The sequence below is a fragment of the Sporocytophaga myxococcoides genome (assembly GCF_000775915.1).
In the GTDB taxonomy this organism is placed as follows: Bacteria; Bacteroidota; Bacteroidia; order Cytophagales; family Cytophagaceae; genus Sporocytophaga; species Sporocytophaga myxococcoides_A.
This window is the reverse complement of record NZ_BBLT01000009.1, coordinates 1-57671: the sequence shown is the minus strand read 5'-3', so window position 1 is coordinate 57671 and position 57671 is coordinate 1. Positions and strand designations below refer to the sequence as shown.

The 57671-nt window shown below is 35.6% G+C and carries 44 protein-coding genes and 1 riboswitch (1 of these 45 running past the window's edge); of the genes, 28 read left to right on the top strand and 16 right to left on the bottom strand.

All coding sequences use genetic code 11. The features are described from left to right. Together MYP_RS18850 and MYP_RS18845 are read left to right on the top strand one after the other, a co-directional pair. Window positions 1-420, top strand: partial view of a PLP-dependent transferase gene (locus MYP_RS18850; protein WP_045467030.1) — the end only. The gene continues 762 nt to the left of window position 1, outside the view; the window shows 420 of its 1182 coding nt (coding positions 763-1182); its start codon lies beyond the left edge, outside the window; it ends in the stop codon at window positions 418-420. A gap of 2 nt (window positions 421-422) precedes the next feature. Continuing rightward, a complete protein-coding gene (locus tag MYP_RS18845) occupies window positions 423-1223 on the top strand; it encodes an alpha/beta fold hydrolase (RefSeq protein WP_045467027.1) in 801 nt (266 codons plus the stop codon). A gap of 100 nt (window positions 1224-1323) precedes the next feature. Here MYP_RS18845 and MYP_RS26190 read toward each other — a convergent pair whose 3' ends face one another. Both MYP_RS26190 and MYP_RS18840 read right to left on the bottom strand, forming a co-directional pair. Then, complete coding sequence (locus MYP_RS26190; RefSeq protein ID WP_156140734.1) at window positions 1324-1464, bottom strand: hypothetical protein; 141 nt, start codon at window positions 1462-1464, stop codon at window positions 1324-1326. A 63-nt stretch (window positions 1465-1527) separates the two neighbouring features. After that, on the bottom strand, window positions 1528-2922 hold the full coding sequence (locus MYP_RS18840; protein ID WP_045467024.1) for a decarboxylase: 1395 nt from the start codon (window positions 2920-2922) through the stop codon (window positions 1528-1530). 138 nt (window positions 2923-3060) lie between these two features. Between MYP_RS18840 and argS the strand changes: the two genes are divergently transcribed. From argS to fabG, 4 genes are all read left to right on the top strand, one after another. Next, entirely contained in the window at window positions 3061-4851 is a 1791-nt protein-coding gene (gene argS, locus MYP_RS18835; protein ID WP_045467021.1) for an arginine--tRNA ligase, read from the top strand. 3 nt (window positions 4852-4854) lie between these two features. Next, window positions 4855-5439 carry a glutathione peroxidase gene (locus MYP_RS18830; protein ID WP_081990596.1) on the top strand — a complete coding sequence of 195 codons (585 nt, stop codon included), beginning with the start codon at window positions 4855-4857 and terminating at the stop codon, window positions 5437-5439. Further along, entirely contained in the window at window positions 5439-6347 is a 909-nt protein-coding gene (locus MYP_RS18825) for a 1,4-dihydroxy-2-naphthoate polyprenyltransferase (RefSeq protein ID WP_045467018.1), read from the top strand. Before MYP_RS18830 ends, MYP_RS18825 begins: the two co-directional genes overlap by 1 nt. A 91-nt stretch (window positions 6348-6438) precedes the next feature. Beyond that, the gene (fabG, locus tag MYP_RS18820) at window positions 6439-7185 is read left to right on the top strand and encodes a 3-oxoacyl-ACP reductase FabG (protein ID WP_045467015.1); all 747 of its coding nucleotides are present in this window, start codon (window positions 6439-6441) and stop codon (window positions 7183-7185) included. Between the two features lie 86 nt (window positions 7186-7271). Here the strand turns inward: fabG and MYP_RS18815 are convergent, their stop codons facing one another. The 4 genes from MYP_RS18815 to MYP_RS18800 form a co-directional block, all read right to left on the bottom strand. Further along, complete coding sequence (locus tag MYP_RS18815) at window positions 7272-7964, bottom strand: HPP family protein (RefSeq protein ID WP_081990595.1); 693 nt, start codon at window positions 7962-7964, stop codon at window positions 7272-7274. Between the two features lie 82 nt (window positions 7965-8046). Continuing rightward, on the bottom strand, window positions 8047-8283 hold the full coding sequence (locus tag MYP_RS18810; protein ID WP_045467012.1) for a hypothetical protein: 237 nt from the start codon (window positions 8281-8283) through the stop codon (window positions 8047-8049). A 210-nt stretch (window positions 8284-8493) separates the two neighbouring features. Beyond that, window positions 8494-8603, bottom strand: a riboswitch (SAM riboswitch). A 192-nt stretch (window positions 8604-8795) separates the two neighbouring features. Then, entirely contained in the window at window positions 8796-9212 is a 417-nt protein-coding gene (locus MYP_RS18805) for a hypothetical protein (RefSeq protein ID WP_045467009.1), read from the bottom strand. An 8-nt stretch (window positions 9213-9220) separates the two neighbouring features. Then, a complete protein-coding gene (locus MYP_RS18800) occupies window positions 9221-9970 on the bottom strand; it encodes a GyrI-like domain-containing protein (RefSeq protein ID WP_156140733.1) in 750 nt (249 codons plus the stop codon). A 252-nt stretch (window positions 9971-10222) separates the two neighbouring features. Here MYP_RS18800 and gyrA point away from each other — a divergent pair, with 252 nt between their 5' ends. The 10 genes from gyrA (at window position 10223) to MYP_RS18750 (ending at window position 23615) form a co-directional block, all read left to right on the top strand. Beyond that, a complete protein-coding gene (gene gyrA, locus MYP_RS18795; protein ID WP_045467002.1) occupies window positions 10223-12790 on the top strand; it encodes a DNA gyrase subunit A in 2568 nt (855 codons plus the stop codon). Window positions 12791-12883: 93 nt separating this feature from the next. Further along, window positions 12884-13987, top strand: a complete 1104-nt coding sequence (locus MYP_RS18790) for a tetratricopeptide repeat protein (protein ID WP_045467001.1) — start codon at window positions 12884-12886, stop codon at window positions 13985-13987. Window positions 13988-14326: 339 nt separating this feature from the next. Further along, entirely contained in the window at window positions 14327-14800 is a 474-nt protein-coding gene (locus tag MYP_RS18785) for a response regulator (RefSeq protein ID WP_045466998.1), read from the top strand. A 255-nt stretch (window positions 14801-15055) separates the two neighbouring features. Further along, window positions 15056-15526 carry a Smr/MutS family protein gene (locus tag MYP_RS18780; RefSeq protein ID WP_052430346.1) on the top strand — a complete coding sequence of 157 codons (471 nt, stop codon included), beginning with the start codon at window positions 15056-15058 and terminating at the stop codon, window positions 15524-15526. Between the two features lie 143 nt (window positions 15527-15669). Continuing rightward, window positions 15670-16740 (top strand): winged helix DNA-binding domain-containing protein, encoded by a 1071-nt coding sequence (locus tag MYP_RS18775; RefSeq protein ID WP_045466996.1) that lies wholly within the window; start codon window positions 15670-15672, stop codon window positions 16738-16740. Between the two features lie 46 nt (window positions 16741-16786). Next, window positions 16787-17017 carry a hypothetical protein gene (locus MYP_RS18770; RefSeq protein ID WP_045466993.1) on the top strand — a complete coding sequence of 77 codons (231 nt, stop codon included), beginning with the start codon at window positions 16787-16789 and terminating at the stop codon, window positions 17015-17017. Window positions 17018-17112: 95 nt separating this feature from the next. Beyond that, window positions 17113-17460 (top strand): hypothetical protein, encoded by a 348-nt coding sequence (locus MYP_RS18765; RefSeq protein ID WP_045466990.1) that lies wholly within the window; start codon window positions 17113-17115, stop codon window positions 17458-17460. A gap of 524 nt (window positions 17461-17984) precedes the next feature. Beyond that, the gene (locus MYP_RS18760; RefSeq protein WP_045466987.1) at window positions 17985-21497 is read left to right on the top strand and encodes a nitrate reductase; all 3513 of its coding nucleotides are present in this window, start codon (window positions 17985-17987) and stop codon (window positions 21495-21497) included. Window positions 21498-21962: 465 nt separating this feature from the next. After that, entirely contained in the window at window positions 21963-22160 is a 198-nt protein-coding gene (locus MYP_RS26185) for a hypothetical protein (RefSeq protein ID WP_156140732.1), read from the top strand. A 54-nt stretch (window positions 22161-22214) separates the two neighbouring features. After that, the gene (locus MYP_RS18750) at window positions 22215-23615 is read left to right on the top strand and encodes a rubredoxin (protein WP_052430345.1); all 1401 of its coding nucleotides are present in this window, start codon (window positions 22215-22217) and stop codon (window positions 23613-23615) included. A gap of 66 nt (window positions 23616-23681) precedes the next feature. Here the strand turns inward: MYP_RS18750 and MYP_RS26180 are convergent, their stop codons facing one another. Continuing rightward, a complete protein-coding gene (locus tag MYP_RS26180; RefSeq protein ID WP_156140731.1) occupies window positions 23682-23855 on the bottom strand; it encodes a hypothetical protein in 174 nt (57 codons plus the stop codon). Between the two features lie 352 nt (window positions 23856-24207). On the opposite strand from MYP_RS26180, the gene MYP_RS18745 reads away from it, so the two are divergent. The 6 genes from MYP_RS18745 (at window position 24208) to MYP_RS18720 (ending at window position 35431) form a co-directional block, all read left to right on the top strand. After that, entirely contained in the window at window positions 24208-25521 is a 1314-nt protein-coding gene (locus MYP_RS18745) for a TolC family protein (RefSeq protein WP_045466977.1), read from the top strand. A 79-nt stretch (window positions 25522-25600) separates the two neighbouring features. Beyond that, window positions 25601-26728, top strand: a complete 1128-nt coding sequence (locus tag MYP_RS18740) for an efflux RND transporter periplasmic adaptor subunit (protein ID WP_045467337.1) — start codon at window positions 25601-25603, stop codon at window positions 26726-26728. A gap of 24 nt (window positions 26729-26752) precedes the next feature. Further along, window positions 26753-29935 carry an efflux RND transporter permease subunit gene (locus MYP_RS18735; protein ID WP_045466974.1) on the top strand — a complete coding sequence of 1061 codons (3183 nt, stop codon included), beginning with the start codon at window positions 26753-26755 and terminating at the stop codon, window positions 29933-29935. A gap of 117 nt (window positions 29936-30052) precedes the next feature. Continuing rightward, window positions 30053-30376 (top strand): hypothetical protein, encoded by a 324-nt coding sequence (locus tag MYP_RS18730; protein ID WP_045466971.1) that lies wholly within the window; start codon window positions 30053-30055, stop codon window positions 30374-30376. 64 nt (window positions 30377-30440) lie between these two features. Further along, the gene (locus tag MYP_RS18725) at window positions 30441-31058 is read left to right on the top strand and encodes a TetR/AcrR family transcriptional regulator (protein WP_045466969.1); all 618 of its coding nucleotides are present in this window, start codon (window positions 30441-30443) and stop codon (window positions 31056-31058) included. A 485-nt stretch (window positions 31059-31543) separates the two neighbouring features. Then, window positions 31544-35431 carry a DUF7619 domain-containing protein gene (locus MYP_RS18720; protein ID WP_197060127.1) on the top strand — a complete coding sequence of 1296 codons (3888 nt, stop codon included), beginning with the start codon at window positions 31544-31546 and terminating at the stop codon, window positions 35429-35431. 80 nt (window positions 35432-35511) lie between these two features. Here MYP_RS18720 and MYP_RS18715 read toward each other — a convergent pair whose 3' ends face one another. Both MYP_RS18715 and MYP_RS18710 read right to left on the bottom strand, forming a co-directional pair. Further along, window positions 35512-36456: a DUF5996 family protein gene (locus MYP_RS18715; RefSeq protein WP_045466964.1), complete on the bottom strand. Its 945-nt coding sequence runs from the start codon at window positions 36454-36456 to the stop codon at window positions 35512-35514. A 75-nt stretch (window positions 36457-36531) separates the two neighbouring features. Further along, window positions 36532-37395 carry an AraC family transcriptional regulator gene (locus MYP_RS18710; RefSeq protein ID WP_045466961.1) on the bottom strand — a complete coding sequence of 288 codons (864 nt, stop codon included), beginning with the start codon at window positions 37393-37395 and terminating at the stop codon, window positions 36532-36534. A 94-nt stretch (window positions 37396-37489) separates the two neighbouring features. On the opposite strand from MYP_RS18710, the gene MYP_RS18705 reads away from it, so the two are divergent. Together MYP_RS18705 and MYP_RS18700 are read left to right on the top strand one after the other, a co-directional pair. After that, a complete protein-coding gene (locus MYP_RS18705) occupies window positions 37490-38431 on the top strand; it encodes an NADP-dependent oxidoreductase (protein WP_045466958.1) in 942 nt (313 codons plus the stop codon). A gap of 199 nt (window positions 38432-38630) precedes the next feature. Beyond that, complete coding sequence (locus tag MYP_RS18700; RefSeq protein WP_045466955.1) at window positions 38631-39560, top strand: NAD-dependent epimerase/dehydratase family protein; 930 nt, start codon at window positions 38631-38633, stop codon at window positions 39558-39560. Window positions 39561-39765: 205 nt separating this feature from the next. Here MYP_RS18700 and MYP_RS18695 read toward each other — a convergent pair whose 3' ends face one another. Further along, on the bottom strand, window positions 39766-40614 hold the full coding sequence (locus MYP_RS18695) for a methylated-DNA--[protein]-cysteine S-methyltransferase (RefSeq protein WP_045466952.1): 849 nt from the start codon (window positions 40612-40614) through the stop codon (window positions 39766-39768). A gap of 76 nt (window positions 40615-40690) precedes the next feature. After that, entirely contained in the window at window positions 40691-41596 is a 906-nt protein-coding gene (locus MYP_RS18690) for a DNA-3-methyladenine glycosylase family protein (RefSeq protein WP_045466949.1), read from the bottom strand. Between the two features lie 403 nt (window positions 41597-41999). Between MYP_RS18690 and MYP_RS18685 the strand changes: the two genes are divergently transcribed. Continuing rightward, window positions 42000-42932 (top strand): transporter, encoded by a 933-nt coding sequence (locus tag MYP_RS18685; protein WP_045466946.1) that lies wholly within the window; start codon window positions 42000-42002, stop codon window positions 42930-42932. Window positions 42933-43149: 217 nt separating this feature from the next. On the opposite strand, the gene MYP_RS18680 is transcribed toward MYP_RS18685, so the two are convergent. Further along, entirely contained in the window at window positions 43150-43467 is a 318-nt protein-coding gene (locus tag MYP_RS18680) for a hypothetical protein (protein ID WP_045467335.1), read from the bottom strand. Window positions 43468-43778: 311 nt separating this feature from the next. Between MYP_RS18680 and MYP_RS18675 the strand changes: the two genes are divergently transcribed. Next, window positions 43779-46007 (top strand): pectinesterase family protein, encoded by a 2229-nt coding sequence (locus MYP_RS18675; RefSeq protein WP_045466943.1) that lies wholly within the window; start codon window positions 43779-43781, stop codon window positions 46005-46007. Between the two features lie 166 nt (window positions 46008-46173). Here the strand turns inward: MYP_RS18675 and MYP_RS18670 are convergent, their stop codons facing one another. Next, window positions 46174-46791: an outer membrane beta-barrel protein gene (locus tag MYP_RS18670; protein WP_045466940.1), complete on the bottom strand. Its 618-nt coding sequence runs from the start codon at window positions 46789-46791 to the stop codon at window positions 46174-46176. 459 nt (window positions 46792-47250) lie between these two features. Between MYP_RS18670 and MYP_RS18665 the strand changes: the two genes are divergently transcribed. Further along, window positions 47251-48009: a HAMP domain-containing protein gene (locus MYP_RS18665; protein ID WP_045466937.1), complete on the top strand. Its 759-nt coding sequence runs from the start codon at window positions 47251-47253 to the stop codon at window positions 48007-48009. 154 nt (window positions 48010-48163) lie between these two features. On the opposite strand, the gene MYP_RS25385 is transcribed toward MYP_RS18665, so the two are convergent. Both MYP_RS25385 and bla read right to left on the bottom strand, forming a co-directional pair. After that, complete coding sequence (locus MYP_RS25385; protein WP_197060126.1) at window positions 48164-52441, bottom strand: ATP-binding protein; 4278 nt, start codon at window positions 52439-52441, stop codon at window positions 48164-48166. 303 nt (window positions 52442-52744) lie between these two features. Continuing rightward, the gene (gene bla / locus MYP_RS18655; protein ID WP_045466934.1) at window positions 52745-53650 is read right to left on the bottom strand and encodes a class A beta-lactamase, subclass A2; all 906 of its coding nucleotides are present in this window, start codon (window positions 53648-53650) and stop codon (window positions 52745-52747) included. 230 nt (window positions 53651-53880) lie between these two features. Here bla and MYP_RS18650 point away from each other — a divergent pair, with 230 nt between their 5' ends. Next, window positions 53881-55863 carry a T9SS type A sorting domain-containing protein gene (locus MYP_RS18650; RefSeq protein WP_045466931.1) on the top strand — a complete coding sequence of 661 codons (1983 nt, stop codon included), beginning with the start codon at window positions 53881-53883 and terminating at the stop codon, window positions 55861-55863. A gap of 329 nt (window positions 55864-56192) precedes the next feature. On the opposite strand, the gene MYP_RS18645 is transcribed toward MYP_RS18650, so the two are convergent. Further along, the coding region (locus MYP_RS18645; protein ID WP_045466928.1) for a gliding motility-associated C-terminal domain-containing protein at window positions 56193-57671 on the bottom strand (1479 nt) is incomplete at its 5' end.

Here is a 57671-nt window from a genome sequence, read left to right as displayed (position 1 = left end):
AAATGGCTCAACCAATTGGAAACAGTGATGGAAGTAGCATATCCTGGTCTTAAGTCTTCTATAGCCAATCTAAATGCGGAAAGATTTTCAAAAGGGGGATATGGAAACAGACTTAAATTCAATTTATGGGATGATAAGTTCAGTTTTGGTTTACTGAAAGGATTCTTTGTCGCTGGCAAACCTGAAGGACTGGTGATTGAAGTTAATAGCGCTAACAGAGAGTTTTTAATTGAAATAAAGGTAAATAATCTGCAACTAGTGCTGGAATATTTCCAGCATGTATTTACTCAGCTTAATAATGAAGTAAACTATAGACTGTATTTATCAAAACAACTGGAGCTGGAACAAGCATTACAAAAGTTCTTGAGCTTTGGTGTGCCCATCGAATTAATAAAAGAAAAACTAACCAATCAAGTCTGATTATGAGGCTATTTAAAGATAATAAACCTGTTAAGACTAGTTTGTTTCAATATACAGAAGCGGGCTCAGGAGAGCCTATATTATTGCTACATGGTCTTTTCGGCAGGTTAAGCAACTGGCATGATACTATAAAGCATTTCTCTAAAAAATACAGAGTCATAATCCCTGAATTGCCAGTATATGAGAAATCCTTACCTAAGGAAGGTCTGGATGGATTAGTAGAATTCCTGGATAGCTTTATTCAATCCCTGAATCTTGATAAAGTCACTTTGGTGGGTAATTCTCTTGGTGGGCATCTTGCTATTTTGTTCACAGTTAAACATCCTGAAAAAATTGAAAGGCTGGTATTGGCAGGAAGCTCCGGTTTATATGAGAATAGTCTTGGGGTAACATATCCTAAAAGAGGATCCTATCAGTATGTGGAAGAAAAAGTAAGGAATATCTTTCACAATGAAAGAGTCGCAACTCCTCAGTTAGTGGATGAGGTATTTGAGGTGGTCAACAATGTCAGGAAAACCATTAAGGTCATTAAAATGGCCCGGTCTGCAAACACAAACAATGTTGCATCCATACTTGATAAAATCAATGTACCGGTTCTCTTAATCTGGGGGAAACAAGATAAAGTAACACCTATTGATATTGCCTATAGATTTCAAGATCTGATACCAGGTGATGTAACATTGCATACCATAGAGCAATGCGGTCATGTACCTATGATGGAGCATCCGGAAGAGTTTAACAAGGTACTTGAAACATTTTTAATACAAACTTCAGATTTCGTCTTATCCAGCAAAGGAGCTTGATGTAATATGGTAATTCACCTAAATAAAGAGGGTGAGACATTAAAGGGATGTTGTTAATAGGTTTAAAAAAGAGCCGCCCATATGGAGCGGCTCTTTTACTTTAGACAGAAGCTTCTTCTGAAGTAAATTGCTTCGTTTTTTTAACTTTCGTATCTTTTGAATACGTAGCGCAGGTCTCTTCTTTTCTGCAAGCAGACAATAAAAGAACTGCAACAAAGAATAAGTATGGTATCTTTCTCATAATCAAACAAGTTTATAGCCTAACCATAGTTATTTAATTAACACGATATTCTCAGGGATTGTTTTAGCTCTGATATCCGAGAATCTTTAGCATAATATTCTTATCCTGTTCTGGAGCAAATAAAGTATCCGTAAAATTGCCGTTTTCATCTTTTTGAATAAGCACATGCTTAGGAGCAGGTACAAGACAATGCTGAATGCCTCCATATCCACCCAATGATTCCTGATAGGCTCCAGTATGGAAAAAACCAATTATCTGTTTCTTCTGTTCTTGAAGCTTAGGTAAGAATACCATGTTCAAGTGAGCTTCTGAGTTATAATAATCCATGCTATCACAGGTAATACCACCAATTTTTACTTTATCATATGCCTGATTCCAGTTATTAACTGCAAGCAGGATAAACTTTTGATTTAAGCCCCAAACATCTGGCAAAGTAGTGATAAATGAACTGTCAATCATATACCACTCTTCTTTGTCATTTTGAAGTTTGCTTCCAAGCACTGAATAAAGAACAGCACCGCTTTCACCTACTGTAAAGCTTCCGAATTCAGTAAAAATATTCGGAACAGGGACCTGGTTCTCTGTACAGATTCTTTTGATAGTCTTCACAATCTGATCAGCCATGTATCCATAGTCATAATCAAAGTGAACAGAAGTTTTAATTGGCCAGCCACCACCGATATCTATGGAGTCCAGATCTGGGCAAACTTTTCTCAATTCACAATATTTGTGAACAAATCTGCTTAACTCACTCCAGTAATAAGTTGTATCCTTCATTCCTGTATTTATAAAGAAATGAAGCATCTTAAGCTTAAATTTTGGATTATTCTTTATTTTAGACTCATACAGAGGTAATACATCGTTGTATCGTATGCCTAATCTGCTTGTATAGAATTCAAATTTAGGTTCCTCATCAGCAGCTAGTCTCATACCTACAAAACATGGATTAGATACCAGTTCGTCATAGGCATTGATTTCATCCAGGTTGTCGAGAATCGGAATACAGTTTTTGAAACCTTCATTAATCAGATCACTGATATATTGGGTGTATTCAGGTCTTTTATATCCATTGCAGATCACATAAGTATCTTTGCTGATTTTACCTTTTTCAAAGAGAATCTTTACAATGGGAATGTCATACGCACTTGAAGTTTCAATATGAATATCATTTTTCAGAGCTTCCTCTAGAACAAACTGGAAATGTGAAGATTTGGTACAATAACAGTAAACATAATTGCCCTGATAGTTATTGTTTGTAATTGCTTCATTGAAAAATTTCTTGGCCTTCTGAATCTGACTGCTGATTTTTGGCAGAAAGGTTAATTTTAACGGAGTACCATATTTATTTACGATGTCCATTAAAGGTACTTCATTGAAATACAAATTATTGTCAATCACTTTAAACTCTTCAGTAGGAAAATAAAATGTCTGTTCAATCAGGTCAATGTATCTATCCATTATTTGTTCTTAATTGGAGGTAGTGCTTTTTAAAATTTGTGCAATATTGCTATAAAATTATAATCTTTGCAATTGCCATTGAAGCAAACAATAAAACTTCATACAGAATTCGTCCAATGGCAAAAAAATAACTTTAAAATGAATTTAGAAAAAAAGGTAAAATCAGGAATATCAGAAGCTTTGAAAAGTCAGTTTGGCCTGGATGATCAGGAGGGTACAATTCAATTGCAACCAACTAAGAAAGAATTTGAAGGTGCTTTAACTTTTGTTACTTTCCCTTATACCTCTAAAACCAAGAAATCTCCAGAACAGATAGGAGAAGTAATTGGTAAATATTTAAAAGATAACCTGGAGGAAGTTGCTGATTTCAATGTTGTAAAAGGATTTTTAAATCTTGTTATTTCTGATAGAACCTGGCTTTCAATATTTTCTAATAGTATCTTAAGTGAAGAATTTGCCATTTTACCTTTTAATGGGAAAAGGGTAATGGTTGAATATTCCAGTCCAAATACCAATAAGCCGCTTCACCTTGGTCACTTAAGAAATAATTTTCTTGGGTATTCTGTTTCCGAAATTCTTAAAGCCAGTGGATATGATGTTGTAAAAGCTAATCTTATCAACGACAGAGGAATTCACATTTGTAAATCCATGCTTGCATATCAATTGTGGGGACATGGAGAAACTCCCCAAAGCTCAGGATTAAAAGGGGATCACCTTGCGGGAAAGTATTATGTACTTTTTGACAAAGAATATAAGAAGGAAATAGATGCTCTTAAAGATCAGGGAGTGGAAGAAGAAGAGGCCAAGAAGCAGGCACCTTTAATGAAGCAAGCTCAGGAACTTCTGTTAAAATGGGAAGAAGGAGATAAAGAGGTTGTTGCTTTATGGGAAAAAATGAATGGCTGGGTGTATGATGGTTTTAATGCCACATACAAGATGATAGGTGTCGATTTTGATAAATTCTATTATGAATCTCAAACTTATCTTTTAGGGAAAAACATAGTAGAAGAAGGACTTGCGAAACAGGTATTCTTCAAAAAGCCTGATGGTTCAGTATGGGTAGATTTAACTTCAGACGGACTGGATCAGAAACTCTTGTTAAGAGGAGATGGTACATCAGTATATATAACTCAGGACTTAGGAACTGCAGACCTCAAATTCCAGGAATACAATGCGGAGAAATCTGTATATGTGGTGGGCAATGAGCAAGATTATCATTTCAATGTACTTAAGCTTATTTTAAAGAAGCTTGGGAAGTCTTATGCAGATGGTGTCTACCACCTTTCTTACGGGATGGTTGATCTGCCAAGTGGGAAGATGAAATCAAGAGAAGGAACTGTAGTAGATGCGGACGATTTGGTAAAAGAGATGCTGGATACTGCTGAGGCAAGAACGAAAGAGCTAGGCAAAATAGAAGGATTTAGCGAAGAAGACCTTCAGGCATTATATAAGAAACTGGGGTTAGGCGCCTTAAAATACTTCTTGTTAAAAGTGGATCCGAAAAAGCGTATGCTCTTCAATCCTGAAGAATCTATTGAATTCCAGGGGCACACAGGTCCTTTTATTCAATACACTTACGCACGTATTTCTGCAATTTTAAGGAAAGCAAAACAACTTGGAATAGATTTTAATAAAGAAACATTTGACACTCTCGTCAATCTTCATCCTTCAGAAAGGGAAGGAATTGTGCTGATGACAAAGTTTCCGGAGAAAATTCAAGATGCTGCCAAAAACTATGCACCTTCAGAAATAGCTCAGTATATCTTTGACCTGGCAAAAGCGTATAATCATTTTTATGGAGAAGTAGCGATTTTCTCTGAAGAAAATAAAAATGCACTGAGCTTCAGAATAGCATTTTCTTTCGCTGTAGCCAAAATAATCAACAGAGGTATGCAGTTATTAGGAATAGAAGTACCTGAAAAAATGTAAATTATGAGATTGTCACTTAAGTTTTCTATAGTAGTTTTAACATTAACATTCATTTATGCGCTCCCTGGGTGCGGACAGATAAAGTCCAAACCCTCGGATGGTAAGGATGCTTTTTTTTCATTCTATTCACTTAAGGCTAATACATTGGAAGGAGATTCAATTGACTTCTCCAAATTCAAAGGGAAAAAGGTCTTGATTGTGAATACAGCCTCCAAGTGTGGTTATACCCATCAGTATTCAGAACTTCAGAAACTTCATGAAACACATGGAGATAAAGTGGTTATTCTCGGATTTCCATCAAATGATTTCTTTAATCAGGAGCCTGGTAATAGTGCTCAAATCAGAGAATTCTGTACTGCAAACTTTGGTGTAACCTTCCAAATGATGGAAAAGGTGACTGTAAAAGGAAAAGGGCAACATCCTGTATTTGAGTGGTTATCTGTAGCAGATAAAAATGGCTGGAATGATCAGGCACCTAAGTGGAATTTTTGCAAATATTTAATTAATGAAAATGGTGAATTAGTTAAATTTTTCCCTTCCGGATCTGCACCAATGGGTTTTGAAATTACAGAAGCAATAAGTAAATAATGGGTTCAGCAAAAGCTTGGGTATCAGCATTCCGGTTAAGGACACTTCCTTTGGCACTTTCCAGTATTATCATGGGCAGCTTTTTGGCCGCTAAAGATGGAAGTTTCAAACTTATAATCTGCCTTTTAGCAATTTTAACTACAATTTTCCTTCAGATTTTATCAAATCTCGCTAATGATTACGGGGACTCTCAGAATGGTGCAGACAGCGTTTTCAGGAAAGGTCCTCAAAGAGCAGTGCAGTCAGGGAACATATCACCTGAAGCAATGAAAATAGGAATGTATATATTTGGCGCTCTCTCATTGGTGACAGGTATTATTCTCTTGATAAATGCTATTTCATTTTCTGCATTTGGTACATTTGGCTTTTTTATGATATTGGGAATTCTTTCAATTGTAGCAGCCATTAAATATACAGCAGGAAAAAATCCCTATGGCTATGCCGGGCTTGGTGATATTTCCGTATTTCTCTTCTTTGGTCTTGTAGGCGTGGGAGGATGTTATTATCTGCATACACATACTCTGGATTATAAAATATTATTGCCAGCTTTTGCTTGTGGTTTTTTCTCTGCAGCCGTATTAAACATAAATAACATTCGCGATATTGAATCTGATAGGCTTGCGGGTAAATATTCTATCCCGGTCAGGTTGGGCAAAGGTAAAGCAAAGATTTATCACTGGATTCTTCTTATCGGAGGCTTTGGCTCCGCAGTTACTTATATAGTTTTAAATGAAAATCATTCAATAGGAAAGTGGTTGTTCCTATTGAGTTTCCCTTTGATATTCATTACAGGTATAAAAGTAACCAGAGAAAATGACTCAGAAAAAATTGATCCTCAGTTAAAGCTCATGGCACTTTCTACTTTAGTTTTTGTAATCTTGTTTGGATTAGGCTTATTATTGTCCTGAAGCTGTTAATAACTAAATTATTTTCCTCTTTCTATTTCCCTTAATTTTTCTGTACTTAAGCATCATATTCTTATTATAAATTTTTCGGTGTGTGAAGAAGCTAGAAGGAAAAGTCAGTATTATTACCGGAGGAGCTCAGGGGATTGGGAAAAAGACTGTAGAGAGGTTTTCTTCGGAAGGTTCATCTGTTATTATTTGGGACATTGACATTGAAAAGGGTAAAGAAACCCTTAAAGAAATAAAAGAAAACGGAATGGAAGATGTGACATTTATGGAAGTGGACACAACCCGTTTTGCTCAGGTAGAGGAGGCCGCAAGAAGTGTTTTTGCATCAAGAGGACAAATTGATATTCTTATCAACAATGCTGGTATTACCAGAGATGCTGCATCTCTGAATATGAGTAAGGAACAATGGCAACAGGTAATAGATCTGAACCTTACAGGTGTATTTAACTGTACTAAAGCTATTGCCCCATATATGGTTCAAAAGCAATTTGGCCGGATTATCAACACTTCATCTTTAGTGGGAATATATAGTAATTTCGGACAGGCCAATTATGCTGCAGCCAAATCAGGATTGGTAGGTATAACCAAAGTATGGGCGAGAGAATTAAGTAGACATGGTATTACTGTAAATGCAGTGACGCCTGGTTTTATAGAAACCGAATCTTTAAAAAATGTGCCAGAGAAAATCGTTAAAAGTATTAAGGATAAAATTCCTGTAGGAAGACTTGGTAAACCCGAAGATGTATCTAATGCTTATATCTTTTTGGCATCGGAGGAGAGTTCATACATAAGCGGATCCGTACTTACTATAGATGGGGGCTTTGTTTCTTAGCATAAAGCTGAAAGTATTAATAAAAAAAGAGGCATTCGCCTCTTTCTACTTTTAACTTTAAGCTTTCTGCCTTCCGCTTTCCGCCCTTAAACTGTCTCAAACTTTTCTTCAGGGATATCTACCTTTAACTTTAGCCTTTCTACTTCTTGCTTCTGACTTTCAACTTTCAGCTTTTGGCTTTTAACTCTTCGCTTTCTACCTTTATTCAATGGGTATTTTCTTCCTGAGAGATTATTAAATACCATCGCTATTAAAAATAAGATAATTACTCCGCTTGCGACAGGGGAGACTACATACCAGTATCCAAGTTCTTTTATTTTAGCAGAGCCAATATTGGCAATAAGGGCTGTAGCTCCTCCTGGAGGATGTAGAGTTTTGGTCATTTGCATCACCATGATGCTTAATGAAACAGCCAGGGTAGATGCAAACCATAATGTGTCCGGCAACAATTGAGCCGTCGTTACCCCTACAATAGCTGAAAGGATGTGCCCTCCAAACAAGTTTCTTGGTTGAGATAATGGGCTGTTTGAAACACCATATAATAATACTGCTGAAGCACCAAAAGATCCAATCAAAAAGATATGGTCCTGAACTTCAAAAATCTGGCTATTAATAAGGCCAATAAGTCCGATACCACAAAACGACCCAAGGAAAGTCCATAAGAGGTCACTCTTATGCAACATGGTTTCCCGATACATGACATATTTGGCAATTCTGAATTTTCTTGAAAGGTTAATGTTAGGAGTATTTTTAACAGAACTCGATACTTTAATTTTCATTGTGGTCAAACTGAATTAAAAACGAAGGGCTGCTTCAGTATTTTATTATGAAGCAGCCCCAAATTTATCTAAAAACCGGGAATTAATTCAGATTCCAGGTACATTGTTTTAGCGGGGATTGACCAGCCACCGCCTGGTCGCATTTATAATTAACCATTTCTGAAATAGTCAGATATGTTTCGTAAGTCAATCCTGGAGTTTCGTTAAAATGATATAGATTAACTGAGTAAACAGGGTTGCAAACTTCGTTATTTTGAGAATTAGAAATTCCAGCTGTGAGTGCCAACGTCTTAAAAGTGATAGAAATAGTTTTTGTCATGGCATTAAGGGTTAAATTGTTAAAGGATTGATTTAAACCTGTTACTACAGGAAATTAGCCAAAGCCAACTACTAAAGCAAACAACAACAACAGCAATTATTGTTGTTATATGCATTTAACGTAATGGCAAAACGAAAGTTTACTGAAGAACCTTGTCCCTTAGTCACTTTTTCTTTTAAATCTTTAAATTGGGCTGTATTCATAAGTGTCAATTTATATTTGTTCCGAATAATCGGAACTAGGATTTAGCACCTTACATTTTTGGTGGCAGGTTGCTAGAAGTTCTCAGAGCCTATTCTCTCCCTTCTTCTTTATAAATCAACTACACACGGTAGGTGATCGCATTACAAATATATGCTACTGGAATTTTTGTTCCAAATAGTTTAACAAAAATATATTAGCTGATGAATTTATTAAAAATTAAAATCCCCAGTTTAGCTTGAATTCCAAACCGAGGATCAGGCAAATTGTTAATACAACTTAAAATATTAGAGACATTTACAACTTTTCTTTTATAGCTTTTCTATAAATTCAAATAATTCACTTTTAATACTTCTCATTTCTTTATGAAAACCATCCACTTTTTCAGTTAAGTCTCTATGTCTTTCTCTGTATACTTCGTCATAGTCTTTTGGCCTGTTTTGCATAATTCCGGCAAGGTACATTTCATGGGCTTGTGTTTGCATATAAAGGTGCTCTAGCCAGTCATTATGCATTTTACTTAGAATTTTTTCATAATCTCTCAATTCCTCCTTGTCATCTTCAGTCTTTACTTTCAGAAGTTGTTTATTAATCAGATTTTTAAAAAAAAGTATCTCATCCTTCCACAAGTCCATTTCACTCAGCCATTCTCTTGTCTGCTGATGCAGGACTTCAAGACTTCCTTCAAGAAGGTAAGTTGTTTTTGGGGATTCAAGTAATTGTGTCATAGTAACTATTATATTATTTGAGAAATTTTAATTTCTGATACAGGAAATCTTAAAATTGTCACCAATTGAGTGGATCTTAAGCCTTCCGGTTTTTCAAAATATATTTCATGATATTTTCCAACGAACTCCAGATTCTTGCTTTTGGCAAAGTCATGAACCTTTTCCAGTGATTTCTTTCCTTCGGCTCTGTCACCTTTAAATGATGTTTGTAGACTCAAACCTTCTGAAAGGTGACTTAAAGCAATTGACTGAGTAAAAGACCAATCAGGATTTTCTGCCAAAACCATTTCCTTTGAAATGTTCAAAACATCTTTATTAACTATGGCTGGCTCATTGATCATGATTGCCCATTTCCATCTGGTGTCCAGGTTAAAATCAAACGGCCTGTCATCTTTCCACCACAAAACCTCAATAGGGGTAATTTCATTCGTACAAATGTTGATCATTGGAGTCCTGGCTGATAAAATTTTTTTAGCGTATTCATCAACTTTGAAAAGCGTTAAAGCAGCCTGCAAAAAGTGCATATCCAACTGGGCAGGCCCTTCCCCATATAGGGTTAAATAGTTAAAGTCAGGTACTTCTACCAGTCTAACCTCCTCTATGGAAGTATCATACAAATGCTTGCTCAGATCAATCAAGGCCTCCATATTATTATTATGCATTTTTACTTTAACTCTGTGAAATTCTGTTATTGAGAATTCCAGATTAATTCTCCTTACATACAATAAAAAGCACAAACCCAACGTTATTTGTTCCATCTTAGGAGCAACTCCGTTTTATCCTCATAAATTTTTTACTTGATACTAATGACAGAATGAGAGGGATAATTTCGTTAATTAACAAATGGGGAACTTTTGATTGTATAATAGTTCCAATATTCAAAAAACACAGACTTGTTAAATCTGAATGTGTATAAATAAAAGCCAAATTTAGGATGTCAAATTGTGGGCATTCGCTAAAAATACTTATCTTGCTACATTAAAAAATCCTAATTTCCATTTATAATATCTATGGCGGAAGGCGAAAACATTATTCCTATTAACATTGAAGATGAAATGAGGGGAGCTTACATCGATTATTCGATGTCAGTTATCATTTCAAGGGCATTACCAGACGTAAGAGACGGATTAAAACCCGTACACAGAAGGGTGCTTTTCGGAATGTCTGAACTAGGTGTTAACTGGAACAAACCTTACAAAAAATCGGCGAGAATAGTTGGTGAAGTACTTGGTAAATTCCACCCTCACGGTGACGCATCGGTATATGATTCCATGGTTCGTATGGCACAACCATGGTCTTTGAGATATATGATGGTCGATGGACAAGGAAACTTCGGATCTATAGACGGTGATTCTCCTGCGGCAATGAGGTATACTGAGGCTAGATTCAAGAGAATCGCCGAAGAAATGCTTTCTGATATAAACAAGAATACAGTAGATTTTCAGCCAAACTTTGATGATTCCCTTGAAGAACCCACAGTTCTTCCTTCAAAGGTGCCAAATCTTTTGATTAACGGAACTTCCGGTATCGCTGTTGGTATGGCTACCAATATGGCTCCACATAATCTACGTGAAGTTGTGGATGGTGTTTGTGCATATATTGATAACAATGACATCACAATTGAGGAGCTGATGGAATTCGTAAAAGCTCCTGATTTTCCAACAGGAGGAACCATTTATGGTTATCAAGGAGTAAAATCGGCATTTGAAACAGGTCGTGGAAGAGTTGTAGTACGAGCAAATGCCACTTTTGAAAATACTCCTACAGGAAGAGATATGATTGTTGTCCACGATATTCCATATATGGTCAACAAGGCCTCAATGGTGGAAAAAACAGCACAACTGATCAATGAAAAGAAAATTGAAGGAATTTCTGACATCAGAGATGAATCGGATAGAGAAGGACTTCGCATAGTATATGAATTAAAAAAAGATGCTATTCCAAGCATCGTTTTAAATAATCTGTATAAATATACTCAGCTTCAGTCATCTTTCGGAGTAAACAACGTTGCGCTTGTAAATGGCAGGCCGATGACTGTAAATCTGAAAGACATGATCAGACATTTTGTGGATCATCGTCATGAAGTTATTGTAAGAAGAACGAAGTTTGAGCTGGAAGAAGCGGAAAAGCGTGCACATATCCTTCAAGGATATCTGATTGCCCTGGATCACCTTGATGAAGTTATAAAATTAATCAGAAATTCCAGAGATCCGGAAGAAGCTAAAAAAGGCTTAATGGAAAACTTTGGAATGTCGGAGATTCAGGCAAAGGCGGTTCTTGAATTAAGACTTCAGCGTTTAACAGGCATGGAGCGTGACAAAATCGTAAAGGAATACGAAGAAGTTATGGCTTTAATTGCAAGGTTAAATGAAATTCTTAACAGCGTTGAACTCAGAATGCAAATCATCAAAAATGAGTCTCTTGAAATGAAAGAACGTTATGGTGATGAAAGAAGAACTCAAATTGTACACTCTGCTGATGATATTGACATAGAAGATATTATCGCTGATGATGAAATGGTTATTACTATTTCACATGAAGGGTATATTAAACGTACACCATTAACTGAATATCGTTCTCAATCCAGAGGAGGAGTTGGCTCAAGAGGGGCAGTATCTAAAGAAGATGATTTTACAGAGCATCTTTTTATAGCGACAATGCATAATTATCTCCTGATTTTTACAGATTCAGGAAAAGTTTTCTGGCAAAAAGTTTATGGTATACCTGAAGGCAGCAAAACTTCTAAAGGAAGGCCTATTCAGAACCTGATCAATGTAGAAAAAGAAGATAAAGTAAGGGCAATTATTAATGTAAAAACATTAGAGAATGTTGACTACATCAATAATAACTTTATTATAATGGTGACAGAGAATGGAACCATTAAAAAAACTTCTCTGGAAGCCTTCTCTCGTCCTAGATCCAACGGTATTCAGGCAATTACCATTAATGAAGGTGATAAACTTCTGAACGTAAGGTTGACGAATGGAAGTAATGAAATCGTTATTGCACTGAAATCAGGAAGGGCAATAAGGTTTAATGAAGAACATGTTCGTCCTATGGGTAGAAATGCTGCCGGGGTAAGAGGTGTTACCTTAGCAGATGATGAGGACAAAGTAATCGGAATGGTTTGCCTGAGTTGTTCAGATAATAATCTGCTTGTTGTATCCGAAAAAGGATATGGTAAACGTTCTGATATTGATGATTACAGAGTAACAAACAGAGGGGGGAAAGGAGTTAAAACTCTTAATATCACTGAAAAAACCGGTAAACTGGTAGCAATAATGGATGTTTCGGATAAAGATGAATTAATGATCATCAATAAATCCGGAATTACTATAAGAATGCCGGTTTCAGATCTTAGAGTAGTTGGAAGAGCGACTCAAGGTGTCAGACTAATAAAACTCAGCGAAACTGATGAAATAGCATCTATTGCCAAGATTGAAAACCTTGCTACAGATGAAAATCTATCAGAGTCAACTGAACCAACAACAGAAATACCGGATATAGAAGCACAACTTCCAAATCCTGAAGCTCCTGAAGAGTCTCAGTCCGAAGAGGAAGAAAATGATAATGAGTAAATTTAGAAATGCCGGAATTTTATTTCGGCATTTTTTTATAAATATCACATAAACAGTCTTTTAACTATATAAATCTAAAGAATTGATTTAGCTATGAAAAGAATCTTTTTGAGTGTAATATTAAGTGGATGTTGTCTGATTGGAGTCGCCCAGAACTCTGCTGTTACCAATGCAATCCTTTATCATAGAGATGGGGATTTGATAAAAGCGAAACAGGAAATTGACGGAGCAAGTCAACACGAAAAAACAAAGGCCAATGCAAAAACCTGGTATTATAAAGGACTGATATATCAGGACATTGCAATGAATCAGAAGGCTGAAGTAAAGGCTGCTGCACCGGAAGCACTTCAGACTTCCTATGAATCCTATAACAAAGCTGTCGAATTGGAACAATCTAAAGGAGAATATTCAAAAATGTCTTCTGTAAAATTGCAGGAAATATGGGGCTTGTTTATAAATAAAGGATTTGCAGAATATGAGGCTAGTAACTATAAACAAGCCATCTCAAGTTTTGAAATTGCCCAAAAAATAAAACCTGCTGATACACTTGCATATATCAATGCTATTTATGCCGCTGAACAGATTCAAGAAATGAATGTCATTAAAAACAGTGTAGTAAAACTAAATTCTCTGAACTACAAAAGCCCTATTCTATATTATTATCAGATAACAATTGAAAATGAAATAGAAAAAAGTCCTGAGAAAGCACTTGCAACAGTTAAAAAAGGATTGGTGGATTTCCCAAACAATAAGACGCTTCTGGAGCTTCAAAAAAATCTTTATTTGCAAACAGGTAAAGATTCAGAAGCGGCAGCATCTATAGAAAATCTGATTAAGAATAACCCAAATGATATAAATCTTCTGAACCAGCTTGCTGTATTGTATGGTAAAACAGATACGGATAAAGCTTTGCATACATACGGAAAGGTGTTATCCATTGAACCAAATGATTTGATTGCCAATTTTAACACAGCTGTTATTTATTACAATACTGGAAAAGAGAAACATCAAAAACTTGGAACCCTAAGCGTAGGAGCGTATCAGAAAGAAGGAAAAGTACTTGAAGCTGAGATTGACGATTTATTCAAAAGATCTCTTGATCATGCACAAAAAGCACTGGCAAAAGCAGAAGAGCCTAGCGACAAGCAACAACTTGATGTGTTAATTAAAGAATTAAATAAGTCTGTTAAAAAATAAAGATAATATTTAAATCCTCAGTAATTAATACCTGAAAGCTCTCTTTCAGGTATTTTTTTGTGATTTCGATTAAAAAAAAAAGTCAGAACTTGTTGTAACGAGCTGAAGTTCAGTTGTATTTTTCCTATAAATAGTTTACCTTGCTGCAGTAAAATTGAATAAAAACAGGATTGTTGGTTAAGGTTCTTGTTTAAATTCTATTTAATCTGCATTAAATATAAATTAAAACTTTCGGTTTTTAAGTCTTATCCATTAATTTTACTTCTTTATCGAATTTCCCTGTGTAACTATACTTTAATTTATTTCGTAAAAATACATTGAAACCTTACTTATACCGTTATGCAAAAAATTGACCAGGTAATAATTGTAGGCAAAAACAGCGATTTCACAAGCCGTATAAAATCTTCCATTGAATCCACAGGAATGGCAGAACAAATTAAGCTCGCTCTCAATGGAGGCCATGCATTTCTGTATCTAGACCATCTTCATTTAGGCAAAAAATTAAAGGAATCTAAAATATTGGTGCTGCTTGATATGAACACTCCAATTGTTGATGGATGGGATTTCCTGAAAGATTATGCCAATGCTTCCCAACTTGAAAAGGAAAATGTAATTATTGTCATAATGAACGAACACCTTTCAAACGAAGAAAAGAGTAAAGCGAGTAAAATGGGAGCCAATTATTTTCTGTTTTCTTCATTTACTGTTAATGCGCTTACTTATATCGTTCAGAAACATTTCTTTAACAGTACTGTCAGGAAAATCAGGAATTGTTATGAAACGTTTAGACCATTGAGACTTGGTGCAGCTTAATTCGGTTTAATCAGCAATATCTTGTGGCTATTTTTTAAACTTCATATTTATTAGAGATATCATAGCTCATTCTCCAAGAGGGTAATGAACCTTGTTGTATTTATACTTTGAATTATCACACTAATGATCATCTACTTATAAGTAGTTCAATTCATATTTTAGGGGACTAGATCAATTCAAAAAATTATACTTCACTCTTGTTAATGCAAAGGGAAATTCTATTTTTGATTAATATAAAAATAGATTTTTATAGCTATGAGCGAAATAAAACCAGGAGACTTTGTGAAAATCAATGGTCAGGACACTGCAGTAGAAGTCCTTTCTGTTAAAGGCAACGACCTTGAAGTTGCTATGGGTATTATGAAAATGACTGTTAAGAAAAATAAAGTCACCTTTTCTCAACCACCGGCAGAGGCAACAAAGTCAGCCTCTTTTGATTCCGGAAATATTACTATAGACACTAAAGAGAAGTTACTACACTTTCAGTTTGAGCTTGATGTTAGAGGCAAAGCTAAAGAAGATGTAATTAACTTATTAACCAACTGGGTTGATGATGCTCTTCTGTTGGGTTTGCCGGAAGCAAGGATCGTGCATGGAAGAGGAAGTGGTGTATTAAAAGATACAGTAAGATCTTTCCTGAGAAAATACAAAGAAGTAGAAAGTGTAGCAGATGAAGTCCGTGAGAAAGGAGGAGACCACGTTACCCTTGTTAAATTCAAAGCGTAAGAATATACTACTCAATAAATAAAATAGCATCAGATTTTTCAATATATGAATCTGGTGCTTTTTTATTTCCTACTGACACACTGTTGTCAGTCATTCTCTTTTTATTTGTATTGATAAGATCGCTTTATATAAATACTTTGAACATGACGCCTTCGGATATTTTATACTATAGACTTATAAATCATGGGCTGGTGAATAGCAATAAAAAAACTTGTGAGGAAGTAGTGCAAAAATCAGGTGTTATTCAATCTCAGGATTTTTCGGCATCTAAATTGGCAATTGGTTTACGGCTACTCAATTCTTCAGAATCAACTATTATAAAAAGTATCAATGACGGGTCAATTTTGAGAACTTCTGCATTGAGGGGAACTCTGCATATTGTATCTTCCAAAGATATAAAATGGATACTTGATCTGGCTGGTTCTGCGGTTATTAATCGAATGCAGAAACAGTATTATAGTGTAGGCCTGGATGAAAAAATATTTTCAAAAGCATTTAGGATCTTTTCTAAAGAGTTAGATGGCAAGTTTCTTACCAGACAGGAGCTTTATTCAAAACTTAATGAACATAAAATTTCTCCTGAGGAAAACAGAGGAGTATATCTGATTAACCGAGCATCTCTTGAGAAGATCATTTGCCAGGGACCAATGAAAGGTAAAGAGACAACCTTTACGCTGCTTGATGCCTGGGCTCCTAAAGCCAATACCCTAGAACGAAAAGATGCCTTACCTGAACTTGCCAAAAGATATTTTCAAAGTCATGGACCTGCAACTTTTGAAGATTTTATAAACTGGTCAGGATTATCAAATGCAGATGCAAAAAATGCTTTTGAATCTATACTATCCAGGATGACTAAAGAAACTTTGAACCAATCCCAATATTGGTTCTATGGTAGTCTTGAGAAAAATCCTTTACCTGATAAAGTATATCTGCTTCCGGCTTTTGATGAATATATATTAGGATACAAAAATCGAGACTTGTTTCTGGATGCTGAGCAAAGCAGGAAAGTCATTACTGTAAATGGATTGTTTTATCCTACAGTTATTGTAAATGGGAAAGTGGTCGGAATCTGGAAAAGAATACATTCCAAAGGAAAAGTAATTCTGGATTTTCAACTCTTTGATAACCTCAGTAAGATGAAGCATGCTGCAATCAAAGATGAGATTAAAAGACTTGAAAACTTTCTGGAAATGCCTGTAATTATGAAGATTTGAAAAATAACTTGAATATAAGATAATTAAACTGTAGACGGATATAGTTATGAGAAAGCAATTTGAAAACGTATTAGTCTTCAAAACGGATAAGAAAGTTTTAACTTATCAGGAAATGATACAAGAAGCTTTAGTGGAATATAAAGATGAGATCAGTTGGACAGTTGACATGGATGATCAAGACAAAGTTTTGAGAATAGAATGCAATTCATTATCTCCAGAAGAAATTATTCATAAAATGAAACAAGCAGAGTTCTTTTGTGAAGAACTAGAAGATTAAAAGTACCTTTGATTGGATCAGGTTCAAAGATTCTCTTCTGCATCGAATTTTTTTTGAGTAAATTGTGATTTGATTATCATTACGACTTAGATCAAATGAAAGGGATTTTTAAAACACTTATTATTTTCCTGCAATTATCATTTGTACCTGTTAAAGATTTTAAACCTGAAATATTTGTCTTCATTGCAGAGGATGTTTTTCAGCTTTCGGACGGAAGACTAGTAGTTAGTGGACAAATTAAAACCGGAAACATAAAGAATAGTGATAAACTTATTGTAGAGATTGATAACATTAATAAACTTCTTGTCATTCAACATATGGAAGTTTTTGGAAAACCTCAAGGAACAGCGATTGGAGTCAAAGGAGATTTTGTCACATTTACTATTTCTGATATTGTAAAGGATAATGTAGGGAGGGGAACTGTTTTTTTAAAGGAAAGATAAAGTAAAAAGAGTAAATTTTAATCTGTCCTAAAAAAAGACTAGATCATATTCATTAAAACCAGTATCTCATTTAAAGTGTTATTTCAATACAATTGATTTTTTTATAAACAGCATCTTATTTTTTGGGTTTAAAACCTCATTTTTTATTTAAAATTAAAAGAACTCCTCCATTTTATGAACTAGGGGTAAACTACTTATAGTCCTAGTCATATTTTGCCGTAAAATTCAAATTTAAGAATCCAAAAGTAAATATTATACCTTGTTTCTTAGAATAATGCAATATTAGCTTTTCTTGACTACTTATTTTTTTATTTAAAAAATAGGTAGTTTTACTTATTTTTTAGTTTGATTTTTGTTATGTTTGATTTTGAAGGTTATTTGTTAAAAAAAACATAAAAATTTGTCATGATAGGTTAAAATTTTATGTCAATAAACAAAAATACTATTTGGATATTTGAATTTACAGTACATTAATGACTCAATTTTAGAATAAGTAGAGTTTTAGTAATTTAAAGAATAAGGCTATGTCATCAAACCCTAAAGAAAGTTTAAAATCTACTTGTTCCTATTGCGGAGTTGGCTGCGGTATTATAGTCGAAAAGGATAAAAAGGGAAAAATCAATGTAAAAGGGAATCCGGATCATCCGGGAAGCAAAGGAATGCTTTGTTCTAAAGGAATGAATCTCCACTACACTGTAAATGACAAAAGCGACAGATTATTGTATCCTATGATGAGATACAGCCGCGGAGATCAGATGCAGAGAGTATCTTGGGATAGTGCATTGGACAGAGCTGCTGCGGTATTTAAAAATTTTATCCTGAAATATGGGCCGGATTCCGTAGGGTTGTATGCTTCAGGCCAGATGCTGACGGAAGAATATTATGTAGCAAATAAACTGGTAAAAGGATTTTGGGGAACCAATAACATTGATACAAACTCAAGATTATGTATGAGCTCAGCTGTTGCAGGATACAAGCTGGCACTTGGAGAAGATTCTGTTCCTGTTTGCTATGATGATATTGAGCTTGCTGATACTTTTTTGATAACAGGTGCAAATCCTGCCTGGTGCCATCCGATTATTTTCAGAAGACTGGAAGCCCACAAATCGAAGAACCCTAATACAAAAATAATAGTCGTAGATCCAAGAAAGACTCAGACCGCATCAATGGCGGATATTCATTTGCAGATCAATCCCGGGACTGATATTGTCTTGTATAATGCAATTGGAAGAGGACTTATAGAAAGAGAAAAAATAGACTTGGATTTTATTATAAACCACACAGATGGATTTGAAGCTTACAAAGAGCAGGTAATGAAACGTACACTTAAAGAAGCTGCTAATATCTGTGGTGTAAGACTGGATGATATCCGTTGGGCTATAGAATATATTGGAAGGGCTGAAGGTTTTATTACCATGTGGGCAATGGGCTTAAACCAGAGTGTTGTCGGAGTTAACAAGAATTTAAGCTTATTAAACTTAAGTCTCATTACTGGTCAGATCGGAAAACCTGGTTCCGGCCCGTTTTCACTTACCGGACAACCAAATGCTATGGGGGGTCGTGAAGTTGGTGGGCTAAGTAATCTTTTGTCTGCTCACCGGGATATGAAAAACCCGGAGCATAGAAAAGAAATTGCAGACTTCTGGGGGGTACCTTCTGTTCCTGATAAGCCAGGGCTTTCTGCAACAGAAATGTTTGAGTCTCTTAAAAGTGGTAAGATGAAAGCCATTTGGATTATGTGTACCAATCCACTTGTAAGCCTTCCAAATTCGAATATCGTTGAAGAGGGTTTGAAAAATGCCAGATTTGTTGTAGTTCAGGATGTCTTTAATACATCAGATACTGCAAAATTTGCTGATCTTGTTCTTCCTGCAGCCGGATGGACTGAGAAGTGCGGAACGATGACTAATTCAGATCGTCGCATAAGTTACCTTAATAAAATTACAGAAGCTCCTGGTGAAGCTATACCTGACTCTGAAATTCTTATCAGGCTTGCTCAAAAAATGGGATATGGGGATTCATTTAACTATATTACTCCCGCTGATATATATGCTGAGCATTGCAAGTTAACTAAAGGTACTAATATTGATATTAGTGGATTGAGCCATGAAAGATTAAAAGAGAAAGGATCTATGCAATGGCCAGTCCCTTCATCGGATTCAGAAGGAACTCCCCGATTGTTTACAGATAAACAGTTTTACACTCCCAACAAAAGAGCGAAAATTCATTCAGTACCTGATGATAATAATTCTGAAGCAGTCTCTTCAGAGTTGCCACTAATTCTCACTACTGGAAGAATTCGTGATCAATGGCACACAATGACCAAAACCGGCAAGGTTAATAAACTCAAGAAACATATTGATAGTCCTTTCGTGGAGATCCATCCACTTGACGCAGAAATCAGAGGTATTAAAAACGGAGATCCTGTCTTAATTAAAAATGACAGAGGTAGCGTTAGAGTCAATGCCAGAATAACGAATGATATAAAATCAGGAGTCGTGTTTCTGCCAATGCATTGGGGGCGTATTCTTAATAGGAGCTTTGCCAGAGCCAATAACCTTACAGGTTCATTAATAGATCCTATATCTAAAGAACCTGACTTTAAGTTTTCTGCAGTAGAAATAACCAAATATCAAAAGCCTAAACAGAAAATTGTAGTAATAGGTGCAGGCGCGGGAGCATGTAAGTTCGTAAGTTATTATAGGGAAATAAATACAACAGATGAAATTCATGTTTTCAGCAAGGAGGTATTTCCGTTTTATAACAGAGTGATGCTTCCTGATTATATCAGTGGAGCTTTGCCATGGCATAAACTTGTAAAGCTTACAACTGTGGAGAGTGATGGTCTCGGAATAAAATTACATCAGGGTAATGGTATTGTCTCTATTGATAAGGAAAATAAGACAGTCACGGATGAAAAAGGCGAAGTGCACACTTATGATGTTCTTATACTTGGGATGGGGAGCAGACCATTCCTTCCAAAGGATATTGAACTGAGCTTTGAAGGGATATTTTCTATGAGAACCCGTCACGATGCTGATAAGCTGAAAGAGTACACATCTCCTGGAGATCATGTTGTAATTGTCGGTGCTGGTCTTCTTGGACTGGAACTGTCAGCATCGCTTAGAGATATCGGTATTGAAGTAACAGTATTGCAGCGTTCATCAAGGCTAATGGACAGACAATTAGATGAAACGGCAAGTGAGCTGTTACATGAAGAAGTCACAGACAGAGGGGTAGAGATTCTCTATAATGATCAGGTAAAATATTTTACGGGAAGGGAAAAACTAACCGGAATAAAACTAGTAAGTGGACGTACTCTTGAGTGTAAAGCAGTTGTGTTTGCCATTGGAACAACTCCAAACATAGAAATACCAAAGCAAGCAGGCTTGGAGTCCAAAAGAGGGGTAGTAGTAAATGAATACCTTCAGACCAGTGATCCTAATATTTTTGCAATGGGAGAATTGGCGGAATTCAATAATAACCTTTATGGAATCACAGCAGCTGCAGAAGAGCAAGCTGAAGTGATTGGCAGATATCTAAATGGAGATATGTTGAGTTATTACAAAGGGACACTTTCAATGAATATACTAAAAATGGAAGGATTGTCGCTATGCTCTCTGGGGTTATCCGATGTGCCACATGATAAAAAAGAGGAATATGAAGAAATAACCTTTCTGGATCAGGCTCAAAGATATTATAAGAAATGTATTGTCCATGAAGATAAACTTGTCGGTGCTATTTTGCTTGGAGATAAATCAGAGTTTGTGGAGTTTAAAGAACTTATCCAAAACCAAACCGAATTATCTGATAAAAGAACAGAAATACTCAGAGGAAAAGCAGGAGGAGCTGAGCCTGTGATCGGTAAGCTTGTTTGTTCTTGCAATAATGTTGGAGAAGGTAATATTGAGTCTGCAATTGAAAAAGGTTGCAAAGATTTTTCTGACTTATGTAAAATTACCGGCGCAGGGATGGGATGTGGCAGCTGTAAGCCGGAAGTTAAAGCAATCCTGGAAGGTTCACTATTGAAAGTTTAAATTGTTTTGGTTTTAATGAATAAATGAAAGCTATCTGGGTTTCGGGTAGCTTTTATATTTTAAATATAGTTGTGTACGTATAAATACGTAATATAATTTTTGGTTATAAATAAATTATTTTTGAGTAATATATTGATTTTTAGATATGTAATATAAGTTTACAAATGTAAATTTAAAGTGTATAGATTGTAAAATTGTTTAATTTTTAAGTTGAATCGGTTGTAATGATGGAATATTTAAATAAAATACAATTAAAGTAAGCTAAAATGAGTCTTTTTGTACAAAAAATAGGATCTATTGTTAAATTTTGTGAATAAAGGAGTTTGATGTTAAAAAAAATAAGTATTAATACTTATTTTTGCATTTTTTATTTATGTTTGTTTAAAACAATATCAGGAGCAAAACAGCAAAATTTTATGACTATAAAAGATCTGATTTTGTGGAATCTGGAAACCTTATTTCTAGTTGAAGAAGAAATTCCTGCAGACTACTCTTATGGATTGCCAGTATCTCAAAGGCACTCTTTCTGTAGTGGATGCCCTGAGAACCTTTAGTATACGTGCTATGGTAGCAGTCAAAGAAATCCCTGCAAATAAGGAGTTGTTTAGAGATATTATTAAAGACCGTCAATCTGACTTTATGTCTACTGATTTTATATTTTAACAAAAGTGGGCAATGACTCATTAATTAATACTTAATCCTGTCATATAAAGAATTATGGAAGAGGTAATCAGAATATTAACAATCGGTGGAATAATATCCCCTGGAGAGCTTGAGAAAATTGCGCTATGTGCCAAAGGACATAAATGTTCAGGAATTAATTTCGGTTCAAGACAGGAAATATATTTAACCTGTCCGGTTAAAGAAGTTGATAAACTAAAAGATGATCTTAAATCATTAAGCTTTTTATGTGAGTCCTCCTCCGGACAACACAGCAATATAGTTACTTCATCAGCAAGCGTCGGATTATATCCCTCTACAATTTGGGTGACTGCCGATACATTTTTTGATGTCCTGGAGGAATTTGATTACCAGCCTAAGCTTAAAATAAATATAACGGATCCGGCGCAAAGGTTGATTCCACATTTTACAGGTCACCTTAACTTTATTGCTTCTCACCATCGCAACTACTGGTTTTTGTACGTTCGGCTTCCGGGTTTTGCACAAAGAGAACTTTGGCCCGCATTGATTTATATAGATGATGTAGCTCTTCTTTCAAAGAAAATAGAGGAATTATATTATAAAAATAAGCCAGCTGATCTTAATGAATTTTTCAATATGATAACAACCGATGTTATCAGCAACAGCAGAACGATAGATGGTAACTGCAATATTTCAAAGGGATCGATTCCATATTATGAAGGGCTTAACCCTATGGGAGGGGTTTACTGGCTGGGTATTTACAGGAGAAATTATGAATATCCAATTGAGTTTATACTAGATGTTTGTGAAATATGTAATGAGAGTAGAATTGGTAAAATTAACCTTACTACATGGAAATCTCTGCTAATAAAAGATATCAAAGATGAAGAGCGGATAAAATGGGAGGTCCTTTTAGGCAAGCATGGGATCAATATAAGACATTCTTCTCTTGAGTTGCATTGGCAATTACCAGATTTGAATCTTAAAGCACTTGAGCTTAAAAACAAACTTGTAGATATTTTTGACAGAAAAGATATCAGGACCTATGGGATTTGCTTTGGAATTAGTACTCCAGAAACAATTAGTTATGGAAATATTATCATAAGGTTCAACGAATCTCAGAACATATATTCCATTTTTCATACCGAAGATTTTGATCCTACAAATTCTGAATTAATTTTATTTGAAGAAAGCATAACTGAAAGTGAACTGGCCGAAGAGCTTCAAAGTCTATGTCTGATTTTTTATTCTCAGTTAAATAAGAAAAAAGTAGACGATGCTCCTCTTAAACCAAGAATGCTTAAGCCTGAAATAGATCTCTTTCAATGCACCATCTGCTTTACTATTTACAATCAGACTATAGGTGATATAGTTGCCGGTATAAGTCCAGGAGTGCCATTCAATCTTCTTCCTGAAACCTATTGTTGCCCTGTTTGTGAAGGAGAGAAAGAGAGTTATATTAAAATGGTTTCTTAAAAAATCAATATATCGAAGTTTGCCAAAAGGGAGTCATCAGAAATCAGGACTCTCACTTTATTAAAGCTATTCCGCTTCCTTTTTTAGAAAATTTCTCACAACCTGTCTAAGGTTCTCCTTAAGCTTGATATTATCCTGAGCTATCTTTTTTGTTTGGCCTTTTAATAATGATTTTCTATATATTAATTGATTCTCAAGATCTTGTTTCTTATCCTTTCTGAACGGAGACTCCTCTGACATATGCTAATTATATTGATAGGCCAAAACTATAATTTTAGTCTATTATTACCTATAAGTATTCCTTTATTTTTGATTCTGGAAACCAAATAATATTTCGCAAAAAAAAACTTATCCAAGTCCATCTTACTCATAAAAAGTGATTTATATAATTAATTTAAAATTTTTCGAACAAATTATTAAAATAGTCGAAAAGTTAAATTACATTTGTTTATTCATTCACTAAACTTTTCTGGTCTATTGTTCGAAAATTCTTAAGAGTGAAGATATTGTTGAAAATTAGTGTATTACACTTACTTGTTTTATGAGAGTTATTTATTGTTTACTTTTTTTTATTGGTATTACCAAAAGTGTCATGTCCCAAACTTTGCCAGAAAGTCCAACTTCTTTTACATTAAAAGAGGCAATAGACTATTCTATGGACCATAGCTTTACAGTAAAAAATTCTGTTTTACAAAAAAACATGACTTCGGCTAAAAAAGGAGAGGTTAGGTCTTTATTACTTCCTCAAGTGAGCGCAAATGCAGATTATAATCACTTTTTTCAAGTACAGAAAAATATACTTGAAGGAGGAATTGGTCTTATGACTACAGCAGCTCCCGGAGCTGTTGTTCCTTTGCAACTTGCTTTACCTAATCAACTTGTTCCTTCGCTTTCCGCATCTCAGGTATTGTTTGATATGTCTCATTTCTCTGGTTTAAAAGCAGCAAATGCTTCGGAAGTGATAGCCGATCAGACAATAAAAAAGTCTCAGATTGATATGACTGTAAATGTTACCAAAGCTTACTATGGAGTGTTGGTAAATGAGAAACAACTGAAGGCTATCCGTAAGAATCTTGAAAGGATGGATTCATTATACAAAGAAACCATTGCCCGGTATGAAACGGGTCTTGCCAGGAGGATCGACGTGAGTAGAATTGAGGTAAGTCTTAATAATATGAGAGAAGAGAAGGAAAAGACAATCAGGGCAGTTGCGCTTAGCCGATCAATTTTGAAGTATCAGATGAACTTACCTGAGGAGAATCCATTGGTTCTCACAGATTCATTGTCGGAAAATGTACTGTTGGAAGTGGAGCAAATTCTGAATACCAGGCAAAAAGTAAATTATTCAAACAGGATTGAATATTCCATCATTGAGTCTCAAAAGAGATTAAGCAAGTTAGATTTACAAGCCACCAGAGCGGGTCATTATCCAAGACTTCTGGCAGTTGCTTCCACAGGGTTTACACCTTCAGCATCCAAGATTGAAAATCTTACACAAAGTAGTCGCTGGTATCAATACTCTTCGGTTGGGTTAAGGCTGCAAGTACCTATATTTTCAGGTTTTGCTACACACTATAAAGTACAGCAAAAGAGAATAGAAGAAGAGGTGATCGATAATAATAAAGTGGCGTTGGAGAAAGGTATTAACCTGGAAGTAGATCAGGCATTGATTAATCTGGAGAACAGTATGCAATCATTAAAGATTCAGAAAAGAAACCTTGATCTTGCTCAAGAAAACTTACAGGTACTAAGAGCCGAGTATGAGCATGGGATTGCCCTCAACATAGAGGTAACCACAGCAGAAGCTTCTTTAATAGATGCTCAGACAAGTTATTATAACGCGTTATATGGAGCCTTGCTTTCAAAAGCAGATTATGACAAGGCAATGGGGAATATTATTAAATAAGAAAAAATCCCTCCTCATATAGCTATTAAATCAAGTTGAATTAAGAAAACACAAATAAAGAGAATATACTCCAATGGATATGAATAGAAATCTATTTTCAGGTGCTTTTTTGTTAATCGGACTAACAATACTGACTTTTTCCTGTAAAGGTCCGGCTCCCAATGTGCAGGCTATACACGTTCCAGTAAACCTGCAGAAAGTAAATTTTGAAGATGCAGTTTATCATAATTTTTACCCAGGAAATGTAGTTGCGCTGGATGAAGTGGAAATAAGCAGTGAGGTGAGTGGATTTATAACAGGCATCTTTTTTCAGGAAGGACAATTGGTAAGAAAAGGTCAGAAGCTATATGAAATTGAACAGAGTAAATATGCAGCTTCCCACGCACAGGCTGAAGCCAATGTGAAGATTGCCAAAGCAAACCTTGAAAAAGCAAGAAGTGATGCTAAACGCTATAGTGAACTTGGACAAAGAGGGATGGCGACTCAGCAGAAACTTGAATATTCTGCAACAGATCTTGAAAATGCCGAGAATCAGCTTGCAGTTGCTGAAGCAGAATTGTTAAGAGCTAAAACCGATCTGAGACATGCAACTATTTATGCTCCGTTTGACGGAACCATAGGAATATCGCTTGTAAAAAAAGGAGCTTTTGTCACCGGTGGTCAGACCAGGCTCAATACGATTTCATCCAATGATCCCATTGCAGTAGACTTTGTAATCAGTGAAAAAGAGATCAACAGATTTCTTGAACTGGAGAAAAGGAAGATCTCTAAAACTGATTCCTTGTTTACGATCGTATTGCCAGATGGAAGTCTTTATATCTACCCTGGAAAAATTCTTTTCCTGGACAGAGCTGTAGACAGACAAACAGGGACTTTAAAAGTAAGACTAACTTTCCCTAATGGTCAAAGAAGTCTAAGAGCAGGCATGAGCTGTAACATCAGAGTCCAAAATAAGAACGCCTCTAAGCTGCCTGTCATTCCTCAAAAATCAGTGACTGAGCAAATGGGTGAGTTCTTTGTGTATGTCGTTAATCAGGATACTGCAAGACAACGTAAAATAAAACCGGGACCGGTCATTGGTCATAATATTGTTGTTTATGATGGCTTGTCAGAAGGCGAAGATATTGTTGTTGACGGAGTACAAAAACTGCGTGATGGTTCTGCTGTGGTAAGCAACACGGAGAAGCCGACAACTTCCGCTAAATAATCTTTGGGTTTAACAAGCTAATTTATGATAGCAGATATATTCATTAAAAGACCGGTAACAGCAATTGTTATATCAGTTGTTATCACAATCGTAGGGATACTAACACTGATTAATCTCCCGGTGAGTCAATATCCTGAAATAACTCCCCCATTGGTTCAGGTAACTGGGGCGTTTTCAGGAGCGGATGCCCAGACTGTTGAACGTACTATGACAACACCGATTGAGTCGCAGGTTAACGGTGTTCCGGGCATGTCATACATTCAGACCAATGCAACGAGTGATGGAAGTATGACAATGAACGTGACCTTTGATGTTGGTACAAATGTAGATATTGCAACCCTGGATGTTCAAAACCGTGTGAGCGTTGCTACGCCTCAGCTTCCAGACGATGTTAAAAGAGTTGGCCTTACAGTGAGAAAGCGTAATCCTTCTATTTTGATGCTCGTTGCTCTGTATTCACCTAAAGGTACACATGACATAAAATTCCTTGACAACTATGTAAATATTTACATAAAAGATGCTCTCTTAAGAGTGAAGGGAGTTGGAGATATCTTTAGCAGAGCTGATAATTTCAGTATGCGGGTCTGGTTAAAACCGGATAAACTGGCTCAGTACGGAATCACTGCAAGTGAAGTGATTACCAAGCTACAGCAGCAGAATATGCAGGTAGCGGCTGGTTCTACCGGAGCCGCTCCCCAAGCCAATGATCAGGCATTTGAATATACCATCCAGATTAATGGAATGTTGGAGAAAGAAGCGGATTTTCAGAATATAGTAGTCCGCACCAAACCTCAGGATGGATCTATTGTGTATCTGAAAGATGTAGCAAGAATAGAACTTGGAAAATACAATTATGCCAACAATAACTTTGTAGACGGCCTGAGATCTTCATATCTGCTTATTTATCAGGCTCCCGGAAGTAATGCAATGGAAGTGGCTGAAGGAGTTACCAAAGCAATGGAGGAACTGAAAAAATCATTTCCTTCCGATGTACAATATGTAATCCCATTTGAAGCAGTTTCAGTAGTAGATGTTTCAATTAATGAAGTAGTACATACACTGGTTGAAGCCCTGATATTAGTTGTAATTGTAGTATTCCTCTTTTTACAAAGCTGGAGAGCGACATTGATTCCCATACTGGCAATACCAGTATCGATTATTGGAACATTTATTTTCTTTATACCGTTAGGGTTTACAATAAATACGCTAACCCTATTTGGATTCGTCCTTGCCATTGGAATTGTTGTGGATGACGCTATTGTTGTGGTAGAAGCTGTTCAGCATTATATAGATCACGAAGGCCTTTCACCTAAAGCGGCAACCATTAAAGCCATGAAGGATATCTCAGGGCCTGTAATTGCGATCGCGCTTATACTTGCTGCGGTATTCGTACCTGTAGCGTTTGTTCCAGGTATCGTAGGACGGTTGTATCAGCAATTTGCCATCACCATTGCAGTTTCAGTCTTGATTTCCGCTTTTGTAGCTTTGTCTCTGACACCGGCATTATGTGCCATGCTCCTAAGGCCAATGCATTTAGATGAACATTCAAAAGGATTGAATAAGTTTTTCTTTAAATTCAATAACTGGTTTGCTCGAATCACTGCCTCGTACTCTTCAGGGGTTCAGAAAACAATTAAGAAAGCACCATTAGTGCTGGTATTACTAGTATGTATTTTTGCAGGAACAGTAGGAATGTTTAAAGCCAAACCAACAGGCTTTATTCCAACGGAAGACGAGGGGCGTTTAATGATTACATTTGAGCTTCCCGAAGCATCTTCAACAACAAGGACTGTTGCTGTTCTGAAAAAGATGATGACCATCATAGATGGTATTCCGGCTATTGAACACTATGCTGCACTTGGAGGATTAAATGCAATCACCTTCGCATCTAAATCCAATAGTGGTACATTATTCTGTCAATTAAAACCATGGAAGGACAGAAAGGATAGATCCATGCAGGTAGACGCTATTATTGGTCAGCTTCAGAAAGGCTTTTCGGAAATCAAAGAAGCAAACATCATTGTGATCCCTCCACCGCCAATTCCTGGTTTAGGTAATGCTTCCGGTTTCAGCTTTGTATTGGAGCAAAAAGAAAGTAATGATGATATCAAAGGTTTTGAAAGAGTGGTTCAGTCTTTTGTTATGGAAGCCAACAAAAGACCTGAAATTGCAAGAGCCTTTACTTTCTTTACAGCAAAAGCTCCTGGTTATAAAATAAATGTAGACAGAGCAAAGTGCGAATTGATGGGAGTGCCAGTGACCGAAGTTTTCAGTACCATTCAGACTTATATGGGAGGAAAGTATATCAATGATTTTACAGCATATGGACGTACCTTCAGAGTGGTGGCACAGGCAGATACATTATATAGAAAAGATATGAATAATCTTGATCAGTATTATGTAAGAAATAATAAAGGTCAGATGATACCATTAAGCACACTTGTTTCGTATACAGTTATTGAAAGTGCACCTGTTGTGTCACACTATAATCTTTTCCGGTCTGCCGAAATAAATGGAGTACCTAAAGAAGGATATAGCAGCGGTGAGGCCATTGAAGCTTTAAAACAAGTAGCTGAACAAGTATTACCAGCAGGATATGGATACGAATTTTCAGGATTGAGCAGAGAGGAAATCAAATCAGGATCAACTACAGTATATATATTTGCACTCTCTGTTATGTTTGTATTCCTGTTTCTTGCTGCCCTTTATGAAAGCTGGTCAGTTCCATTCTCTGTAATGCTGGCTGTGCCTTTGGGAGCTTTTGGCGCCATACTTACGCTTACATTGCTTCCTAAGCTGAGTAATAACGTATATGCACAGATTGGTCTTATTACGCTAATAGGACTTGCAGCTAAAAATGCGATCCTTATAGTGGAATTTGCAAAAGAAAGGGTAGACCATGGAATGGAAATAGTTGCCGCAACGCTGGAAGCTGTGAGGCTTCGTTTACGTCCGATACTCATGACATCTTTTGCATTTATATTAGGAGTTTTGCCTTTGGTATTTGCGACAGGCGCAGGAGCTGTATCCAGGCAGACTATTGGCTGGACTGTCTTTGGAGGAATGCTTGCAGCAACTGGTCTGGCCATATTTATAGTACCTGTTTTGTTTGTAGTGATTTCAAAAATTGCATACCGAAATAAAAAAACTATTTCTGGTGTCAAAGATGAATTTCAGTTAAATAAAGAATTAATATCTGAAAATTAGAGCCTTCTACGGTCTTTTGTTTTCAAAAGATTGTACCTGGTTAATTTGTGTTTATTTGTGATTCCCTCTGCTTATGCAGAGGGAAATTTTTGTTAACGAATAGTATTATCCGATATTATGAAAAGAGAAATCACAATTCAGGTAAAAACATCATGGTTGTCCCGTATGTTTTTCGGAGCGTCTCAGTATTCTTATTTCAACACTAATCCTATTGACGATTATTCTGTATTTCTTAATACTAAAATAGGTTCCCTATCGTGGGGTAATAACAAAAAGGAAGCAAAGGAGGACCTTGCAAAAAGTTTTAAAATACTTTTGGACCTTTATGATATAAAACTTCCCTTAAAATATATTCAGGAACAACTGGAGAACGAATCTCAGACGAATAAGGAAGCGGCAGAAAAATGGTCATTACATTCAGAATTTCCTGCCAATTGGTAGTGTAAGTTTTTTTTGTATAAAGATCAAAAAAATATGGTAAATTTATGGTTTGAAAATTTTTTTAATGACAGAAAAAACAAAAACGGAAGACTCTTCAAAGCTTGATAACATTCTAAATGCTGCTCAGAAAAGGTTTGGGCACTATGGTTTGTGTAAAACAACAATGAATGAAATTGCTGCAGATGTGGGTATGGGTAAAGCATCCCTTTACTATTATTTCCCCGACAAAGAGGCGGTTTTCCAGGCTGTAATAAAAAAAGAGCAGGAAGAGTTTCTGTCAGAAATGAAAAAACATATGAATGCTGAAACAGATGCATCTTCTCAGCTAAAACTATATGTGAAATACCGTCTTGACTATTTTCAGAATCTACTTAACCTTTCCAAACTTAAAACAGAATCATTTTTTAATTCAAAGCCTATATTTGGCAAAGTAGTAGAAGACTTTTATAAACTTGAAATAGAGCTTGTTGCTAGCATCATTCAGACTGGTATTGATAAGCAGGAGCTTCGTGAAGTGAATAAAGAAGAATATGCTTTATTGTTGATGAATATACTGCAAGGCCTGAGATTGATTCGAATTAAATATAAAGCTCTGGCAGAATTTGATCCTGAAGATGTAGCTTATCTGAAGCAAAACAATGATAAGGTGATCTGTATGTTTATTAAGGACCTTAGACGATAGGCAGTAAGAAATTGACAGGAAGGTCTTATTTCAGGTATGACCTTATCATAAAGTCTTACATGAAAGAGAGCTTTTCTAATACAATTATTCCGGTACCATCATGTATTTGTCCTCCCCCTCGAAGATGCTTTTTAAATTCCATATGATAGATTCATTTTATTGCCTGACGTAGTGCGATTCCAGAATTATTTGTTAATCAAGGGGAAGTATCATTTTTTTAGCTAAAATCGCTTGAATAGGTTACCTTTTGCAGTTTTTAATTATCAATTGTCGAGTGTTTTTTCGTATTATTAGAAACATTAAATTACTTAAGACTTTTTAATGATTCGATCCAGAAGTCTTAAAGTTAAATGTACATTTGGTAAAAGAACCGGTTTGCTTATTTATCGATTTTTATGGTACACACTTTTTTCTCTTGTAAAAAATGTTTTTCCTTTCTTGTTATGTTATTGATAAGTCACATTATCAAGGCGCAGAATCCTGGAATGTCTGATCTGTCATTAGGATTGGGAACTTTTAATAAAACAATAAATGACATAGCAATTCAATCGGATGGAAAAGTTATTGTCGTGGGAGATTTTATTACTTATAAAGATATTTCACTTAATCGAATTGCTCGTCTTAATGCTGATGGCACACTGGATAATACTTTTAAAATAGGATTTGGTTTTGATAATTCTGTAAAAACCATTGCTATTGATAAAAATGATAAAATTTTATTAGGAGGAAGTTTTACCACATACAACGGCTTTAATTGCAATTACCTGGTACGTCTTAATAATGATGGATCTATAGACAATACTTTTAATATTGGGACAGGCCCAAATTCGGAAGTTAATACAATTGCTTTACAGCAAGATGGAAAAATCTTACTAGGAGGGGCTTTCCTGGCTTTTAATGGAACTCCTGCAGGACGTATCATTCGCCTTAATCAGAATGGTTCATCAGATAGTACTTTTAATATTGGAAGTGGCTTTAATAACAAGGTTAATACTATCAAGATTCAAAACGATGGAAAAATATTGGTTGGCGGATCGTTTAGTTTTTTATTACAGCCTCCTGTTTCGGTTAGCAAGTATGGCTTTGCAAGATTGAATTCAGATGGTTCTTCTGATAATTCGTTAGATTTTGGTTCTTATTCTTCTGGTTTTGAAATTTTGACTATAGCCATTGATTCATCAGAAAGGATCTTAATAGGAGGAACATTTAGAATGGGTGCTAATATAGCCAGGATTAACCCCAATGGTTTGATTGATCATTCATTTACAGGAAATGGAGCAAATAATTCAGTAAGATCAATTGCTGTACAAAGGGATGGTAAAATATTGATAGGGGGAGATTTTACTACTTATGGAGGAACAGAAAATATTCAGGATGGTCTTTCAAGGGTAAATGATGATGGTACTATTGACCTCTCTTTTAAAAGAGTGAAAGGGACACATGGCGTGAGATCAATTATTATACAATCTGATGATAAAATTTTAATTGGAGGATCATTTCAATTTACGAATGGTTATCCTACATCATCTGTTTCCAGACTAATTACTGACGGCTCAACCGACACTGAATTCAATATCGGTATGGGGGCTAACAACCTTGTTAATACGATAGTACTACAAAGGGACGGAAAAATTTTGATTGGTGGAAGTTTTACCATATTTAATGGAGTTCCAAAGAATTATTTGGTTCGTCTTAAAGATGATCATTCGATTGATTCAGATTTTAATATAGGAACCGGAGCGAACGGTACGATACATATAATTACAATTCAACCTGATGGTAAAATACTTGCTGCAGGAACCTTCACATCTTTCAATGGAGTTACCTGTAATAGCATCATACGCTTAAATCCCAATGGGTCTGTGGACAATTCATTTAATTCAGGTTCGGGTACGAATACTAGTATTTACAGCATCGTTGTGCAATCTGATGGAAAAATCCTCGTAGGTGGCAATTTCTACTCTTTTAATGGCTCAGGGAAAAGTTACCTTGTTCGTTTGAATTCAAATGGCTCTATCGATAACACTTTTATGATCGGTAACGGCGCCAATGATATTGTATATAAGATAGTTCTATTGGAAAATGGAAAGATAATTATTGGAGGCAATTTCTCAACATTTAACGGTAATGGTTCAAATCGCTTGATAAGGCTTCATCAGGATGGGTCCATCGATTATACATTTGGATTAAAAGGCAATGCTAATAGTACTATTTATGACTTTGCAGTACAGTTGGATGGTAGAATATTAGTAGCAGGTTCCTTTACTGCGCTTGGAGGCTTAAAGAGAAAATATTTAGTCCGTCTTAATCCTAATGGATCAAATGATGGGAGTTTTGTTCCTTCTTCTGCTATTTCCAGGGCAATTGTGAAGTTACGTCTTCAAAAGGATAATAATAAAATATTAATTGCAGGACTTAATCTATTTGCCCGAATAAATATTGATGGTTCTATAGATGATTCATTTTCCGGCATATATGATAATATTGGTGTCAACTCCATTGTATTTCTGAATAATGGAAAGATACTAATAGGTGGAAACTTTACAATGTATCAAAATTATTCAATCAATTCCATTACCAGGCTTGGAGGTGATCCTATATACTCCAATACTTTTCATGGAAAAGTATATTCAGATCGTAATAGGAATTGTATTCCCGAAATAAATGAAAACCCTATATCTTCGGTAGTGATTAAAGCTTTGCCAGGTCCATATTATGGAGGAACAGATGCGGCAGGAAATTATGCATTAAAAGTAGATTCAGGCAGCGTACTATATACTCTTACTCAAGAGTTCAACTCAATTAATTCAGAGCTTTTATTAAATCAATGTGCTCCTTCTCATAAAATTTCGCTTCATTCCACAGGTAAAGATACCTGCTGTGTTAATTTTGCAGATTCTATAAAGCAATGTGCTCTTCTCAGCATAAGTATGGAGCGATGCAAAATAAAAAGATGTCACAAGGGGTTCGGATATATCTACTATGGCAATTATGGTAATCATGCAGCTAAAGAAGTGCAGATCAAGGTTATTTATCCAACCTATATGAGACCCGTAAGCTCAGATCCTCCATGGACTTCAATACAGGACTCATTGGTTATATTTGACATCGGACAGGTTGACGCAATGAGTGGAGGCTCTATTAAATTATTAGATTCAGTTCTTTGTGTTGATGATATTACAGGACTTACCCAGTGTATAAAAGCAACCATTTCACCGCTTAACAACTGTACAGCAGCTGATCCTGCTTGGGACAATTCTTCCATAAATGTGACAGGAAGGTGTATCGGAGCTTCTGCGCACTTCAATATTATAAATGAAGGTAATGGAGACATGGATAGTAAGAGATTTTACAAAGTCTATTTAAATGACACATTAATTCACACAGGACAGTACCAACTTAAATCCGGGGAAGAGCTGAAAATAAGTTATCCTGTAGAAACATCAGTTGTCAGGTTAGAGGCTGATCAATCACCTTATCATCCTTCTAAAAGGAGGCCTCGAACTATTGTAGAAGGCTGTACGCTGCCAGTACCATGGAAGTTCTTTCCTTCATCCTATGGAAAGAATGACCTGGATGAACAGACTTCAATTGGTTGTTACATGATCAAAGATAGTTATGATCCGAACGACAAAATGGCTACTCCTGTTGGTGTCGGTTCTGCTCATAATATTTTCCCAGGTGAAGCAATCGAATATACGATACGTTTTCAGAATACAGGGACAGATACAGCATATTACGTCAGAATCGTAGATACACTTGATGTTGCTCTGGATGTTTCTTCCTTTAAGCACGGAGTAAGCTCTCATCCATTTACGCTCGATATAAGCGGAAAAGGAAATGCAGTCCTCACTTATTCCTTTGTAGGTATTAATTTGCCTGACAGTACTGCTGATCAGGCAGGGAGCAATGGACTGATTTCATTTAGAGTTGCCATACCATCCAATACTCCAATTGGTACAATAATTAAAAATAAAGCGTCTATATATTTTGATTATAATAAACCAGTAGTTACCAATGAAACATTTCATACTGTTGATACTACTGTATTCATAAATTTAGCGAAAGGTAGCCTGGTACAAGTAGATCAGATGATTTTGGGGGAAATTCCAATAAAATCACAATCAATGTTTAAAATTTATCCTAATCCATCAAATGGTATAATAACAATTGAAACACTAGAAGGGAGGAAGAATGATAAATTAATAATATACTCCACTATTGGAGTTCTCCAAAAAACAATTCAATTAAATGGTGAGAATATACAGCAAGTGAAACTTGCCGACCTAAGGGAAGGATTATACATATATGAAATTTTACAAGAAGGCAAGCAACGAACTAAAGGCTTATTAGAGTTGAGGAGTTTATATTGATTCTTTAATAATTATATAAGGCTTTTAGTACATCTGAAATGAGTTTAAATTCCTTGGTTTATACCGTAAATCACAATTTTTTATTTGTAGCAAATCAAACCTTCATCCCATTTATTAAGCCTGGCAGAAGCTATAAACACTGCTTTAAAGAACGATAATATCATTTCTTTAGGAGATTCTGATGTTCTTACCTTCTCATAAGGTAATATAAACTCCCCAAGTGCATCATTATAATATGCACCCTCAGGCATCTTTGATGTATTAAATTTATCTGGTTGAGGATAGGCATAAGCATAGAATGCGGGCTCTCCCAAGCCTAGACCAGGCCAAAAGCCATAACTGCTTAACTCTTTCGAATACGCCTCTACCATTACTTCTTTACTAACATTAGGTACTCCCGGATGTGCAGGAGCATGTTTCCCTGAAAAGAAGGTTACTGCAAGATCCATTGCTCCCCAGAAGAAATGTACAGGACTGCTCTTACCGATAAATTCAGATCTGAAAACCCTCATCACGTGATCTGCACCTAAGAGAATTTTATGAAATGTTTCCACATACTTTTTATCATACGTTTTGTGGGTAAAATCTCTTTCAAATGGAATTCTTTCTTCCATTTCAACAGGAGTTGTCCAAATATTTATTTCAATACCTAGATGTCTGAGTTTCTCTTTTGTTTCTATATAAAAATCCGCTACAGACCTGGAGTAAAGATCCAGGCTGTCAAATTTACCCTCATTGGTTTTAATATACAGTTTATGGTCAATAAAATCAAAGTCAATCTGAAAATATGAATTGTGATAAGGAATAAGTCCTGTTGTAAGGCCTTCTGCAGTTGGAGTAAAGGTAATATGCCACCAATGATTAAGCTTAGGAGAAAAGCTAAGTTTTATTTTCCCTACAATCTGCATCCAAAGATGAAGTGTTTTATAGGTTTTGATCCATTCATCCAGAACCAGTGGCGGCCATGGATTTTCTCTTTCAGATATGAGAATATTATTTGAACTCTTATATAGGAAATTTTTCATAACCTCTTTTGTAGTTAACTTTTGAAAATAATTAAAGGTTTTCAAAGGAGGTTAATCCTGTATATTATCAGGAGATTACCAGACATTTGCAGTTCTTTTTCTGAAGTCGGAGGGTGTGGTTCCTTTGTATTTTTTAAAAATCCTGTTCAAATGACTTTCATCTGTAAATCCCAGTTCAAATGCAATTTCATTTATTCTAAGGTCACTGTATCGAAGTCTGGTTTCTACAAGCTGGAGCTTGTAATTAGTAATGTATTGCTGAAGGTTTTCTCCTGTATGCTTCTTGAAATATTCTCCCACATAAGATTGTGAAAGATTAAATTGCATGGCTAATTGTTCTGATTTCAGCATTTCAGGCTTATAGATATTACTTTGAATATATCTTACAATAGATAGCATAGTTTCGGAAGATCCATTCTCCTGAAGCTTTGCAGGGATCGTTCTTGAGATGCTTCTGGCCACAAGAACGATGATAGTGTTTACAAGCTGAGCTATAACTTCCTGATGATATAGGTCTCTGTTGATGTATTCTTTAATAAGGCTGTCAACAATGTTTTTTACAAGTATTTTGTCCTCGATATTTTTAAGAATACAACCAGGATGGTTACTTGCATTCTGGAAAATAAATTCCAGTCTGGAAGTCCAGGCTTCGAAATATGAAGGATCCTTTTGGTCTTTTGATTTTAAATAAATATCTCCAAACCTTAGATAAAAGAATTTAGTTGTCTTTTCAATTTCAAAAGAATGACAATCTTTAGGGGTTAGTAAGAAAAAATGCCCTTTTGAGTAATTAAATTTGTTTTTATTAATGCACTGCTTACCAGCACCATCAATTATATAGACAAGTTCAAAAAAATTATGAGAATGCCCGGATACAGAAGCTTCCTCCCGTTCCTGAAAGAAAATTTCGAAAGGCTGATAGATATTTTCCTTAACCATATACCTTTAAATTTACAGGATAAACCTGAGATTATACAAGAAGAAATTTTAAAATTTCTTGTTCTTTTGAGAAATAAATTCAACTATAAAAAATATGAAAGCATATATAATTAACGAATTCGGTGGCCCTGAAAAATTAATATCTACAAACATAAAAATGCCATCACCAGGAAAAAAAGAAGTGCTAATTGAAGTAAAATCATTCAGCATTAATCCGGTTGATGTAAAAACGAGATCAGGAAAGGGTCTTGCCGGAAGATTCAAAGATAAGCTTCCGCTTATACTTGGATGGGATATATCAGGAATAGTAAGAGAAGTTGGGGAAGAGGTTACAAAATTTGCAAACGGTGATGCTGTATTCGGAATGGTAAATTTCCCTGGACTAGCATCCGCATATGCTCAATATGTTGTAGCTCCTGAAGATCATATCACTAAAAAGCCTTCCAATATTACTCATGAAGAAGCTGCAGGTGCTACTTTGGCTTTATTAACTGCCTGGCAAGCTCTTGTGACAAATGCTAAGGTTAAATCTGGACAAAAGGTGCTAATACACTCTGCTGCTGGTGGCGTTGGACATTATGCAGTTCAGATTGCAAAATACCTGGGAGCTTATGTTATAGGGACATCATCTGCAGAAAACAGAGATTTTGTGCTTGGACTAGGTGCTGATGAACATATAGATTATAAGACTCAACGATTTGAGGATATTGTGAAAGACGCTGATTTTGTATTAGACACCATGGGTGGAGATAATGCCTTAAGATCTTTGCTGTCAACTAAAAAAGGAGGGACTGTCATTAGTATCCCTTCGGGGCTGCAGGAAGGATTAAAGGAAAAAGCAGAAGAGCTTGGAACAAATGCTTATAATTTCCTGGTAGCCTCAAATGGAAAAGACATGGAAGAGCTTGCAAAACTTCTTGAAAAAGGAATTATAAAATCTCATATTTCCAAAACATTTTCTTTTGATGATATTCAGTCTGCACACAAACAAATAGAGACTGGAAAAACAAGAGGAAAGGTAGTCGTAATATTGTAAATTATAAACCATGCTTAAAAAATAGCTTTTAAGATTTATTTATCTTAAAAGCTATTTAAGTTTACATAGGCAGGTTAAAGAATTAGAATTGAAGTAATACTTAAAAAGAGTTAAATGAATAAATATAAAGATTAGATATAATCTGATACTACACCAAAATTTTTCTGATCTTTCAACAGCAAAAAAAATATTTAAAAATATGCAAACCATTTTAGGCTCCGGCGGTGCAATTGGAATAGATCTCGCAAGAGAACTTAAGACGTACACCAAGGACATCAGGCTTGTAAGTCGTAATCCTAAGAAAGTAAATCCTGATGATCAGCTGTTCTCTGCAGACTTATCTGATCCGTCTTCTGTAGACAAAGCAATTCAGGGATCAGATATTGTTTATCTTACCATTGGATTCGAATATAAACTTAGTGTTTGGAAACGAAAATGGCCTCCGTTGATTAATCATGTAATTGAAGCTTGTAAGAGGTACAATGCAAAGTTGGTCTTCTTTGACAATGTATATATGTATGATCCGGAATGTATTGGAAATATGACTGAAGAAACACCGGTAAATCCATCGAGTGAAAAGGGGAAAATCCGAGCTGCAATTGCAGATAAGATCATGAAAGAGACTAAAAATGGCCTTACAGCGCTAATAGCAAGATCTGCTGATTTCTATGGCCCTTCTATAAAGAACAGCATCATGAACGAACTGGTGTATAAAAATTTAAAAAAGGGTAAAGCTGCAAACTGGATGGCCAGCGTAAATAAAATACACAATTTTACATATACACCTGATGCAGCAAAGGCAACTGCGATGTTAGGCAATACCCAGGACTGTTACAACCAGATATGGCACTTGCCAACTGACGCTTCAAAAATGACTGGTAAGCAATGGATAGAGCTTTTCGCTAAAGAAATGAGAATAACTCCTAAGTATCTGGTGTTACCATCATGGTTAATAAGTGTTCTTGGATTATTTGTTCCCATTATGAAAGAGTTAAAAGAAATGAACTATCAGAATGAAAAAGACTACTTTTTTAATAGCAGCAAATTTGAAAAGTATTTTGACTTTAAACCAACTACACCTGAAATTGGGGTAAGAAACATAATTGAGGCCGATACAGGCATGTTCTGAAAAATTCTAACCTTTACACTACTTTAGATTAAAAGTTCATTGATGATTAACACTGAAAAAAATCCAGTAGTTAAATGAAGTTAGTCATTTCTTTCAGATATGAGCTGATTGAAGGTTTGTATTTTTTCTACATTCCGTCGTGCTTCTAAGCATCATTTACAATAAATAACAATTATATCGAAGAGAAGGAAAGGATTATGCTCTTCTAATATGGTGGCAGTTGGCTAGCTTCCCAACCAATCATAGCTTTTTTCCTCTGACTTCCCCAACGAAATTCTCCAATACCACCCACATTTTTGATTACTCTATGACAAGGAATTATAAAACCTACAGGATTACTACCAATGGCTGTTCCTACAGCTCTTGAAGCATTGGCTTGATTAATGCTTCCCGCTATTTGCCCATAGGAGGTAAGGGCTCCTTGAGGTATTTTTAATAATGCTTCCCAGACTTTTATTTGAAACGCTGTACCTTTTAAGTGAAGCTTTATTTTTTCTGAGTCATTAAAATCGTTGGCAAAAAAGCGTGCTACTTTTGTCTGATCCTCATCCACATCTTCTATAATTGAAGCATTAGTCCATGAAGCTTTCAGCTCTTCTACCACTTTTTTTTCTTCACCGTCAAAGAAAAAAAGGTTACTAATACCTTTGCCTGTGGAAGCAATCAAATAATCCCCAAACTGGCTATTTCTTATACTATATCTGATTGTTAGATTTTCACCTCCATTTTTATATTCTCCGGGAGTCATTCCCTCTATGTTTACAAAAAGATCATGAAGGCGACTGGTTGTTGACAAACCTGTTAGTTCTGCTGCTTCTGCTAATGTTTTTGAAGGAGATTTTTCAAGTACTTTTTTAGCATACTCGATAGTAAGAAACTGTAGAAATTTTTTAGGACTAACTCCAGCCCATTCTGTAAACATACGCTGGAAATGATAAGGACTTAAATGGACTGCTTCAGCAACCTCTTCCAGTGAAGGTTGTTTTTTTATATTTTTTGAGATGAAATCTATTGCTTTGGCTATTCTGTCAAAATCAAAGTTATTGTTGTCCATAATTTAAATCTACTTCGTAAATGAACAGTAAATATGAAATATTAATTGGCATATTTCAATCTGAATCTTGCTGAATTTATTGGATAGCCAAACTTCTCCACAGATAGATAACGATATAACTTTCCATGTTTTTATACCTTTCGAAAAAGAGTTTGATATTTTTAGAATCCTTTTTATCCTCTATAATATTGTGATTTATAAAGGCTTTAAGTAATCCTGCATCTCCATGAGGGATGCAGTTCGGATCTCTGATTGTTTTCATAAGCACGTAATTTGCTGTCCATGTGCCTATTCCACGAAAGCTTGTCAGGAGCTTATGTCTGCTCTCCATATCAGGTAATGTCCGAAGGATATTTTTACTCAGCTTTCCTTCAGAAAAGGCTTTGGCTATACTGATTAAATAGGAAGCCTTTGCTGTAGAAAATTGCATCTCTTTTAATTCATCTGTCGAAGCACCTGCAAGTATTTTGAAATCTGGAAAAATATAAAATAATGATCCTTGATATTCCATCTTTGTTCCATACTGCTCTACCAATCTTCGTTTTAATTTATATGCAAAAGAGAGATTGATCTGCTGACCGATGATGCACCAGCAAAGAGATTCAAATAAATCTGTAATCCCCATAAGACGAAGACCGTAAAAGTCTTTATACATATAAGCCAGCTGTTTGTCTTTTTTAAGTGCACTGTAAAAGGACTCAAGATCATTATTTAAATCAAACCATTCAATTACAAAAGCTTCTATAAGCTTTTTACTTTTAACATTTACTGACCCAACAAGAACTTCAATGTTTAAGAATTTATCTTTTTCATAAATTCTGAGAAGATAAAGATCTTCTCCTAGTTTTAAAGCCTTCCAAACGGCATCCTGCTTTACAGAATGAGCACAATCATCATAATTACGATCCAGAAACCAAAGACACTCTGTGAAACTGAAATGGGGAGGTTTTTTAATTGTTATGATGTTATTCTTATTTATCATTGAGAAAATTTATGTAAATATGTTACTATACATTTAAAATATTTTGAATAATTTAATAATAAGGATAACTAAAGTAAGAAAGATGCAACATATTAACATGTAATCAGACAAAAAAGTACTGTACAGAAAGTTTGTAGCGCCTTTTTCAAGAATACAAATCATAGTTGGTAACAAGAGGCTATGTCTTCCTTAATCGGGCTATTGATGTCATGGATTCCTTCAGCACTTATAACCATGTAAAGAATCATGATAGGTTTTATTTAGATATAAAAAAATAAAAGAAAATGTAAATGGTAATATACTGACTGTTATAGTGTTAAAGGGTGTTTGGCAGGGGGAGTACTGCTACTGTTTTAAATATAGATAACATAACAATACTCTGTTCTGATGGTTTGCAACATGCATGAGAAAGGTTTTAAGAACCGTTTTTATTATTAGTGTATTGGTTTTCGAATTCAAATCTTCAGCTAAAGGCCAGCAAAATTTTTTGCCAGGTTTTGCCGGACTTATGTGTGGTAGTCAATCCGATCCTGGTATTTATGCAGTGGCTTTTGGATGGGGAATGAATGTTAAAAAAGTTGCTGACAGAAACGGTAAAACACATTTTTTTCCCAATGGTGACGTGTTACTTTTAAAAGCTCCTGCTTTGAGTTTAGTTGTTGCTACAAGGAAGAAAATACTTGGTGGAAATTACAGTTTTTCTGTGACAGGAGCTATCTGTAATTCCCGACTCGAAATTCCCAATATTATCGGTGCAAGTAAATCTTATCCTTATGGGATAACTTCTACTTACATACAGCCCATCAGTCTTGGCTGGAAAACATCAAGGGCAGACTTTATTGCCGGGTATGCTGTTTACCTTCCTACAGGTAAGTGGGTCTGGCTAGGTCAACACAATTATGGCTTGGGTATGTGGACACAGGAGATCAATTTAGGTACAACAATTTATCTGAACCACAAAAAAAGTATTCATTTTGCAATAGAAGCTAATTACGACATCAATAGTAAAAAGAGGGGTGTTTCTTATCGAACCGGTTGGCCTCTGACATTACAGGGTGGTCTGGGAACTAACTATGGCAATCCGGACAAGCTATTAAGTGGTTGGCTCGGAGTGGCTGGATTTGCACAGTGGATAACAGTAAAAACAAAGTTTAATTCTGACTTAGGACCTATCGATGGTCCATATGCTCATATTTATGGACTAGGGCCTGAGTTGGTCGTATTTAAAGGCGGACTTACATTTAGGTACTTAATGGAGTTTGGAGCTAAAAGCAATTATTTAGGTCCAATTTGGTGTGTGACGTTAAATTGGCAGATAAAAAAGTTGAAAGCTTAAAGTCAAAAGTTGAAAGTTTATTGATTAATAAGGAAATGTTGATCATACTTAATTTTGTCAGACTCTTTTTTTCAAACAGGGAGAAGTATTAAATTCTCCCCGTTTTTTTACTCTGGATCAATACTGATAATTACAGATGATTTCGAGGAAAAAGGAAATTCAAAAAGAAGAATTAAGTTGAGGATTATTTCAATCAGGATAAATTTATTAAATGTCATTACCTCCTCATATTCCCTTTAATTTTTCCTTTATTATCCCAGTGGCTCTTTATAATTTTTGTTTCGTCTCGTTCTTTTATTCTTCTCACATAGCATTCGCCAACAATATTCCCGTCGTCTCTTCTGGAACCGATAAATAAAGTAACTGGTTCACCGTATTCATTGGTGAAAAAAGTTATATCATTTCCACGAAATACATCATCAGTCCTCGATGAAGGCGTATACCGCTTGTTTAGTTTGGCTTCAAGGTCTTTGCCAATTCCTTTACTGAATTTTTCATTTTTTAATAAATGAGATTCTTCTTTCCAGGCTTTCATATTTTTCTCTTTTGATTTATAACAAAACCAGAAGGGCTTTCTATCTTCATTTTGATGATATTTCTGATTTAAGGAAAAGCTAAAAATGGAAGAGATAATGCAGTTGAGTGGAACCAAAATTAAAATATCTAAAGATTTAATTTAGGGAATTCCTGTTAATTTTTATCAATTTTTAAATCCGGTAAATCCTGATTCAGATACTTAGATAATCACGCTTAAATTATTTCAAATATTTTTTGTCAAAGTGTTACTTTTCGATTTGGCTGATGTATTCTTCCTGAAAATACTTTGGTATGAAAAAAATATTTTAAATGCAACATTTAAGAAACAGAGAGCACATCCAACTTAGGAGAGTGAAGTTAGTTTTGATTCTGGGACTTTTTTTTAATTTAACAATCAGCAATACTGCACAAACACTGATTCCTGTCGATAATTCGGTAAATGTGAGCAATGATATGCAGTTTAAGGTCACCTTTTCTGCTACACCTACCTTGCAAAGTTCAGGCAAAATAAGTTTGTATAAATCAAATGGCGCAATAGTAGAAACAATTGACCTTTCGAAAATGCCTACAGGAATGCCCATGTCTATAACCTGGCCCTGGACAGAGACGCTTAATGGAACAACCATAAGAGTTATTCCAGTGACTGTTGATGGTAAGTCTGTCTATATCCGGTTCTCAAGCAATGCTATGGACTTTAGCACCGGCTATTATATAACTGTCGAAAAATCTATATTCTCAAATGCTTCCTCACTCGGCTTCAATGGGATCACTGCAAACAACTGGAGTTTTACAACAAGATCAAAACCTGCTGCAGATTTAGAATACACTGTATCAGCCGATGGAACCGGGGACTTTGCAACGCTTCAGGGAGTTTTGAATTTCCTGCCTACAGGTAATGCCAATGCTAAAATATTGGTAAAAAACGGAACCTATATTGGACTAGCTTATATCAAGGGTAAAAATAAATATACTATAGAAGGAGAAAGCAAAACGGGAGTAATCATCAAAGGTTATAATAACTCTAATTTAAACGCAAGTACACACTGGAGATCTGTAGTGAATATTCAAGGCGATGATATCAATCTGATAAGTCTGACTTTTATCAATACAACTCCGAATGGGGGAAGCCAGGCAGAAGCATTAAAAGCAAGCGGAGCAAGGATTGTAATTGCGAACTGTGATTTTTACAGTTATCAGGATACTGTTTTGCTGGATGGAAAAGTCTATGTTAAAGACTGTATGCTTGAAGGGGATGTAGATTTTATCTGGGGAACAGGAGCAGTGTTTTTCCAGTCATGTGAGATCAGAGCCAATGATAATGGAGGTTATAATGTCATGGCCAGAAACAATAACTCAGTTCATGGTTATGCTTTTGCGGATTGCAAACTTACGCGTACCTCTTCAGCTACAACTATACATTATTTGGGTAGAGATGCAGGAGCGAATTATCCCTATGCTGAAATTGTTTACCTCAATTGCACTCTGGGATCACATATTCCAGTGGAAGGATGGAGCTTAAACAGTTCTATAGATGCTTCCAATATTATTTTCGCAGAATACAAAAGTGTAAATGAATTGGGAGCTTTGATAAATACTTCCGGAAGAAATCCTAAATCCAAACAGCTTACTGCAAGTCAGGCAGCTCAGTACAGAGATCTGAATTGGTTTTTTAATGGATGGACCCCTTTTGTTCCGACCTATGGTGTTAAAGATTGTGCAGGAGTTACGGGAGGTTCAGCCTTTAAAGATGACTGTGGTATTTGCGTTGGCGGCACTACAGGGAAATCAGCATGCGTTAAAGATTGCAACGGTATAGCAAACGGAACCGCAACCTTCGATATTTGCAGTCGATGCATAGGAGGAACGACAGGCAAAATAGCTTGTTCATCAGTAGGGGAAGCAGAAGATGAAGCCTGTAATTTTGATGGGGTTCTTGAAGCCAAAAATCCCGGTTTTAAAGGAACAGCATATATTAATGTTGATAATGCAATCGGAACAAGAATTCTATTTTCTATTAATGCTACCACTTCTGGAAATAAAACTTTTAGTTTTAGATATGCAAATGGCGGCGTTACGGATAGACCAGCTACAATTAAAGTTGATGGCAATGCTTTAACTTCCGCAATAAGTTTTCCAAGTACTGGGGAATTTACTACTTATAAGGCTGTAGATCTTACTATAAATCTAAGTTCCGGTTCTCATTTCCTTGAACTTGCTTCCGCAACAGCAGATGGACTAGCAAATATAGATCAGATTGGATATGTAAGTGCTGATATAAGCAAAGCTAGTTGTGAGGAAGTTGTTACTTCTATTGACAATGAAAGTGCTGCTCAATCTATTGTTATATATCCCAATCCAAGTCCGAGTAGCTTTCATATTCAGGTTTCAGCTCCTTTGAACATAGAGATTACAGATGCCGAAGGTAAGACAATTAATACATTTTATAATGTCACAGAACTTGAATTTGGCAATGATTTAAAACCTGGATTGTATTTAGCAAAAGTTCAAAACAAAGTATATAAGTTTGTGAAGTATTAAGATAGATGAAAATATTTATTCGAAATTGGATTTTAGTCTAAAGGAAAAACAGATGAGAAAAATTTTCCAGCATCATAGTTATTGCTCAGTAAAAATATATGTAAAAAAATAATAAATCCGGAAAAAGATCTTTTTCCGGATTTACAGTAAAAGTTAATGACTTTTATTAAAATTTGAAGGACAATCCTCCGCCTGCCAGTGGGCCACCTCCGACACCTACAAGGAAATTAAGACCGATATGATCTGTGAAGAAATATCTCATACCGAATTCAGCGCGTAAAGCTAGTGGAGATGCATTTTTAATTGAAATCTCCGGGATGTTAGGATTATCGGTTGTTTCCTTAAACTTACGGTTGGCATATCCGACTCCAAAAGAAAAATATGGATCAAACCTTTTAGAATTTCCCATGTGGATATTCAAAGTTGGCATAATTCTCAATCTTGAATAAGATGCTTCGTAACTATAAGTCTTACTGCCGTCAACTGATTGTCCTTCCACTGCAGTCAAGGCGTAGTTTGCATGAATACCCAGGCCAATTTTAGCACCTACCAAATATTCAAATTTAAGTCCTACAGGACCTACAGACTTATATTTTAAGTCTGCAAAATTGCCTAAGGCCTGATCAGCCTTATAAAAAGTTTTTACAACTCCGGTATATAAATTAGGACCTCCATAATAAGCGTCTACAATTACATTACCTTTTTCATAAACTTGTGCTTTAGCTAGCTGGCTAACGAATAAAGAACAAATAAAAATTAAAGAATAGATGTTAATTTTGATCATAAAATAATAATAATTTGATTTTACATTTTATACGCCCTTTCTGTATGAGGGTTTTATATATTGAAGTTTTAGGCGTTTTTGGCATATATTTTATAAAACGTTGTATTTCTTGCCTATAAAAAATAATAGAGCTATAAGATAAATCAGAATAAATATAATTAAAGGATGGTGTATAGTATTTATAGGTAAAAAGGAATTATTACCTGTTTTAAATTATGAATTCATCTTTTTAACGCTGTTTTCTTATGAATCCAGGAATCGAAAAAATAGTCATGTTAAGTATAAGTACTGAGCTTAGTAAAAGAGTAAATTAAGGAGGGAAGAGACGGTATTAATTTAGACACAAATGGGTAAAAGTCAACCATGTATCTGTGCAAAAGTATTTTAACTTACCGTTGGTTAGCAAATTCTAACTTTTATTTAAAATAGTGGTTCTTCATTTTCAGGAGATTTTAGTTTATGAAAATCAAAACAAAAATCGCAATAGGAATAGGGGTTTTGGTAATTCTTACACTTGCTCAAGGTATTGTTTGTAATATTTTTCTCATGAAGGCATCTGAAGCTTCAGGAAAAATTTTGCAAGACAACGGTGCTTCTATTGAATATACCAAAGAGATGATGGCAGCAATAGACCAGATATTTGAAATTTATATAAGGGAGAAGAATAATATAAAAGCTAATAAGTCTGAAGAAGCCTTGTTTAAATCGTTTGAAAAAAACTTGCTATCGGAGAAAAACAATATTACGGAAAAAGGAGAAAGGGAGATTGTGGAAAATTTATCGAAAATGTACCATGATTTTAAGAAGGAGGCAATGAATAAAAATTCTGAGCTAAATAAGAGTAATCATCTACTTATAGATCACTATATAAAGATAAAGGAATATCTTGTGGCCGTTTTAAGTATTAATATGGAAGCAATTAATCATAAGAATGATATAGCTAAAGGTATGAACAAGAAAGCGCTTTTATATATTTATATTGTTGAAGTACTTACCGTAATATGGATTTTACCTTTACTTTTTATATTACCAGCCTTAATTGCCAATCCTATTGAAGAACTTAAAGAGAAGATGAGAGAAATAGCTAAGGGAAACTTCAAACAAAAGATTATTGTAGTAAGAAATGATGAGTTAGGAGAGCTGGCTGAAGAGTTTAATCAAATGGCAGAAAAAATATATGAATATCAGCATAAAGGAAGGAGAAATGACCTTTTTTAGTAGTTCATTTAATTTAGAAAAGTCAAGATTTAAGATATGATTCCCTCGTTCGCTTATTTTTCCTTCCTGAACTTGCCTTTTCCTTAACTTTTAATGAACAATTAGACTCTACAAAATATTTGCAAATGAGAAGACAATCAATATATACTATTTTCTATAGAGCTTGCGGCAAGTATACTCTAAATATAGTGCCGACATTTACCTGACTTTCTACTTCAATTTTGCCTCCTGCATTATCTATAATTCTTTTTACAATATATAAGCCAACTCCGGAACCTTCCACATGGTTATGAAAGCGTTTGAACATGGTAAATAATTTATTGATATTCGATTCTCCAATCCCCATTCCGTTGTCTTTAACAGTTAATATGTAGAATCCCTCTTTATATTCCATACTGACCAAGACCTCAGCTGTGCGAGACGGGTGTCTGTATTTAACTGCATTGCTTATAAGATTGTAAACTATACTTTGAAAGTTTTTCCTGGAAAACCTTATATGACTGCAATTGGAATCATCAATCGTTACCAGGGCCCCGGATGCTTTTATCTGATCCTGAATAATAAATTTAACGTCTTCAATTACCTCTGTACAGTTTATTTCTTCTACGATCTCCTGAATCTGTTTCTGAACTTTGGTTATTTCCGTAAGATCATGAATGGTTGTTTTAAATCGCTGGATGGATGTATTGATCAAACTCAGGATATATCTGAATTCCTCATCTGCCTTTACCTTTTCATCTATGTTTTCTAACATGGAGGCAACTAAACCTTCTATATTGGAAATGGGCGCTTTAAGATCATGGGAAGCGGTATATATAAAATTGTCAAGATCATTATTAATGTTTATCAGTTCTTTGTTTTTTTCAGCCAAAGAATTTTCTGCGTTTTTAATATCAGTGATATCTCGCGAAGTTCCAGCTACTGCTTCAACTTCTCCAGATGCATTCATAACGGGAACAAATATATAATCGTAAACTCTCTCTCCAAGTATTGCATGAGGAAATGAGACCACGCCCCGCACTGGCTTTTTGGTAGCAACGATCTGGTCTATTTCTCTTTCATGCATTTCTGCATGCCATGGTTCATACCCATTTTCCAGCAAACTTTTGCCAATGGATTGTTCAAAGGTACTTCCCCACATTCTGAGCAGAGCTTCATTAGCATAGGTAAATCTGTAATCAAGATCAAACACATATATCAGATCAGGCGTGTTTCCTGTAATCGTTTCATAAAGCCGTTTCTGCCTGTCTGATTCATCTTTTGAAGCCTGCAATCTTTCTTCTGCGCGCTTTCGTTCTATTGCAATAGTAATAGTTCTTAATGCAAACTCAACGTTCTTTTTATCTGTACTGTTTGGTACATGGGGCGTTTGGTAGTATATCGAAAAAGTACCCAGTAATTTATCGCCTGAAAGAATCGGAGTTGACCAGCAAGCCTTTAATCCATGCATCAATGCCAGGTCTTTAAAACTCCTGCAAAGAGGGGCTGAAGCAATATCAGGTACAATAATTTCTTTTTTGAGAAATGCGGCTGTTCCGCACAAACCTACTGATTCACTAATGTAAATTCCATCAATCTCATCACTGTATTCTTTTGGTAAACTTGGGGAAGCGCCATGGCGCAGATGTTTTCCATCCTCATCAACCAAAAGAACGGAGCCTATTATTTTATGATCAGACCATTTTTCGATATTCAGAAGAAGCTGACTTAGTGACTCAGAAAGAGAATAACCCCTTGTAATCATTTCCAGTACCCTATTCTGTTCTTCTACCTGTTTTCTTGATTTAACCTGTTCTGTTACTTCGTCCGCGTGCACAAGAATGCCATAAATAATCCCTTTTGCATTAACCATTGGCTGGTACACAAAATTGACAAATGCTTCATCTAATTGTCCATCATTGTTACGGTCTAATTTTACATATGCTTCATTTCCTGTGAAAGATTTTCCAGATTGATAGACATCATCTAAAATATTAAAGAAGCCCTGGCTGGATAATTCTGGCAAGGCTTCACGAATGGGTCTTCCTATAATTTCCCGATTCGAGCCGACCAACTGCATATACCTGGGATTCGCAAGCTCAATAGTGTGCTCTGGCCCCATTAGCACAGCGATGATAGCGGGAGCCTGCATGAACAGATCATAAAGCTGCTGCCGCTCTGCATTCAGAGCCTTCTGGGCTTCTTTTCTGAGTTCGGCCATTTCCAGATGGGTCTGAACTCTGGCTAATAGTTCTTTTGAACTGAATGGTTTGACAAGGTAGTCGTCCGCACCTGCTTCTATCCCTTCAATAGTTGCTTCTTCATTGGCTTTAGCAGAGATAAGGATTACTGGCAAAGTGATGGTTTTGCCTGAGGACCTTAATTGTCTGACTAGTCCTATTCCGTCCAGATTCGGCATCATGACGTCCGAAAGAACCAGAGAGGGATTTTCTGTTTTTATTGCTTTTAGAGCTGCTTCTCCGTTACTTACTTCAATAACTTCATAATGCTCTATCAATAGCCTGGATAAGTATTCTCTCATATCCGGATTGTCATCCGCTATAAGAATTCTTTCTGTTTTCTTTTTGGTAAGATCTGTAACGAGAGGAGTTGTATTGGAATACTCAGATGTATTACGGTTAAAGGTTTCCCATTCCTCTTCTAAGTGAGGCAAGGCATTCAGGGTTATTGATTTTTTAGCATCCGGACTGGTAATTCGGTCTTCGGGAAGATGTGCTTTGCCCATTGGAATGGAAACAATAAAAGTAGTGCCTTTACCGGATTCACTTTCCACTTTAATGGTTCCATGATGCATTTTGACCAGTTCATTTACCATTGCCAATCCTATACCTGATCCTTCATGGGTTCTTCCTATGGAATTTTCTATTCTGTGAAACCTTGAGAAAAGATTGGGAAGTTCGGATTCAGGTATTCCTGTGCCTGTATCTTCTACGCTTAATTCAACATGTTGATTTATCTGTCTTAGAGAAACATCTATGGCCCCCTTAAAAGTAAATTTAAATGCATTGGAAATTAGATTAAATACAATCCTTTCCCACATAGTATGATCGACATAAACAGGTTCTGAAATAGTACCTGTTTTGACAGTGAATTTCAAACCTGCATTTTCCACAACTGACCGGAAAGAACTACTCAGTTCACAGGTAAACTTTGCCAGATCAGTTTTGCTGAATACCGCCTGAACCCGTCCTGCTTCCAAGCGGGAAAAATCCAGAAGGGTATTGACTAATTTCAGCAGCCTGAGACTATTTCTGTGTACAATATGAAGTTGTTCTTTATCTTCCTGACTTACCTGGGAATTATTCGAAATCAGCTCCTTCACTGGTCCTAAAATTAATGTTAAAGGAGTTCTGAATTCATGACTTACATTACTGAAGAATAATGTTTTGGCTTTGTCTATTTCGGCTAACGCTTCAACTCTTTTACGTTCTTCTTCGATGGCTCTTGTGTTGGCAAGCGCAATGGAGAGCTGGCCGGCTACAAGTCCTAGGAATTTTGAATATTCCTCATCTGCTTTAAGCCTGGAGCTTATTCCTGATACCAGAAATCCTGAGAGTTGATCTTTTCCTGATTTTAGCAAAGGCAGGATCATTGCTTTTGTCGGACATTCATCCCACGGACCTTGAGGAATGTAATTGAATTCAGATAAATTTTCCAGGAGCAAATTCCGAGGGGAAGACAATAATTCTGAAAATTTCCAGATGTCCTGTTTTTCTGACTGAAGTTCAATTACCAAAGGTGAATAGTTTTGACCTTTTTCTGCTCCTATAACTTCTTTTAAAATAGCACGCTTTTGCTCTTTGTCAAAAAGATAAATAAGTGCAAATGGAATATCGTTAGGATTTCTTTTCAATATCTCGGAAGAACAATCAAAAACCTCTTTTTCAGTTTTTACTTTAGTGAAAGCATCAGAGAGGTCATGCAGTGTAGTGAGCCTTCGTTGACTGATTACTTTATTGGTTTCTTCGCTTACAGCGCAAAAGAATCCTCCTATAACACCTTCATCGTTTGGTAAGGGACTGTATGAAAACGTATGATAGGTTTCCTCTTTAAATCCATGCCGCTCAAGAAAAAGTAGTAGGTTTTCATAATAAAGAGATTCTCCGTTAGTCATTACCCTGTCCCACATAGGACCAACTACATCCCAAACCTCTTTCCAGATGATTTTAGCAGATTTTCCTAAAGATTCTGGATGTTTTACACCTAGAGTGGGGGCGTATGCTTCGTTGTAGAACTTTATATAATCTTTGCCCCAGCCCAGCCACATAGGATATTTCGAACCAAGCATGAGTTTCAGGTAGGATTTCAGACTTGAAGGCCAAAGTTTAATAGGACCCAAAGTAGTCTGTTGCCAGTCTTTGGCAGCAATTAAAGATCCCATTTTTCCTAAATTTGAAAATTCATCCAAAGACTTATTTGCTTGCTTCTCCATCTCCAGTAATAATACTCTCTTATTCAATTATTTATTTAAGTAGTCAGTTCAAAAACATTATTTAATCATTCATAAAATAACTATTAAAGCTTGTAACAACTATTAATGTTCAGTTATTTTATACATCTCCAATTTCTGAATTTTAAAGGAATAACAAAAAGGTCTCTGAATTTGTACCATGAACAAGGAATATTATCGAATTAGATGATGTGGAGGGGTAATAATTTCTGTCTTATAATCTATAAACAAAAAGAGCTGGTGATGGCATAGTGCTCAAAGATTTCAAACCAGAATAGGGCAGTCTTACTTCATCCTATTGTCAAAATAGTCGAATACAACCTTGGATATATCTGCAATAATTTTTTCACTTACTGCTGTGTCCTCTTTTGAATCGGTTATAAAAACACTTATAAAATAATGACGTCCGTTTGGCAGGAAGATGATACCAATGTCGTTGACTGCTGCTGTAATACCTTCTTTGTTTGATCCGGACCAGCCTGTTTTGTGAGCGACTACTGTTCCTTCTGGAAGTTGTCCTTTTAATCTGTTTTTCCCAGTTTCTGTTTGTTTCATGATTGTCCATATGAAATCATGATGCTCAGCAGACAGAATTTTTTTGTCATTGTCGTAAAAATATGCAAGTATTTGAGTGGAGGTTTTTGGTGTTGTCCAATTCTTAAATTGCAAATCCCAATTGTTTTGCATCACTTCTTCATTGATTTTTACAGAAAAGTCCTTAAATCCTTTTTCCGTTATAAAATTTTCAACTACCTGAGGACCTCCGATAAGTTTCAAAAGAACATCACACCCGACATTGTCACTTAGCGAAACAGTGTATTCTAAAATTTCTGAAATTTTCAAGGATACACCATGAGGATACTTTTCTCTAATAGGACTATAAAGCCCAGGTAACATTTGATTCTCGTCAATTTTTATTATTTGATCTAGAGAGAATTTACCTTGTTCAATTTGGGATAAAACAGTCAACGCAATATGGAACTTAAAAACACTTTGCATAGGGAAATGCTTGTCCCCGTTTATGGATAAAGTATCCCTTCCGTTGTCTCCCATAATCGAGACTCCAACCTTTGCTTTTTTCGTTGATAAAACTTTTTCAATATCCCGCCTTAAAGATGTGTTCGATTGAGCATTTGTCCAGGTTGTACTAATTAGTATTAAAGCTAGTAATGTTAAATTTTTGAAAGTCATTTTTTTATTTACAAGTTATCTTGTCTAGTGCATCTTTCAGGACAATTAATCTAATTAAAATAGTAAGGTTTAAGGGTAATGTAACTTAAAGTTTCTGAATCGGAATTAAATTGGCTCGCCCTAAAAGGACATTAAAGTATTTACAATATTTCATCAAAACAAACTGGTCAATGTGAGAATTTTTTACCTTTGCCTCATAATTGTTTTTTTATCCTTTTTTTAGTTTTTATATGAGAGTATTTCTATTAAATGTATTTACATTGTTTTTATCATTATCGGTTTCAGGTCAATGGGTAAAGTTAACGAATCCAACCACCTATAAAGCAACTTTTCTGATGAACCAGGGGGATAAGGTTTATGCCAGTATCGGAGGGGCAATCACAGTAGGAGAAGAAGAACTAGGCCATTATAAATTTTATAATCTGGAATTGGCAAACTACAGGTATTCATGCGCAACTAAATGGAATAAGCATGTAGTAACCGGAAGTGAAAATGGATTTGTTGCTTTATATGGAGATATCTCTATTGCTGAACGTCTTTTCACGAAGTCAATCGGAAGTGGAGAAATTTACAATATAGAAATCAAAGACGAAAGAGTTTTATTTGCAACAGCCACGGGTATCTATATTTCAGATGATGTATTGAATACTGCACAAAGAATAACAGCAGGTATTCCAGAGGTTAAAACCAGACAGATCCGGATCATCAATGACAAAATATATGCAGCTTCTGATTCCGGACTATATGTATCAGAAAACTCCGGTGATCACTGGAAACTACTCGCTTTTCCTCGGAAAAAAGTAAACAGTGTGGAAAGTTTAAATGATACAATCTATTCAGGTACTAAAGCTGGCTTATTTTTCTCAACTGATGAAGGTAAAAACTGGACTCCCGTTCCTTACTTCGAGAATAAAGAAGTCAGCAAAATTTTTATAGATCAGTCTGATTTGTGGCTTACTTCAGGATATCATATTTTTAAGAAACTAAATGGAAATTGGCAGGAACAGTACCCTGGGCTTCCTGATCAAATCAATTCTATGGTTCGTGTTGGCAGTACCATATTTCTGAGTTCAATATTAGGTATTGTTTCTAAAAAAGATGGAGAGGAATGGAAGACGGCCAGGCTTCAGAATAATTTAGGAGATAAAAGAGAACTTGCAACACTAGCCTCTAATGGAAAGCACTTAATTGCAGGGGCAGAGGTTGGAGGAGTTTATTTGAGCAAGGATTTTGGTATTTCCTGGGAAATGAAAAGTCCTCCTGCAGAGGCCGGCGCTACTATTAGCAGTCTGCATATAAATAATAAGAGTTGGTTTGCGAGTAATTATATGAATACCTATCGTTCACAAGATTCATGCAAAACCTGGGCTTTAGCACAACAAGGATTACCTTCCGTTCCTATATCAGATATTAAAACATTTAATGATTCTTTATGGGTCTGTACCAGTGCTGGTTTGTACTTGTCTATGGATCAAGGTGATAACTGGTTTCAGTTTTTGTCTTCAGCTTCAAATAGTATAGTCAAAAATTCAAAAGGGGAGATTCTCCTTACCAGCGGTCAGAAATTGTTAAAGGCACCATTTCCATATATAAATTGGGATACAGTTACTTTCAGTAAGAATCTTACAAAACTTGTGCAGGCTGGAGATACTATGTATTTGTCAACAGCAGGAGACTACCTTTACAGATCTTTTAACGGAGGTTCAACCTGGGGAAAAATCTTTAAAGGATTAAATACAAGCAATGCCAATATTTATGAATTAACAGTCAATAAAGAATTTGCTGTCATAAGTATTGAGAATGTTATTTATGTTCTTCGTCATGCTTCTGATCAATGGACTTCATTTAACCAAACATTACCTTTTGGAGATATAAGGAACTTGATGATTCTTGATAATGATCTTTATACTATCGTTCAATTTCAAGGCTTATTCAGAAGGTCACTTTCAGACTTTGATGGACCAACTAGTATTGATCATCCTGCCCATGAAAAGGCTTCAGGCTTTTACCCCAATCCTGCAGTCAGCTATATTTATTTAAAAAACACCTCAAATGTTGAACAAGCAAACTTATACGATTTGTCAGGAAAACTTATCAGGTCTTTTGCAGATAGCGAAGCTCTGGATATTTCCGGTATTGAAAAAGGAATTTTCTTAATACGGATTACCCATAAGGACAAAACTGAAACTTTTGAAAGGTTGATTAAATATTGATTTGAAAAGTTAGAGACAGATATAAAATTGCCACTAAAGGATCTTTAGTGGCAATTTTGTTTATATCATGTTCTTGGTGATTCTTTTGGTGAGACTTTATGATAGCAGCGAAGGAGTAGCAGATAGAAATGCAATTGCTATTCCCAAATTATTCGTTAAAAAGAGGATTAGAGTAACTATATAAGACTTAAACTTTTGTAGCAGAAAAGATCACAATTGTTTTTAGATAAAGGTGAGGAAGGGATTGTTTAAGGTCCCTTCCTGTTAAAAATTATTTTTTTTATAACTGTTGTCCGGCCGTTTAGCTTCAATGTTTCCAGATGGTTATCTTACTTTCTGGAATCTGAATCGGTATTAGATAGAATCTGTAGCCAGCCTTTGTATTCGTCTTGACCACAACCTGTTTTTAAATAATAATAATAAATACCATCTGCAATATTATCAGCTTTCCATGTCCCATCATAATTTTTTGCTTCATATACGCGACTTCCCCAACGATTATATATCTCAACAAAAGACCCTTCAGGGAACATTTTATTATCGTAGTTCTTTTCTTCTACAATTTTAAAGGCATCATTTTTACCATCTCCATTAGGTGTAATTAAATTTGGAATAAAAAGAGCTTGTTTATGGATCGCATGAATGCTTATTGTATCTGGAAATGTTTGGCAACCAGGCTGATCTAAATCCTTTACATATACTAAATAGTAATTATCAATACCGTCCGGAGTAATGTCTAAATAATTGAGTTTGGTAGATATTGTATCCATGTTTTTAGTATTGATCCATTCATAACTATAATGATCTGATCCACCTTTAGCAAAAACCGTTACTCTTCTTGCAACACCTACACACAGAGTATCCATTGGAGTATCTATGGATGCTATATCAAATCCTGGAAGGCCGACCGTAATATTGATTGTATCGGATTTGTCAGGACCACAACCCCCTTTAATGGTATATATATAAGAATAGGTTAATCCGGCTTCTAAGCCCGTTACACGAATACTATCTGATGCGGGATCTCCAATAATTATAGCATCATTGGTGTTGTAGACGGACCATTTACCAGCACCTACAGCAGGAGTTAAAGCATATAGATCCAAATAAGAATTACAGGTTATAATATCCTTTCCTAAATCTACCGGAGAATTATCCGGTAAATGGATGATCTCAAAATCTCTTGAAAGATTTGAAGCACAACCAGAATCAGAAGTAAAATATATGTGATAATTACCTGCTTCAGCTAATGTAATGGAAGGATTACTGCCTAATGCTATAGTTTCCTTAAACCATTTGAATGTACCCGAAAAATTTCCGGATTGAGCAAACAATGTCACTGATGCTCCCGGACAGAAGGCTAATGGGCCGTCTGCAGTGAAAGTTGGCTGTGGCGGAATCGGATTTACTGTCACAGTTACAGATAAGGAGGTATCGGATGGACAAGCATTAGTAGAAACATATTTTACTGTGTATGTTCCTGATGTGGTTACCCTTAATGGATTGTTAGTGGAACCTGTAGACCAGGTAAAGGTGCCGCCTGTAAAACCTGAACTGCTGGCAGTAAGATCTACTGAACCACCATCACAGAAAGTCAGTGGACCACTGGACGTAATTTCCGGTTTTGGAGGAATTGGATTAACGACCACTTTAATACTGTCTGATACTTCAGAAGCACATATTTCGTCAGAAACAAAGCTTACGGAGTACATTCCGCTAGTAGTGACGGTCAAAGGATTATCAGTTGATCCGGTCGACCAGGTAAAGGTTCCCCCAGTAAAGTCCTTGCTGCTCGCAGTAAGATCAAC

Excerpts from the sequence above, each read along its gene's own strand:
- MYP_RS26180 (WP_156140731.1), bottom strand. The coding sequence starts at position 23,855 with ATGTCAGAGGAGTCTCCGTTCAGAAAGGATAAGAAACAAGATCTTGAG.
- MYP_RS18790 (WP_045467001.1), top strand. The coding sequence starts at position 12,884 with ATGAAAAGAATCTTTTTGAGTGTAATATTAAGTGGATGTTGTCTGATT.
- MYP_RS18715 (WP_045466964.1), bottom strand. The coding sequence starts at position 36,456 with ATGAAAAATTTCCTATATAAGAGTTCAAATAATATTCTCATATCTGAA.
- MYP_RS18700 (WP_045466955.1), top strand. The coding sequence starts at position 38,631 with ATGCAAACCATTTTAGGCTCCGGCGGTGCAATTGGAATAGATCTCGCA.
- MYP_RS18840 (WP_045467024.1), bottom strand. The coding sequence starts at position 2,922 with ATGGATAGATACATTGACCTGATTGAACAGACATTTTATTTTCCTACT.
- MYP_RS18670 (WP_045466940.1), bottom strand. The coding sequence starts at position 46,791 with ATGATCAAAATTAACATCTATTCTTTAATTTTTATTTGTTCTTTATTC.
- MYP_RS18690 (WP_045466949.1), bottom strand. The coding sequence starts at position 41,596 with ATGATAAATAAGAATAACATCATAACAATTAAAAAACCTCCCCATTTC.
- MYP_RS26190 (WP_156140734.1), bottom strand. The coding sequence starts at position 1,464 with ATGAGAAAGATACCATACTTATTCTTTGTTGCAGTTCTTTTATTGTCT.
- MYP_RS25385 (WP_197060126.1), bottom strand. The coding sequence starts at position 52,441 with ATGGAGAAGCAAGCAAATAAGTCTTTGGATGAATTTTCAAATTTAGGA.
- bla (WP_045466934.1), bottom strand. The coding sequence starts at position 53,650 with ATGACTTTCAAAAATTTAACATTACTAGCTTTAATACTAATTAGTACA.
- MYP_RS18675 (WP_045466943.1), top strand. The coding sequence starts at position 43,779 with ATGCAACATTTAAGAAACAGAGAGCACATCCAACTTAGGAGAGTGAAG.
- MYP_RS18650 (WP_045466931.1), top strand. The coding sequence starts at position 53,881 with ATGAGAGTATTTCTATTAAATGTATTTACATTGTTTTTATCATTATCG.
- MYP_RS18735 (WP_045466974.1), top strand. The coding sequence starts at position 26,753 with ATGATAGCAGATATATTCATTAAAAGACCGGTAACAGCAATTGTTATA.
- MYP_RS18695 (WP_045466952.1), bottom strand. The coding sequence starts at position 40,614 with ATGGACAACAATAACTTTGATTTTGACAGAATAGCCAAAGCAATAGAT.
- MYP_RS18705 (WP_045466958.1), top strand. The coding sequence starts at position 37,490 with ATGAAAGCATATATAATTAACGAATTCGGTGGCCCTGAAAAATTAATA.
- argS (WP_045467021.1), top strand. The coding sequence starts at position 3,061 with ATGAATTTAGAAAAAAAGGTAAAATCAGGAATATCAGAAGCTTTGAAA.
- MYP_RS18760 (WP_045466987.1), top strand. The coding sequence starts at position 17,985 with ATGTCATCAAACCCTAAAGAAAGTTTAAAATCTACTTGTTCCTATTGC.
- MYP_RS18765 (WP_045466990.1), top strand. The coding sequence starts at position 17,113 with ATGAAAGGGATTTTTAAAACACTTATTATTTTCCTGCAATTATCATTT.
- MYP_RS18710 (WP_045466961.1), bottom strand. The coding sequence starts at position 37,395 with ATGGTTAAGGAAAATATCTATCAGCCTTTCGAAATTTTCTTTCAGGAA.
- MYP_RS18720 (WP_197060127.1), top strand. The coding sequence starts at position 31,544 with ATGTCTGATCTGTCATTAGGATTGGGAACTTTTAATAAAACAATAAAT.
- MYP_RS18800 (WP_156140733.1), bottom strand. The coding sequence starts at position 9,970 with ATGGAACAAATAACGTTGGGTTTGTGCTTTTTATTGTATGTAAGGAGA.
- MYP_RS18685 (WP_045466946.1), top strand. The coding sequence starts at position 42,000 with ATGAGAAAGGTTTTAAGAACCGTTTTTATTATTAGTGTATTGGTTTTC.
- MYP_RS18680 (WP_045467335.1), bottom strand. The coding sequence starts at position 43,467 with ATGAAAGCCTGGAAAGAAGAATCTCATTTATTAAAAAATGAAAAATTC.
- MYP_RS18725 (WP_045466969.1), top strand. The coding sequence starts at position 30,441 with ATGACAGAAAAAACAAAAACGGAAGACTCTTCAAAGCTTGATAACATT.
- MYP_RS18730 (WP_045466971.1), top strand. The coding sequence starts at position 30,053 with ATGAAAAGAGAAATCACAATTCAGGTAAAAACATCATGGTTGTCCCGT.
- MYP_RS18775 (WP_045466996.1), top strand. The coding sequence starts at position 15,670 with ATGACGCCTTCGGATATTTTATACTATAGACTTATAAATCATGGGCTG.
- MYP_RS18825 (WP_045467018.1), top strand. The coding sequence starts at position 5,439 with ATGGGTTCAGCAAAAGCTTGGGTATCAGCATTCCGGTTAAGGACACTT.
- MYP_RS18830 (WP_081990596.1), top strand. The coding sequence starts at position 4,855 with ATGAGATTGTCACTTAAGTTTTCTATAGTAGTTTTAACATTAACATTC.
- MYP_RS18785 (WP_045466998.1), top strand. The coding sequence starts at position 14,327 with ATGCAAAAAATTGACCAGGTAATAATTGTAGGCAAAAACAGCGATTTC.
- MYP_RS18810 (WP_045467012.1), bottom strand. The coding sequence starts at position 8,283 with ATGACAAAAACTATTTCTATCACTTTTAAGACGTTGGCACTCACAGCT.
- MYP_RS18815 (WP_081990595.1), bottom strand. The coding sequence starts at position 7,964 with ATGAAAATTAAAGTATCGAGTTCTGTTAAAAATACTCCTAACATTAAC.
- MYP_RS18740 (WP_045467337.1), top strand. The coding sequence starts at position 25,601 with ATGAATAGAAATCTATTTTCAGGTGCTTTTTTGTTAATCGGACTAACA.
- MYP_RS18805 (WP_045467009.1), bottom strand. The coding sequence starts at position 9,212 with ATGACACAATTACTTGAATCCCCAAAAACAACTTACCTTCTTGAAGGA.
- MYP_RS18745 (WP_045466977.1), top strand. The coding sequence starts at position 24,208 with ATGTCCCAAACTTTGCCAGAAAGTCCAACTTCTTTTACATTAAAAGAG.
- MYP_RS18845 (WP_045467027.1), top strand. The coding sequence starts at position 423 with ATGAGGCTATTTAAAGATAATAAACCTGTTAAGACTAGTTTGTTTCAA.
- gyrA (WP_045467002.1), top strand. The coding sequence starts at position 10,223 with ATGGCGGAAGGCGAAAACATTATTCCTATTAACATTGAAGATGAAATG.
- MYP_RS18665 (WP_045466937.1), top strand. The coding sequence starts at position 47,251 with ATGAAAATCAAAACAAAAATCGCAATAGGAATAGGGGTTTTGGTAATT.
- MYP_RS18780 (WP_052430346.1), top strand. The coding sequence starts at position 15,056 with ATGAGCGAAATAAAACCAGGAGACTTTGTGAAAATCAATGGTCAGGAC.
- MYP_RS18750 (WP_052430345.1), top strand. The coding sequence starts at position 22,215 with ATGGAAGAGGTAATCAGAATATTAACAATCGGTGGAATAATATCCCCT.
- MYP_RS18770 (WP_045466993.1), top strand. The coding sequence starts at position 16,787 with ATGAGAAAGCAATTTGAAAACGTATTAGTCTTCAAAACGGATAAGAAA.